The 57671-nt window shown below is 69.5% G+C and carries 46 protein-coding genes and 1 pseudogene (2 of these 47 running past the window's edge); 16 read left to right on the top strand and 31 right to left on the bottom strand.

Annotated features, from left to right (window positions below):
* Positions 1 to 260, bottom strand: the 5' end (the start) of a protein-coding gene (locus NE236_RS38270; protein ID WP_252847185.1) for a hypothetical protein. 703 nt of this gene lie to the left of the window's left edge; 260 of the gene's 963 nt are visible here — the first part of the coding sequence; it begins with the start codon at positions 258 to 260; its stop codon lies off the left edge, out of view.
* A gap of 165 nt (positions 261 to 425) precedes the next feature.
* Positions 426 to 1421 (bottom strand): ArsR/SmtB family transcription factor, encoded by a 996-nt coding sequence (locus tag NE236_RS38265; protein WP_252847184.1) that lies wholly within the window; start codon positions 1419 to 1421, stop codon positions 426 to 428.
* A gap of 211 nt (positions 1422 to 1632) precedes the next feature.
* Between NE236_RS38265 and NE236_RS38260 the strand changes: the two genes are divergently transcribed.
* Positions 1633 to 1971, top strand: a complete 339-nt coding sequence (locus NE236_RS38260) for a hypothetical protein (RefSeq protein WP_252847183.1) — start codon at positions 1633 to 1635, stop codon at positions 1969 to 1971.
* A gap of 96 nt (positions 1972 to 2067) precedes the next feature.
* Here NE236_RS38260 and NE236_RS38255 read toward each other — a convergent pair whose 3' ends face one another.
* Genes NE236_RS38255 through NE236_RS38245 form a run of 3 tightly spaced genes read right to left on the bottom strand, consistent with a single transcriptional unit; the run spans position 2068 to position 11461 of the window.
* The gene (locus NE236_RS38255) at positions 2068 to 2913 is read right to left on the bottom strand and encodes an alpha/beta fold hydrolase (RefSeq protein WP_252847182.1); all 846 of its coding nucleotides are present in this window, start codon (positions 2911 to 2913) and stop codon (positions 2068 to 2070) included.
* A gap of 1 nt (position 2914) precedes the next feature.
* Positions 2915 to 10471: a type I polyketide synthase gene (locus NE236_RS38250; protein WP_252847181.1), complete on the bottom strand. Its 7557-nt coding sequence runs from the start codon at positions 10469 to 10471 to the stop codon at positions 2915 to 2917.
* Complete coding sequence (locus NE236_RS38245; protein ID WP_252847180.1) at positions 10472 to 11461, bottom strand: prenyltransferase/squalene oxidase repeat-containing protein; 990 nt, start codon at positions 11459 to 11461, stop codon at positions 10472 to 10474.
* A 606-nt stretch (positions 11462 to 12067) separates the two neighbouring features.
* Between NE236_RS38245 and NE236_RS38240 the strand changes: the two genes are divergently transcribed.
* The gene (locus NE236_RS38240; RefSeq protein WP_252847179.1) at positions 12068 to 13084 is read left to right on the top strand and encodes a cellulose-binding domain-containing protein; all 1017 of its coding nucleotides are present in this window, start codon (positions 12068 to 12070) and stop codon (positions 13082 to 13084) included.
* Positions 13085 to 13162: 78 nt separating this feature from the next.
* On the opposite strand, the gene NE236_RS38235 is transcribed toward NE236_RS38240, so the two are convergent.
* The gene (locus NE236_RS38235; RefSeq protein WP_252847178.1) at positions 13163 to 14932 is read right to left on the bottom strand and encodes a RelA/SpoT family protein; all 1770 of its coding nucleotides are present in this window, start codon (positions 14930 to 14932) and stop codon (positions 13163 to 13165) included.
* A 236-nt stretch (positions 14933 to 15168) separates the two neighbouring features.
* Complete coding sequence (locus tag NE236_RS38230) at positions 15169 to 16674, bottom strand: FtsX-like permease family protein (protein WP_252847177.1); 1506 nt, start codon at positions 16672 to 16674, stop codon at positions 15169 to 15171.
* 14 nt (positions 16675 to 16688) lie between these two features.
* Here NE236_RS38230 and NE236_RS38225 point away from each other — a divergent pair.
* A pseudogene (locus NE236_RS38225) lies at positions 16689 to 17042 on the top strand (response regulator transcription factor); the annotation flags it as partial.
* Between the two features lie 81 nt (positions 17043 to 17123).
* On the opposite strand, the gene NE236_RS38220 reads toward NE236_RS38225, so the two are convergent.
* Genes NE236_RS38220 through NE236_RS38210 form a run of 3 tightly spaced genes read right to left on the bottom strand, consistent with a single transcriptional unit; the run spans position 17124 to position 18541 of the window.
* A complete protein-coding gene (locus NE236_RS38220; RefSeq protein ID WP_252847175.1) occupies positions 17124 to 17330 on the bottom strand; it encodes a hypothetical protein in 207 nt (68 codons plus the stop codon).
* Complete coding sequence (locus NE236_RS38215; RefSeq protein ID WP_252847172.1) at positions 17327 to 17758, bottom strand: cupin domain-containing protein; 432 nt, start codon at positions 17756 to 17758, stop codon at positions 17327 to 17329. Before NE236_RS38215 ends, NE236_RS38220 begins: the two co-directional genes overlap by 4 nt.
* A gap of 27 nt (positions 17759 to 17785) precedes the next feature.
* Positions 17786 to 18541, bottom strand: coding sequence for an SDR family oxidoreductase (locus NE236_RS38210; RefSeq protein ID WP_252847171.1), 756 nt, complete (start codon positions 18539 to 18541; stop codon positions 17786 to 17788).
* Positions 18542 to 18828: 287 nt separating this feature from the next.
* Between NE236_RS38210 and NE236_RS38205 the strand changes: the two genes are divergently transcribed.
* The 5 genes from NE236_RS38205 to NE236_RS38185 all read left to right on the top strand — a co-directional run bounded on the left by NE236_RS38205 (position 18829) and on the right by NE236_RS38185 (position 28576).
* The gene (locus NE236_RS38205) at positions 18829 to 19620 is read left to right on the top strand and encodes a DeoR/GlpR family DNA-binding transcription regulator (RefSeq protein ID WP_252847169.1); all 792 of its coding nucleotides are present in this window, start codon (positions 18829 to 18831) and stop codon (positions 19618 to 19620) included.
* Between the two features lie 302 nt (positions 19621 to 19922).
* Positions 19923 to 21041 (top strand): PrpF domain-containing protein, encoded by a 1119-nt coding sequence (locus NE236_RS38200; protein WP_252847168.1) that lies wholly within the window; start codon positions 19923 to 19925, stop codon positions 21039 to 21041.
* A 297-nt stretch (positions 21042 to 21338) separates the two neighbouring features.
* Positions 21339 to 22547 carry an RNA-guided endonuclease InsQ/TnpB family protein gene (locus NE236_RS38195; RefSeq protein WP_252847166.1) on the top strand — a complete coding sequence of 403 codons (1209 nt, stop codon included), beginning with the start codon at positions 21339 to 21341 and terminating at the stop codon, positions 22545 to 22547.
* Between the two features lie 303 nt (positions 22548 to 22850).
* The gene (locus tag NE236_RS44830) at positions 22851 to 27059 is read left to right on the top strand and encodes an nSTAND1 domain-containing NTPase (protein WP_252847165.1); all 4209 of its coding nucleotides are present in this window, start codon (positions 22851 to 22853) and stop codon (positions 27057 to 27059) included.
* A gap of 284 nt (positions 27060 to 27343) precedes the next feature.
* Positions 27344 to 28576 carry a cytochrome P450 family protein gene (locus NE236_RS38185; RefSeq protein WP_252847164.1) on the top strand — a complete coding sequence of 411 codons (1233 nt, stop codon included), beginning with the start codon at positions 27344 to 27346 and terminating at the stop codon, positions 28574 to 28576.
* A gap of 73 nt (positions 28577 to 28649) precedes the next feature.
* Here NE236_RS38185 and NE236_RS38180 read toward each other — a convergent pair whose 3' ends face one another.
* The 3 genes from NE236_RS38180 to NE236_RS38170 are packed head-to-tail and all read right to left on the bottom strand — an operon-like array spanning position 28650 to position 32104.
* Positions 28650 to 29162 carry a flavin reductase family protein gene (locus NE236_RS38180; RefSeq protein ID WP_252847163.1) on the bottom strand — a complete coding sequence of 171 codons (513 nt, stop codon included), beginning with the start codon at positions 29160 to 29162 and terminating at the stop codon, positions 28650 to 28652.
* The gene (locus NE236_RS38175) at positions 29159 to 30451 is read right to left on the bottom strand and encodes a cation:proton antiporter (RefSeq protein WP_252847161.1); all 1293 of its coding nucleotides are present in this window, start codon (positions 30449 to 30451) and stop codon (positions 29159 to 29161) included. The genes NE236_RS38180 and NE236_RS38175 overlap by 4 nt, the downstream gene beginning before the upstream one ends.
* 57 nt (positions 30452 to 30508) lie before the next feature.
* Complete coding sequence (locus NE236_RS38170; protein WP_252847160.1) at positions 30509 to 32104, bottom strand: tryptophan halogenase family protein; 1596 nt, start codon at positions 32102 to 32104, stop codon at positions 30509 to 30511.
* A 697-nt stretch (positions 32105 to 32801) separates the two neighbouring features.
* On the opposite strand from NE236_RS38170, the gene NE236_RS38165 reads away from it, so the two are divergent.
* Positions 32802 to 33053: a P-loop NTPase family protein gene (locus NE236_RS38165; RefSeq protein ID WP_252847159.1), complete on the top strand. Its 252-nt coding sequence runs from the start codon at positions 32802 to 32804 to the stop codon at positions 33051 to 33053.
* A gap of 125 nt (positions 33054 to 33178) precedes the next feature.
* Here the strand turns inward: NE236_RS38165 and NE236_RS38160 are convergent, their stop codons facing one another.
* The 4 genes from NE236_RS38160 to NE236_RS38145 all read right to left on the bottom strand — a co-directional run bounded on the left by NE236_RS38160 (position 33179) and on the right by NE236_RS38145 (position 37218).
* On the bottom strand, positions 33179 to 34087 hold the full coding sequence (locus NE236_RS38160) for a sugar phosphate isomerase/epimerase family protein (protein ID WP_252847158.1): 909 nt from the start codon (positions 34085 to 34087) through the stop codon (positions 33179 to 33181).
* Between the two features lie 26 nt (positions 34088 to 34113).
* Positions 34114 to 34404: an oligopeptide/dipeptide ABC transporter ATP-binding protein gene (locus tag NE236_RS44120; protein WP_308209202.1), complete on the bottom strand. Its 291-nt coding sequence runs from the start codon at positions 34402 to 34404 to the stop codon at positions 34114 to 34116.
* A 104-nt stretch (positions 34405 to 34508) separates the two neighbouring features.
* Positions 34509 to 35276: an SDR family NAD(P)-dependent oxidoreductase gene (locus NE236_RS38150; protein ID WP_252847157.1), complete on the bottom strand. Its 768-nt coding sequence runs from the start codon at positions 35274 to 35276 to the stop codon at positions 34509 to 34511.
* 112 nt (positions 35277 to 35388) lie between these two features.
* A complete protein-coding gene (locus NE236_RS38145; RefSeq protein WP_252847156.1) occupies positions 35389 to 37218 on the bottom strand; it encodes a flavin-containing monooxygenase in 1830 nt (609 codons plus the stop codon).
* A gap of 130 nt (positions 37219 to 37348) precedes the next feature.
* Here NE236_RS38145 and NE236_RS38140 point away from each other — a divergent pair, with 130 nt between their 5' ends.
* On the top strand, positions 37349 to 37498 hold the full coding sequence (locus NE236_RS38140; RefSeq protein ID WP_252847155.1) for a hypothetical protein: 150 nt from the start codon (positions 37349 to 37351) through the stop codon (positions 37496 to 37498).
* 175 nt (positions 37499 to 37673) lie between these two features.
* Here the strand turns inward: NE236_RS38140 and NE236_RS38135 are convergent, their stop codons facing one another.
* From NE236_RS38135 to NE236_RS38115, 5 genes are all read right to left on the bottom strand, one after another.
* Positions 37674 to 37907 carry an EF-hand domain-containing protein gene (locus tag NE236_RS38135; protein ID WP_252847154.1) on the bottom strand — a complete coding sequence of 78 codons (234 nt, stop codon included), beginning with the start codon at positions 37905 to 37907 and terminating at the stop codon, positions 37674 to 37676.
* 76 nt (positions 37908 to 37983) lie between these two features.
* Positions 37984 to 38604 carry a cysteine hydrolase family protein gene (locus NE236_RS38130; protein ID WP_252847153.1) on the bottom strand — a complete coding sequence of 207 codons (621 nt, stop codon included), beginning with the start codon at positions 38602 to 38604 and terminating at the stop codon, positions 37984 to 37986.
* Between the two features lie 101 nt (positions 38605 to 38705).
* Positions 38706 to 40100: an MFS transporter gene (locus NE236_RS38125; protein WP_252847152.1), complete on the bottom strand. Its 1395-nt coding sequence runs from the start codon at positions 40098 to 40100 to the stop codon at positions 38706 to 38708.
* Positions 40097 to 40723, bottom strand: a complete 627-nt coding sequence (locus NE236_RS38120) for a TetR/AcrR family transcriptional regulator (protein ID WP_289851410.1) — start codon at positions 40721 to 40723, stop codon at positions 40097 to 40099. The genes NE236_RS38125 and NE236_RS38120 overlap by 4 nt, the downstream gene beginning before the upstream one ends.
* 179 nt (positions 40724 to 40902) lie before the next feature.
* Positions 40903 to 41802, bottom strand: coding sequence for a helix-turn-helix transcriptional regulator (locus tag NE236_RS38115; RefSeq protein WP_252847150.1), 900 nt, complete (start codon positions 41800 to 41802; stop codon positions 40903 to 40905).
* Between the two features lie 199 nt (positions 41803 to 42001).
* Here NE236_RS38115 and NE236_RS38110 point away from each other — a divergent pair, with 199 nt between their 5' ends.
* Positions 42002 to 43036 (top strand): zinc-dependent alcohol dehydrogenase family protein, encoded by a 1035-nt coding sequence (locus NE236_RS38110; protein WP_252847149.1) that lies wholly within the window; start codon positions 42002 to 42004, stop codon positions 43034 to 43036.
* A 166-nt stretch (positions 43037 to 43202) separates the two neighbouring features.
* Here NE236_RS38110 and NE236_RS38105 read toward each other — a convergent pair whose 3' ends face one another.
* Positions 43203 to 43823, bottom strand: coding sequence for an L-threonylcarbamoyladenylate synthase (locus tag NE236_RS38105; RefSeq protein WP_252847148.1), 621 nt, complete (start codon positions 43821 to 43823; stop codon positions 43203 to 43205).
* 225 nt (positions 43824 to 44048) lie between these two features.
* Positions 44049 to 44504 carry a DUF1003 domain-containing protein gene (locus NE236_RS38100; protein WP_252847147.1) on the bottom strand — a complete coding sequence of 152 codons (456 nt, stop codon included), beginning with the start codon at positions 44502 to 44504 and terminating at the stop codon, positions 44049 to 44051.
* Between the two features lie 92 nt (positions 44505 to 44596).
* Between NE236_RS38100 and NE236_RS38095 the strand changes: the two genes are divergently transcribed.
* Positions 44597 to 45205, top strand: a complete 609-nt coding sequence (locus NE236_RS38095; protein ID WP_252847146.1) for a flavin reductase family protein — start codon at positions 44597 to 44599, stop codon at positions 45203 to 45205.
* A gap of 31 nt (positions 45206 to 45236) precedes the next feature.
* Here NE236_RS38095 and NE236_RS38090 read toward each other — a convergent pair whose 3' ends face one another.
* From NE236_RS38090 to NE236_RS38080, 3 genes are all read right to left on the bottom strand, one after another.
* On the bottom strand, positions 45237 to 46034 hold the full coding sequence (locus tag NE236_RS38090; RefSeq protein WP_252847145.1) for a polysaccharide deacetylase family protein: 798 nt from the start codon (positions 46032 to 46034) through the stop codon (positions 45237 to 45239).
* 167 nt (positions 46035 to 46201) lie between these two features.
* Complete coding sequence (locus NE236_RS38085) at positions 46202 to 47368, bottom strand: acyl-CoA dehydrogenase family protein (protein WP_252847144.1); 1167 nt, start codon at positions 47366 to 47368, stop codon at positions 46202 to 46204.
* 38 nt (positions 47369 to 47406) lie between these two features.
* The gene (locus NE236_RS38080) at positions 47407 to 48591 is read right to left on the bottom strand and encodes a CaiB/BaiF CoA transferase family protein (protein ID WP_252847143.1); all 1185 of its coding nucleotides are present in this window, start codon (positions 48589 to 48591) and stop codon (positions 47407 to 47409) included.
* 145 nt (positions 48592 to 48736) lie between these two features.
* Between NE236_RS38080 and NE236_RS38075 the strand changes: the two genes are divergently transcribed.
* Positions 48737 to 50272: a DHA2 family efflux MFS transporter permease subunit gene (locus NE236_RS38075; protein WP_252847142.1), complete on the top strand. Its 1536-nt coding sequence runs from the start codon at positions 48737 to 48739 to the stop codon at positions 50270 to 50272.
* A 342-nt stretch (positions 50273 to 50614) separates the two neighbouring features.
* On the opposite strand, the gene NE236_RS38070 is transcribed toward NE236_RS38075, so the two are convergent.
* The 4 genes from NE236_RS38070 to NE236_RS38055 form a co-directional block, all read right to left on the bottom strand.
* Positions 50615 to 51745, bottom strand: a complete 1131-nt coding sequence (locus NE236_RS38070; protein ID WP_252847141.1) for a PP2C family protein-serine/threonine phosphatase — start codon at positions 51743 to 51745, stop codon at positions 50615 to 50617.
* Positions 51746 to 52001: 256 nt separating this feature from the next.
* Positions 52002 to 53213: an RNA-guided endonuclease InsQ/TnpB family protein gene (locus tag NE236_RS38065; RefSeq protein ID WP_252847140.1), complete on the bottom strand. Its 1212-nt coding sequence runs from the start codon at positions 53211 to 53213 to the stop codon at positions 52002 to 52004.
* Positions 53214 to 53294: 81 nt separating this feature from the next.
* The gene (locus tag NE236_RS38060; protein ID WP_252847139.1) at positions 53295 to 53651 is read right to left on the bottom strand and encodes a ferredoxin; all 357 of its coding nucleotides are present in this window, start codon (positions 53649 to 53651) and stop codon (positions 53295 to 53297) included.
* The gene (locus tag NE236_RS38055) at positions 53648 to 55027 is read right to left on the bottom strand and encodes a cytochrome P450 (protein WP_252847138.1); all 1380 of its coding nucleotides are present in this window, start codon (positions 55025 to 55027) and stop codon (positions 53648 to 53650) included. The genes NE236_RS38060 and NE236_RS38055 overlap by 4 nt, the downstream gene beginning before the upstream one ends.
* Before the next feature lie 109 nt (positions 55028 to 55136).
* Between NE236_RS38055 and NE236_RS38050 the strand changes: the two genes are divergently transcribed.
* The 3 genes from NE236_RS38050 to NE236_RS38040 form a co-directional block, all read left to right on the top strand.
* Complete coding sequence (locus tag NE236_RS38050; protein WP_252847137.1) at positions 55137 to 55787, top strand: TetR/AcrR family transcriptional regulator; 651 nt, start codon at positions 55137 to 55139, stop codon at positions 55785 to 55787.
* Positions 55788 to 56062: 275 nt separating this feature from the next.
* Positions 56063 to 57205: a polysaccharide pyruvyl transferase family protein gene (locus NE236_RS38045; RefSeq protein WP_252847136.1), complete on the top strand. Its 1143-nt coding sequence runs from the start codon at positions 56063 to 56065 to the stop codon at positions 57203 to 57205.
* Positions 57205 to 57671, top strand: partial view of a right-handed parallel beta-helix repeat-containing protein gene (locus tag NE236_RS38040; RefSeq protein ID WP_252847135.1) — the 5' portion only. 1177 nt of this gene lie beyond the right edge of the window; 467 of the gene's 1644 nt are visible here — the first part of the coding sequence; the start codon lies at positions 57205 to 57207; its stop codon lies off the right edge, out of view. Before NE236_RS38045 ends, NE236_RS38040 begins: the two co-directional genes overlap by 1 nt.

Genomic DNA, 57671 nt, shown 5'->3' with positions numbered 1-57671 from the left:
TTTCCGCCGGGAGAACTGGTGATCTTCGCGGTACGAGGGCGCGGGGGAAGCGGAACGGGCTTTGCCGCAGCCAGGCGCTGCGGCGTCCAGTAGGAGCGCACCGCCCGGGTCGAGGAGTGGTTGACCGCCCAGCGGGTGTGTGGCGGAGTCGGACGGGTGGCAGCCGGCGACGTGGCCGCGTGGGCTCCCGAGATGAGCGCGCCGAACACGGCCATACTGGCGGCGACGGCCACTGCGGTGCGGCGGAGGGATTTACGCACGGTGTCCCTTTCTGGCGGGAATGGACACCGTGATCTTGAATTGCCTAAGTAATGATCAGATAAGGATTCTGTCAACGTTTGATCACACAGGTCCGGCGCCGACCCTCGTGAGGGCGGGGGCGGCCGGTGCCGGCCGGTCGCGTAGTGGCACGCCGGCGATGCTGGTCACACGCGTCCGACATTGGCGAGGATCAGGGCACCCAGGGGTGTGAGGGTGTGGATGACGGTGTTGGCGTGGCGGCGACTGGTAACGAGGCCGGCCTCGCGCAGCACGGTGAGATTTTCGCTGGCCGATGCGGCCGACAGCCTGGTGTGCCGGGCGAGTTCGGTGGTGGTGAGGGCGTCGGCGGCGGCGCGGAGTACGGCGGCACGGCTGCGCCCGAGGAGGGCAGTGAGCGGGTCGCTGCCGGACGGGGCCGCAGTGCGCCAGTGATGGTCGATGGGGTAGGCGAGCACCGGAGGCAGGTCGCGATCGGCGAGTGCGACGGGCTTGTGCTGGCAGAAGAACGAGGGGATGAGGACGATTCCGCGGCCGTGCAGATGCAGGTCGCCGTCGACGGGATAGTCGGCCGTCAACACCGGGGGCTGCCAGCGCAGGGTGGGGTGCAGGCTGTCCAGCATGGCCTCGGTCCCGCCGGTGACGGCGATCCTGGCACGCAGCGCGCGTTCGCTGTCCAACGCGGCGATGATGTCGTGGGCGTACGGAGCGATGACCGCGTGGTGGTATCGGCGCAACGTGTCACCGAGCAGGGTCAGGGTGTCCCGGTCACCGTCGGCCAACGCCGCCGCCCACGCCGGGGCGCCGCGCGTGAAAGTGATCATTTGGAGTTCGTCGTGCAACCGGCGGCGCGGCGTGGACAGCACCGTCTCGATGGAGGTCTCCAGGTCGGCGGACCCGCTGCTGTTCGCAGTGCTCGGGGTCAGGAAGTCGGGGAAGTAGGACGCCCGCGGATACAGCGGGTTGAGTAGATGCCGGACCTGGCCGGTCATCCCGGCGCGGGCCAGGTCGGCACGGGCTCGGCGGCGCCACTGCCCGTAAATGGCCCGGCGATCATCGGCCTGCAGGCGGTGCAGGCTGAAGACGATCTCCCAGGGGTGATTGACCCCTGCCGCGATCCTGGTCCGCGCCAGGTCTTCGCCCGTGAAGTGAATGCGCAGCATGCCTGGTCCCCCGCATGCTTCGCGGGAACTCGACAATTCCCGCATTTCCCCACATTCTGCCCAGCAGCAGCGGCGTGAGCTGCGTCTTTCGGCACATACCGAAAGTGGACGACAGAACGACTGGCCGCTTGCCAGCATCCGAGGCGAGACCCTCGTACAACCGGTCTCGGCGGAACGATCCGAAGCAGTTGACAGAGGGAGATACCCCATCATGACACGAATCGGACAAGCGCTACGCATGGCTTCATTTGCCGGCGTCCTCGCCGTGGGAACGATCATCGTTCCGACCACCGCCGCATACGCGAGTGCTGGGAACTGCTCGAACGGCGAATACTCCGGTAACGGCTGGTGGGCTTACTGCGCTACGCAGACCAACCCCGGCAAGGACGGCTGGCGCGCCATCGCGTACTGCGACCATCAGGGGCGCGCATCCACGACTGTCTACGGTCCATGGAAGGGCGGCGTTTCCGCCGGAAACTCGTACGCCATCTGCCCGGGCGGATATGACGTGGTCGGCGGAACTTATCAGACGACAACAAATCGCCCATAGCGCGGATCGGCGAATGTCGGCCCAAGGGTGCCTCCGCCACGGCTGCGACGCGCCGTCGCCGCCATGGCGGTCGCCGTGCCCGAGTTCGGTTACAGGTCACGCCGCCTCATCGGCGTCCAGGAACCCTCGGATCACTTTGGCGACGGCGTCGGCGTTCTCCATGTGCAGGTGATGGCCGCCTGGAAGGGTGACGTGCTCCAAGCGCGGCACGCTTTCGATCCGCGCCCGATAGCGGTCTTCTGTCAGCGCCGTCCGCTCGGCCGTCATCAGCAGCGTCGGTGCGCTGATGTTCCGGAGGAAGGCCAGGATCTGCTCCTCGCTGAAAGTCCGGATGGACGGGTATTTGAGCCGTATGTCGCTACGCCACGAATAGCCGCCCGGAACCTCCCGCAGGTCTCGTTCGATCAGCCTCTCGGCGGTGTCCAACAGCATGTCGGCCAACTGGACGCGACTCTTGGCCGCCTGGGCAGGGCTCCGGTAAACGGGCTGTTCGTGATCGCCGAGGTAGGCGTTCAGGTAACGCGCCACGGTGGCAGGGGTGTCCGTGGCGCTTGCCGGAAGCGGTCCGATGGCGTCGATGAGCACCAACCGGGCGATCTTCTCCGGGTGAATGCCGGCGATGAGGGTGGACAGCGCGCCGCCGAGCGAGTGCCCGATCAGGTTGAACCGCTCCCACCCCTGGACCTGTGCCAGTTCCAGGAGATGCGCCACGTGATCCAGGTACGGGTAGGTGGCCGCTGGGAGGGGATCGGACAAGCCGTGTCCCGGAAGATCGACGGCGACCAGGTCGACGTCCGCCATGCGTTCGAACAGCGGTCCAAAGCTCGCGCAGTTGTCCAGCCAGCCGTGCAGGCAGAGGGTCGGGAGTCCGCCGCGGGCGGTGGTCCGCCGTCCACGCAGTGTGAGCCGCCCGCGGGCGAGCGGAACGCAGAGTTCCTCCATGTCACCCCGCCGCCTTCTCGTCCGGCGCACCCGGGTGGGCGAGAAGCCGGTCGGCGAGTTCCGCGACGCTCGGCCCCTTCATCAGTTCCAGGATCGTCACCTTGACCCCCAGCTCCCGCTCCACCCAGGCACTGATCTCCACCGCGAGCAGCGAGTCGAGGTAATCCATCAGGGGCATGTCCTCGTCGAGTTCGTCGAATGGAACCCCCAGCACGGTGGCGATCCGCGCCTTCAGCCCCCCTCTGAGCAACTCGCCGCGTGCATCACCCGGACAGGACCGCAGCCGGTGGCGCAGGGACCCCGAGGTCGCGTCGCCGGCCGGTGCCGCGTCGGCCGTGACCACGTGCTCGTACCGCGGCTGGGCGCTCCCGTCCAGACCGTGGTGCCGGAAGAACCGCGGCCAGTCGATCGGGACCACGCCCACCTGGGGGAACGAGCCGGAGCAGAGCGCTCTCACCGCCTCGAACATCTGCTTCGCCGTGAACGACCGCATTCCCGTCGCGGCGACCAGGCGCGCCACGTCGTCGTGACGGGCGACGTACCCGACATCGGACACGGCCCCCAGATTCACCGCGAGCGCCGGTCGGCCGCGTGCGTGCCGAGCCGCGGCGAGGTGGTCGAGGAAGGCATTGGCGGCGGCGTAGTTCGCCTGTCCGACGTTGCCGATCATCGACGTCGCGGACGAGAACAGGACGAACGCGTCGAGCGGCAGATCCGCGGTCAGCTCGTGCAGGTGCAGGGCGCCCAGCGCCTTGGGAGCGAAGACCCGTGCCAGACGTTGCTCGTCCAGGTCGGTGAGCAGAGCGTCGTCGAGCACCATGGCGCCGTGCACCACGCCCCGGAGCGGCGGCAGCTCACGATCGATGCGGTCGAGCAGCCCCGCCAGCTCGGAACGCGACGTGACGTCCACGGCCTCGGCGAGTACCCGTACCCCGCGGGCTCGCAGGTCCGCGACCCGCGCACGCGCCTTCGCGTCCCTCGGCCCGGAACGCCCGATGAGCACGAGATCCCGTACTCCCGCATCGGCCAGTGAGTCGGCCATCGCCAGCCCGACGCCGCCCAGCCCGCCGCTGATCAACCAGGTCCCGCGCGGCGGTGACGGCGGACCGGGATCCGCCATGACGCCGACCTCGCGCTCGTCCATCGCCACGACGAGCTTGCCGATGTGCTTGGCCGCGGCCAGCGTGCGGAAGGCCGTCTCGGCCTGGGACGGATGAAAGACGCGGTGCGGTAGCGGGCACAGCGCGCCCTCCGCGAAGAGCCTCAGCAGTGTGTCGAGCTCGGCCCGGACCTCCCGAGGCCGGTCGAGGAGCATCTGCCGGAGGTCGAAACCGAAGTACGCCAGGTTCCGCAGGAACGGCCGGAGCCCGAGCTTCTGGTCGTCGAGCTGGCCGCGTTTGCCGATCTCGACGAAGCGTCCGTACGGCGCGAGGCAGGCGATGCTCCGCGTGACCGTCTCACCCGCGAGCGAGTTCAGGACCACGTCGACTCCCCTCCCGTCCGTCGCCGCCCGTACCTCGTCGGCGAAGGCGAGGGACCGGGAGTCCATCACGTGGCGCACGCCGAGCGCGCGGAGCAGCGCCCGTTTCTCGGGCGTACCGGCGGTCGCGAAGACCTCGGCGCCGGCCAGTCGGGCGATCTGCACGGCCGCCAGGCCCGTACCGCCGGCCGCCGAATGGATCAGCACGCGCTCTCCCTTCCGCAGCCGCGCCAGCTTGGTCAGCGCGAACCACGCGGTCAGGAACACGATGGGCGTCGAGGCGGCCTCCTCGAAGCTCATGCCTTCGGGCTTGGCAACGACGCTCGCCGCGTTCACCGTGACGTGCGACGCCAGAGTGCCCTGGGTGGCGGTGACGGCGATGACGGCATCGCCGGGCCGGATGCCCATGACACCCTCACCGACGCGGGTGACGATTCCGGCGCATTCGGCGCCGAAACTCAGGCGATGCTCCGACTCCAGGGGCGGGACCTGGCCGAGCGCGGTCATCACGTCCAGGAAGTTGAGGCCCGCGGCGATGATCTCGACCTCTACGCACCCGGCCGCGGGGGCCGCCCGTTCGCAGGCACGGTATCGCAGCGCGTCCAGCGATCCGGGCGTTCGCATCGCGAGCGCGAACCCCGTGTCGGCCGGCAGGCTCCGCGCGTCCACCGGCGTGTGGATCTCGTCGTGCGGCAGCGGCATGAGCCGGCGGGTGAAGCGTTCCCCGGCCCGCAGCACGACCTCCCGCTCCTGATCCTGAGCCCATAGCTCGGCCCAGACGGCGTCCGACTCCCCGGGGGCGGGCGTGGCGTCCAGGTCGATCGCCTTGCAGCGCGTCTGGGGCAGTTCGAGCCCGGTCACCACGGCGAGCCCCCACGCCGGAGCGCCCTCCAACCGCACTGTGTCGTTGCGGAAGGCGTGGGCACCACGTGTCAGGACGTACCAACGCGGCCACGCGGGAGCGGCCTTCCGGTCGAGAGCCTGCATGATGCGGGTGGCCTCGAGGAACGCCTCGCGCCCCGCCTGCTCCGCCGCCGGCCCGTCGCCTGCGGTGTCGGGGCCGGGATTCCAGAGATGGATGATCCCTTCCAGTTCGAGCGGCGCGAGCAGCCGGTCGAGGTCCTCCGCCTGGATCGGCCGGGGCACCCGCCGGCCTCCCGTCGCGTGGCACGGACGCGTGAAGACCGCGCACCCGCCGCGCTCTTCGATCCGGCGCGCCAGGTCCGCGCCGAGCCCGTCCGGATCCCCGACGATCAGCCAGTCGCCGAGCCGGTCCGGCTCGCCATCGCACCGCGCGGGCGGGCGGGCGGCCGCCGCCGGGGCCATGGCCGGGGCGCGAGCGAGCAGCACGGCCTGTGCGCCTGCCCCCTGATGGTCGGGGTCTCCCAGCGCGACCACGTCGTCGTATCCGACGGAACGTAGCAGGCCCTCCCACGCGGTCGGCGGCAGCAGCGGTCCGTCGGGACGGAGTTGCAGATCACGGAAGGCCCACCAGCCCGCGGTGAGCCCGAAGGTGAGGTCCAGCCAGCGGCTGCCGGGCGCGGCCTCGATCATGGCCATCACACCGCCCGGCGCGAGCGCCTCCTGAATGTTCAGCAGCGTCCTCTTCAGGTCCGCCGTCGCGTGGACGACGTCCGAAGCCAGCACGAGATCGAATGATCCGGGCGTGATGCCCTGGTCCTCCAGGTCGTGGGCGAGATCGAGGGTGCGGAAGTCGACGAATCCGTACCGCCGGAATCGTTCGCGCGCGCTCTGAACGAACGCCGCGGACACGTCCGTGAACACGTACTCGCACCGATCCGCGGGCAGGGCCGGAAGCACGTTCGCCGTAAGGCCGCCGGTACCGCCGCCGACCTCCAGGACACGAACCGTACGCCGCCGGTCGGCCGCCCGGACGAGGCGATCGACCGCCTGCTTGACCAGTGTGTTGTAGTACCTGGCCACCGGTGAGCTCTGGTAGATGGGCTCCGTCTCCTCCTGCGAGCCCTCCGGGAACAGCAGGGAGAGGGGGTCTGCCGCGCCGACGAGCACATCGTGGAGACGTGGTCCGGTCCGACGGAGCAAGAGGAGTTCCCAGACGCACGCCGGGTGACGGTTCAGCGTCTGCGCCCACAGCGTCTCTGGATCCGGATCCACAGCGGCTTCGACCCGGAAACGGCCGTGGCTCTCACTCAGCACGCCGTCTTCGACCAGGAACCGCAGGAATCCGGTGAACGCCCGCTCGTACTCTGGTCGCAGCCCGGTGAAGTCCGGCACGGCGAAGACGTCTCCGACGGCCGGTTCGCGACCGAAGGCACGCAGACACCGGACCACGTACGCGGCGCACAGCCGACGCAGGTCCGCCTGGTAGCCGGTCGTGTACTCCCGTCGATGAAAGCGCTGGGCGAGGGTCCGGAGCGTCGGCTCCAGCCCTACCCGAAGATCGTTCGGAGAGAGTGTGCAGGCGCTCGATCGCGGCTCCGCGCCCGCACCCCGCCGCCGACCGGGCTGCCACCGCGGACGGTAGAAGTGCTCGCCGACACCTCCGGCCGAGTCGGGTGCGGCCTGGCGCACCGCCTTGCCGGCCAGCGCGGCGAACTCCGCGATCACCCGCCCTCGCTCGTCGAGCACGTAGACGTCGACCGACAGCCCGCCGGCGTTCAGCCTGCGCGGTCGCGTGTAGCACCACACGGGCAGGTCCACCTCGCCGTAGAGGCGCACCCTCTCGATACTCGTCGGCAGGAAGGGGAACGGCAGGAGGTCCTCGTCGGGACGCTCGTCCGAGGGATGGAGGATGGCGCTCTGGAAGCAGGCGTCGAGCACCGCTGGATGGAACAGGTAGCCCGCCGACCGGTTCTTCAGTACCCGAGGAAGCCGTACGTGCGCGAGCCCCTCCCCCGATCCCATGTGCAACCGGTCGATGCCGCAGAACGCCGGCCCGTACGCGTAGCCCTTCCGCCGCATCATGCGGTACACGTCCATGGCCCCGTAGGAGGCCGTGCAGCGTGCGCGGATCGCGTCCAGATCGAACACCTGAGCCGGGCCCTCTCCGGCCGGGACCGGGTAGAACCGGCCGGACACGTCACGGACCCACCTGTCCCCGCGGACGTCACGGCTGTGGAACACGAACGTGCCCTGATCCGGATCGAGCTCGATCCGGCTGACCCGTGGCTCGTCGCCGAGGGTGCAGGGCCGCTCGAACTCCAGGAGTTCCAGTGCGCACGACTCACCGGTGAGCTCGCGCGCGGCCGCCAGGGCCGCTTCGACGTACGCCGCGCCGGGCACGATCACCGAGCCGAACACGTCGTGTTCCCTGACCCAGGCGAGACGGTGATCGTCCCATTTGATCTCCCAACTCGGCCGTACGGCGTCGACCCGGCCCAGCATCGGGTGCTGCTGACCGCCCGTGCGGTGCCGACGCGAGACCGCGCTCTCGTTCCAGAAGGATTCGTGGATCCACGGGTTCGTCGGCAGATCGAGGGCCTTGGCTCCGGCGGGATGGCGTCGATGCCACGCCACGTCGCGTCCGGCGGTGTAGAGCCGGCCGAGTGCGCTGAGGAAGCACGCCCAGTCGTCCTTCCCGCGTACGAGTGACGAGACCGCGATCGTGTCGCCGGCCGTGTCGCCGAGAATCTCCTTGAGGGAGCCGACCAGCACCGGGTGCGGACTCAGCTCGACGAAGGTGTCGAATCCGTCGGCGAGCATCGCGCGGATCGCCGGTTCGAACAGCACCGGTCGGCGGAAGTTCCGCCACCAGTACGCCGCGCCGAGCTCGTGGCCGTCGATCGGCGCGCCGGTGACCGTCGAGTACATCGGGATCGCCGTCGCGGTGCCCGTCACGTCCGTCAGCTCGGCCAGCAGTTCGTCGCGGAGGGGGTCCATGTCGGGGCTGTGGCACGCGCAGTTGACGCGGAGCATCCGCGCGAAGACATCGCGCGCCTGAAGCTCGTTCTCCAGTGCCTCGAGCGCTTTCCGGTGGCCCGACAGGGTCGAGGCGCGCGGGCTGTTCTCGGCGGAGACCCAGAGGTCGCCGGGCCGGTCGTCGCAGAGCGCCTGTGCCTCGTCCCTGGGCAGGGCGACGAACATCATCGCGCCGGTCGGGTCGGCCTTCTCCTGAATGCGCGCCCGGTTACAGATCACCTTCAACGCCGTGTCGAGGTCGAGCCCGCCGGACAGGTGCGCGGCGGCTATCTCGCCCATGCTGTGCCCCGCGACGCCGTCCGGGGTGACGCCCCAAGATCTCCACAGTTCGGCGAGGGCGAGCTGGATGGCGAACATCGTCGGCTGGAGGCGGTGGGTCTCCTGCACGCGCGAGGACGCCTCGTCCGGGGCGGTCAGGGCATCGTGGATCGACCAGTCCAGGTACCGGCGGGCGAGCTCGTCGCACTCCATGACCTTCGCGCGGAACACCGGGCTCGTCTCCAGCAGGGTCCGGCCCATCGCGTACCACTGCGGGCCCTGGCCGTTGCACAGGAACGCGACCTTCCCTCCGGCGCCGCGTGCCCTGCCGGCGATGACTCCTTCGGCCGGCCGTCCGTCGGCGTGCTCGCGCAGCTTCGCCGCCGCGTCCGAAGCGTCCGCGGCCACCACTGCCAGCCGGTGACCGTGGTGGCCCCGGCGCAGCGCCAGGTTGGCCGCGAGCTGCTCGAGGTCGACCGGCCGTGTCTCCAGCCGCTCGGCGTACGCGCGCGCCAGACGGGTCAGGGCCGCGTCGCTCCGCGCGCTCAGGGGCAGGATCGCCGGGGTGCCCGGCGCGGCCGTCGGGCCGGCCTCGGCGCGCGGGTCCGGAGGCTCCTCGACCACGACATTGGCGTTCGTACCGCCGAAGCCGAAGGAGTTGACACTGGCGACGGCCCGCGGATGGCGCTCCGGCCAGGGAATGGTCGTCGTCGGCACCGACAGCCGCAGGCCGGCGAGGTCGATCTCCGGATTGGGCACCTGGAAATGAAGGTTGGGCGGGATCCGGCGGTGATGGACGCAGAGCACCGCCTTGATCAACCCGGCGATGCCCGCGGCGGCCTCCAGGTGGCCGATGTTCGTCTTGATCGACCCGATGAACGTGACGTCCTTCGGGTCCCGGCCGTCCGCCAGCACCGCGCCGAGCGCGGCCGCCTCGATCGGATCGCCCACCGGCGTTCCGGTGCCGTGTGCCTCGATGTAGCCCACCTCACCCGGGCGTACCCCCGCCCTCGCGAGGGCGGTGCGGAAGTTCGCCGCCTGAGCGGCCGCGTTCGGCACCGTGATCCCCTGAGTACGGCCGTCCTGGTTGACGGCCGTACCGCGGATCACGCCGTAAACACGGTCGCCGTCGCGGCGCGCCTTGGCGAGCGGCTTCAAAACGACGACCCCGGCGCCTTCGCCTCGTACGTAACCATTGGCGGAGGCGTCGAAGGCCCTGGACCGGGCGTCGGGCGACAGCATCGCCGCCTGACTCAGGGCGATGGAGAACTGCGGGGTCAGCATCACGTTGACGCCGCCGGCCAATGCCAACTCACTCTCGCCGCGCGCCAGGCTCTCACAGGCCAGGTGCACCGCCACCAACGACGACGAGCAGGCCGTATCGATCGTCATGCTCGGACCGCGCAGGTCCAGCATGTAGGAGAGCCGGTTCGCCAGGATGCTCATGAAGGTGCCGGTGGCCGAGTGCGGCCCCATGCCCTCGATCTCCGCCGGCGAGGATTGGAGCCCTCCGTAGTCCTGGCTGGACGCCCCGACGAACACTCCCGTTCCGCCGCCGGCCAGGCTGTCGGGCGCGATGCCGGCGTCCTCGAGCGTCTCCCAGCACACCTCCAGGAGCAGACGCTGCTGCGGGTCCATCTGGTCGGCGACGCGATGGGAGATGCCGAAGAAGGCCGCGTCGAAGGCGTCCGCGCGATCGAGAAAGCCGCCCTCCCGGGCGTTCATCCGGCCGGGCTGCCGGGGCTTTGGCGCGTAGTACCGCTCGACGTCCCAGCGGTCGGCGGGAACGGGCCTGATCGCATCGACACCGTTCTCGAGGAGGCTCCAGAGCGACGCGGGATCCGTGGCTCCGCCGGGCAGCCGGCAACCGATGCCGATGACGGCGATGGGTTCCCCGCCCTTCTGCTCCGTGGGACTCAATCACGCCTCCGGGTCTGCGAGTTGCTTGAGGGCTGAAAGGACCTGCGACGTCGTAAAGACGTCCTGTGCCGCGTCGAACTCGCGGTACGCGCTGGTGTCGGGAAACGGGTAACGGCCTCCGAACCAGGACCCGTCGGGCCGTCGGCGTCCGAGCAGCCACGTCACGCCACGCCGGACCGCGGGATCGCCGGTGGTCATCCCGGCGTCGGCGAGCGTCCGCAGCGCGAGTGCGGTGTGCTGCTCGGGCGACGAGAAGTCCCCGAACCCTTCCACCTCGCTGTGCCAGCTACCGTCGTGTCTCTGTCGGGCGAGCACGAAGTCGCGCGCCGCCCCGGCCACGGCGTGATACCCATAGCTCGCCAGGGCGGCGACCGCCGGTCGTATGAGGTAATAGTGACTGTTGTAGTAGTACCAGTTGATGCCGAAGTGGCCGCCGTCCTTCTGCGCCTTGGCGAGAAAATCAAGGGCCTCGTCGAGGTACAGCGGTTCAATGTCGAGGCCGAGCAGCGCCATGAGCGCGAATCCAGTCACCGACGGCTCGGCCTGGAAGGCTCTCGGGATATGCGAATGCACTTCTTCCCAAGGACCCGAAGGAAGTTGCCGACTCCGGAGAAACGCGGCTTTCCTCCGCGCGTCGTCGAGGTGTCCGAGGAGGGTGAGGCTCGCGATGTATTCGCTGCTCGTCTCCGTGCAGTACTCCGCCGGGCCGGTCTCCTTCACCCCCCAGCTCAGCATTCCACTGGGCTTCTCCCGGGCCCGCAGGAACGCCAGCACACCTTCCACCAGGCCGGCATCGTCGAAGGACACCGCGTCGCGCCAAAGCGCGGTCGCCTTGAGCGCGTTCACCGAGTCCCATTCCTGGAATATCAGCGTCCCCGGGTCCTCGGCGATGGATCCGTCCGGGAGTCGGCACCGCTGAAAGTACGCGAGCGAATCGCGAACGATCTGACCGAGCGCCACGCCCTGCGCAGCACATACCTCTTCCAACATGTGGCCGCTCTCAGCAATGCGGTCGGTGTCCGACTTCGCGGTTTCTCATTGATGCCTGAACGTCGCGCGCCGCCACCACGCCCGTCGGCGAACGGGCCGGGGAAGGAGACGGGTGACCCGGGCGGTACGCCGAGGCGTCCGCCTTTCACACCGGATCGATGCCACGCGCCGGCGTCGGCGGCCTTTCACGGGGAGAGCGGGGATCGAAGGATCCGCCGAGCGGCGATCGCAGCCACGTGCGCCGGGCCACGGACGCTAAACCACGCCACACCGACACTGGCGGCCTGACGTCCATGCGATCATGAAACCGCAGCCACGGCCGTGACCGCAAGGTTTCTGGGGTGCGGAGGACCAACCCCAGGATGGCCGCAGCCGGCAGATAGGTCACGACACTGACGAACAAGGGGCGGTAGACGGCCGGTTCCCGCCGCTCCGGTTTGAAACTTTCTGGTTTTCGAGAGCGTTTTCCCATGTCCGCAGCGGCTTCCACCGACGCTCATTGACATGGCTGCGACGGTTTAGCACCGTGCTCCATTGTTAGCGTCGCCGCAATGGAGGAATCGGATGCACCAACGAGGACTACTCAGGGGCCTTATCGCTTGTGCCTTGGCCGCCTGCCTGGTCGGCATCGCGGTGACGATCAAGGTCATGGCGCACGCTGCCTCGGCCGGCTGTCAGGTCACGTACACCGTCGGCACGCAGTGGGCCGGCGGCTTCAGCGCCAACGTCGCGATCAAGAATCTTGGTGATCCGCTCGCGAGCTGGACCCTGCGCTGGAACTTCGGTGCCGGGCAGACGATCAGCCAGGCCTGGAACGCCGGCGTGACGCAGAGCGGCAGTGCGGTGACCGCCTCCAACGCGAGCTGGAACGGCTCCCTGGCAACGGGCGACAGCACCTCGTTCGGATTCAACGGCACGTGGAACAACTCCAGCAATGACGTGCCGACCGGCTTCACGCTGGGCGGCGTCGCCTGCACGGGCAGCGCGACCACTTCCCCGACCCCGAGCCCGACCACCTCACCGACCCCGGGCACCCCGCCCGTGCGGACGGTGCGGGTCTTCTGGCTCAAGCCGTCGGACGTGACGTACGACCAGCGGTACCCGGACGGGATGACCAACGTCATGCAGGAGGCACAGCGCTTCTTCAAGCAGGAGTTGGGCAAGACGTTCACGTTGAACAGCCCGGTCGTCGAGGTCGTCAACGGCGACAAGCCGCGAAGCTGGTACGAGAACACACCGAATTGCGGTGATAAGTACTGGTGGGCGGTGTGCAACATGGAGGACGAGCTGCGCCGCAAGTTCGGGCTTGGCGCACCGGACAGCCGTTGGATCAACGTCGGCGAGGTCAGCGCCGAAGGTGACGGCGCCGGTGGTGGCGGCGGCAACGGATGGGTGATCCTCAGCGGCCACGACGCCGACGGCGCCGCAGGACTGGGCGGCCCGATGAATCGGTGGTACGGCGGCATGGTGCACGAACTGGGGCACGCGTTCGGCCTGCCCGACGCCACGTCCACCGACGGAACGTGCATGTCGGCCTCCCTCTACGACTACCCGAACTGCCACTTCAGCCAGACGCAGAAGAACGGCATCCTGGGCGGCCCCTACGGCGGCTTCCTCTCCTGATCAGTGACGGGCGGCGTGACCGGCCGTCACGCCGCCCCTGATCCACGCCGAGCCGAACACAGGCGACGTGGGCGGAGATCACGTGCCGGCGTCGTCGTCCTCGAGGGCGGCGGCTTCTTCATCGTCTCTGATCGGGATCCACGGACCCCTAAGGAAACCCGTAAGCCTGTCGACGGTGACGGTGTTGGCGGCCACGGCCGCGTACAGCGTCTCCAGGTTCGGATAGCCCAGCTCGGTGCCCAGCTGGAGCATCGTGCCGTCGCTCTCCAGGTCCAGCAGGTTGGCCCCGCGTGAAGCGAGTGAGTCGGCGACCAGCCGCCGCCCGGCGAGCCCGGCCGTATCGGTACGCCGATCGGCGAGCCACTGGGCGATGTGGACCCGGGCGTGTCCGGTGCGGGCGGACTCCAGCCAGGCCTCCGACGGGCCGGACTCGGTCTCCGCGGCGGTGAGGACCTCGATCACCTGGCCGTCTTCGAGTGGGGCCGTCATCGGGGACAGGCGGCCGTTGGTCAGGGCCCCGATGGCGCGATGGCCGGTGTCGGCGTCCAGCGCGTAGGCGAAGTCGATGGCGGTCGCGCCGGCCGGGAGCGGGACGACGTCCCCGGACGCGGTGAAGGTCACTATCCCGGCGCTGCGCAGGTCCACGCGCAGGCTGTCGAGGAACTCCGCCGAGGGGGCGTGCGCCTGCCAGGCGAGCAGGTTCCGCAGCCACTGCAGGTCGGCCCGCTGCGCGACCTGGCGGGCCTGCGCGTCGGACGCCCGGGCGGCGTCCTGGATCTGGCTGATGATGCCGTACTCGGCGATGCGGTGCATCTGCCTGGTGCGGATCGCCAGCTCCAGGACCTCGCCGCTCGGGATGACCACCGAGGTGTGCAGCGATTGGTACATGTTGTACTTCGGCAGCGCGATGAAGTCCTTCATCCGGCCCGGCAGCGGACGCCACAGCCCGTGAATCGCCCCAAGGGCGACATAGCAGTCGGCGGCGTCGCCGTCGACGAGCACGGTGATCCGGGTCGCCTCCCCCATCCGGAGTGGATCGGCGGGGCTGATCGGCGGTGTACGGCGGTCCTGGTTCAGGGAGTACAGGTGCCGGTCCCGGGTGACCACCTGCGCGCTCAGGTGTGACTCGGCCAGGGCCTTGCGCAGCCGCTCCACCAGTGGGTCGAGCTGGGCGGCCCGGCCGGTGGCGCTGTCGACCACCGCCGCACGCGTCCGCTCGTACTCATGCGGGTGCAGGCACGCGAACGCGATGTCCTCCATCTCGCGCTTGAACACATAGATGCCCAGCCGTTCGGCGAATGGCACGAGCAGTTCCAGCGTCGCTCCCGCGATCCGCCGGCGCTTCTCCGGCTTCGGATGGAAGCGCAGGGTCCGCAGGTTGTGCACCCGATCGGCGAGTTTGATCACCAGGACGCGTAGATCGTCGGCGGCCGCAAGGATGATCTTCCGGAACGTCTCGGCCTCGGCCCGGTCTCCCCATTTGGAGCCGTCCAGCTTCGTCACGCCGTCGACCAGGATGGCGACCTCCTCGCCGAACTCCGCATGAACCTGGCCCAGCGTGAGGTCGGTGTCCTCGACCGTGTCGTGCAGCAGCGTGGCGACCAAGGTGGTGGTGTCCATGCCCAGATCCGCCAGGATGAGCGCCACCGCGAGCGGGTGCGTCACATACGGTGCGCCCGATTTCCGGGTCTGTCCGCGGTGATACTGCTCGGCCACCACGTAGGCGTACCGCAGCAGCTGCGTGTTGGCTTTCGGGAAGTGCGCCTTGTGCGCGGCGATCAGTGGATCGGCGGCACGATCCTCACCGACCCGGCGGAACCACCCCGCCGGGTCGGTCAACCGGCTCAACCGGCTGAGCCGAGGGACACGACGCGGACCGCCGGTCGTCGCCGGTTCGCCGGTCGGCTCCTGACCCATCCCTCAACCCTTTCCGGTGCTCAGGCCTCTGCCTCATGCAACACGCCTCCGCCGCGACGCGCCTCCCCTTCACCTGATTCCCGCAGATGCGGCCACTGTAGGCCAGCGGCGGGGTCCCGCTCGGTCAACGCGAGCGGTGTCGATTCCGAATCGATACCGGAGAACACTCAGTCGCCGGCACCGGTGGCCACTCTCCTCCGGAGTCGGAGCCCGGCGGTCACAACGGATGCGAGGAGAGCGATCAGGGTGCTGCCACCGGCGATCATCCCCAGCGCCGACCAGGGCACGACCAGTACGGGCGATCCGACCAACCTGCCCAAGGCCAGGCCCATCGCGGCGAGGAGGAGCGCGGAGACCGCGGCGGCGAGCGCCACACCGGTGGTCACGAGCAGCAACGATTCCCCTGTGACCATCGATAGCACCTGACGGCGGGTGGCGCCGGAGAGCCGGAGCACGGTGAATTCGCGATCCCGTCCGGAGATGGAGGTCAGGGAGGTGGTCGCGATCGCCAGAGCGCTGTAGGCGATGGCGACGCCGAGAAGGACCACCAGACCGAGTTCGGTCTGGCGTTGCTGACGGTCGCCTACGGCGGCGGTCCACCGCGCGGTCGGCACCGTCCGTGCCCCCGTGCCGTAGGTGGCGGCGCGCAACGCGGTAAGGGCCGCGGCGCGGTCTGCTCCAGGCCGCAGCCGGACATGGACACGGTCCGGCAGTGCACGTCCGGCGTTCCCACCGGTCACCACCAGGCGGTCACCGAGACCGGCATCGAGCACCGCGGCGACGCGGAGGGTGACAGGCGTGCCGTCGGCCAGCCAGAGACGCATCACGTCTCCGACGTGCTTGTGCCAGGACCGGTCGACGGCGACGCTCTGGTCGTTCAGGCCGGCGAGGGATCCCTCGATCGCCGGGAAAGTGAGGAGGGTGCTCCTGTCCACCGCCTCGGCGGAGAAGGGGATCGGCATCGGCGCCTCGAAGTGAAGAATGCTGATCGCCGGTTCGCGGGCGAACAGCGTCGTGGTCGCGATCGTGGTCGTGTCGAGACCCCGGATGGCCTCGACCCGGTCGATGACCGTCCTGTTCAGCCCGGTGCCCGCGCCGGGCAGGACCACATAGTCCGCCTTGGCGGCCTGCCGCCGCAGGTCACGATCCTTGGCGGCGTCGGCGGTACCGGCCGCGCCCAGGATGGAGGCGGCCAGGCCGACGGTGATCAGGACGGGTGCGATGACAGCCGAGGCGCGGCGCCCCGCGGTCAGCGAGTTCTGCCGTACCAGCAGGCCGCTCGCCCGCGTCCCGACCGCGAACGGCCAGGTGAGGAACCGCACCATCGGCGGGAGCAGGACAGGGGTGAGGAGGCCGGCCGCCGCGACCAACAGCAGGGCCGACTGGACGACGTTCTTCAGGTCGACCGCACCAGCCGGATCCGCGAGCGGGATCGCGAGGACCATCACGAGCCCGCAGGCCAGCGCCGCCAGCCCCAGCAGTGTACGCACCCGCGGCACCCCGGGCCGGTCCACCGCCGCCTCGCGCAGGGCCTCGGTGGGACGGATGCGGCCGGCCCGGGCGGCCGCCACCGTCGCCGACAGCACCGCGACGCCGATCCCGGTGATGAAGGCGACGACGAGAGCCACGAACGACGCGGCGGACAGGCCGACGGTGAACCACGCGGGCGCCATACCGTGACCGGCCATCCAGCGAGCCAGCAGGGGTCGGCTACCTGCTGAAGGACCGGGTGGGCGAGGTGACCGAGTTCGTCGACGCCATCCGCAAGGTGGCCGCCGGCGGCACCGTGATCGACCCTGAGGTCGTTCGCCAGCTGCTGCGACTCAGACGCGACCCGCTCGAACGCCTCAGCCCCCGCGAACGCGAGGTGCTCGGACTCATGGCCGAGGGCCGCTCCAACAGTGCGATCGCCCGCGGCCTCGTCGTCTCCCCGGCGGCCGTCGGCAAGCACATCAACAACATCTTCGCCAAGCTCGACCTGCCGCCCGCAGACGACGATCATCGCCGGGTCCTGGCCGTTCTGGCCTTTCTACGGACCTGACCAGCGCCCGTGCCCCCCAGATGGTGTCGGAGGGCACGGGCCGATGAAGGTCTCGCGGCGCACGCGCGCGGACTTTGGCGCCTAATCCTCTTCCAGTGCCTGGATCGCGCCGAGCAGGCCGTGCAGGCCGGCTTCGTCGCGTTCGGCGTCCGCCGGGTCGAACAACCACTCGGTGACCGGCAGGTCGGCGATCTCCTCCGGGCGGCTGGACTCGGCCAAAGTCAGCTCTTCGCTGACCTCGACCTCCAACTCGTACAGGGAGTCGTCTCCGCTGGGCGGGGTGGTCATGAACGTCCTTCGGGTCGAGGGGCGCGGCGGTCCGCGCGCTGGGCGAGTTCCTCGTCGTCGACGAGGGTGAGCATCGGCTGGCCGGGTTCGCACAGCATCGTGACGGTGAAGCGGACCGGGATGTCGTCGCGGTTGTTGCCGTCCTGGTAGTGGATGACGTCGCCGCCCTGCTCCCAGAACGCCTCGCCCGCGCGTACGACCCGCTCGGGCTCGCCTTCGAGTTCGAAGAGCATCTCGCCCTCCAGCACGTACCCGAAGGCGGGGCCGGAGTGGCGGTGCGGCGGCGCGCCTGGGTCACCGGGCGGGTACTCGATGACCACGGTCATCGCGTGCGCTCCGGTGGGAATGAACGGCGGTACGGCCTCCTGCAGCGTGGTCAGCGCCGTCTGCCACGCATTCGATCTGGTCTTCTGTGGTTCGTCTGACATGAGAAGTGCCTCCGTAAGGAAGGGTCGCTACTCGCCGGCGGGGATCCGGCCGGGCCAGTCGCTGTAGCGGATCTCGCCGAGAATCGCGTCATCGCCTGGTACCAGAGACCGTTCGCTCAGCTCGGTGCCGAAGTAACGCGCGTGCGGGTCGGTGACCACCTCACGCGGATCACCCCAGCCCGCCAAGGCATCCCGGAAGAACCCATCCATCCGGAACCGCTCCGGCCCGCCGGTCTCCACCCGGCCGTTCACCGGCGCCCCCACCGCGACCTCACCGACCACCCGGGCCACGTCATCACTCGCCATGGGCTGGAACGACACCGGAGCCATCCGGACCGTGCCGCCGTCGGTGCCGCCGTCCGCGATACCACGAACGAACTCGAAGAACTGCGTCGCATGCACGATCGAGAACGGAATCGACGAACCCTCGATCAACGTCTCCTGCGCGACCTTCGCCCGCATATAGCCGCTCTCAGGCAACCGCTCGGCCCCCACCACCGACAACGCCACATGATGCCCGACACCGGCGGCCGCCTCGGCCGCCAGCAGGTTACGCGTGGAGGTCACGAAGAACTCCAGCACCGGGCCGTCCTCGAACGACGGCGAATTCGACACGTCGACCACCACCGACGCACCGGCCAAGACCTCGGCCAGCCCCTCACCAGTGAGGGTGTTGACACCGGTGCTCGGCGCCGCCGCCACCGCCTCATGACCGCGCTCCCGCAGATTCGCCACGACCTTGGACCCGATAAGACCGGTGCCACCGATGACCACGAACTTCATGCCATGCCCTCCTGTCCACCGGGAGCCGTTCTGCCACCCGGTCGCCAGCTAAGACAAGGCAGCCCCACGACCTGTGACAGCCCCGACGAAAATCACTCGTCACAGACCGGGACGCCGTCCAGTCTTCGCCGCCCACGGCAGGTCACGGCGAGACCCTCGGCCCCGATCTGCCAGACGCGCACGCTCCCTCTCGGCATCACCTGCGACGTCGCGGATGAAACCCAGGCAGCCGGGATAAGGTTGACGTCCAGGGCGAGTCTCCGTCCGGCCGTACCGAGGAGCGCGTCATGAACAGCCGGAAGGGCCGTGAGCCCAGCGGTCCGGCCAGGCGGCAGAACGCCATCGCCGAATTCGTCGTGACGCGCGGCTCGGCGACGGCGGCCGATCTCACCGAACGGTTCGAGGTCAGCCTGATGACGATCCACCGGGACCTGGACGAGCTGGCACGGCAGGGCATCGTCCGAAAGTTCCGCGGCGGGGTCACCGCCCAGCGCTCCGGCGTCTTCGAGAGCAGCATCGCGTACCGCACGAAGTCCATGCAGGCCGAGAAGAACGCCATCGCGGACAAGGCCGTGGAACGGGTCGAGCCGGGAATGGCGATCATGCTCGACGATTCGACGACGGCCCTGGCACTCGCCCGCCACCTCGAGAAGATCACCCCGCTGACCGTCGTCACGAACTTCCTGGAGGGGCTCAACCTGCTGTCGGCGATGCGCGGAATCCGGTTGGTCGCCCTGGGCGGCGACTACGACGCGCTGCACAAATCGTTCCTCGGCGTCTCATGTGTCGAAGCCATCGCGGCCCTGCGGGTCGACATCTGCTTCGTGTCCACGTCGGCGGTCTCCGGCGGCCACGCCTATCACCAGGAGCCGCATGTCGTGCTCGTCAAGCGGGCCATGCTCCAGAGCGCGGAGCGCAACTTCCTGCTGGTCGACCACACCAAACTCGGCCGCGTCGCACTGCACAAGGTGGCCTCGCTGACCGATTTCGAAAAGATCATCACCGACGACGGCGCCCCGCCCGACGCGCTGGGCGAGCTCGACAACCACAAGGTGGCCTACGACGTGGCCCTTCGCTGACCGGCGAGCGCAGAAGGGTCACACCCACACGTAGTTTTCGTCGGTGACGGCGGGCCGGGCCGCAACATTGCCGCCCGGCGTGGTGAAGTGGGTGGAACCTTGGCGATAAATCACCATTCACTGACATATAGGCACTAATTTGCAGAGTGGAGCCGAAAGCACTCTTCGCGAGCGTTCGCCCCCAGCTTTAACTCAAGCTTAATGCCTCTGCAGAATTCCGGGATTGTGCTTCACATTGAGGTAACCCACTGTGGAACGCATCACTCATGGAAAAGCCGTCGGGTTCCCACGAGGAGTCGGTCGTGTTGCGTCTGCAGGGCGAGATGATCCGTGGAGGGACCAGCAAGTGCTGGATCTTCGCGCACCACGATGTCGTGGCGACCGGTGTGAACATCGACACGCTGCTGCTCGCCGCCTTCAACGCCGCCGACCCCCGGCAGATCGACGGCGTCGGCGGCGCCTCCTCCACCACCTCCAAGGCCGCGATCGTGGAGGCGTCGTCCGAGCCCGGCGTCGACCTCGAGTACGCCTTCGCACAGGTCGGTGTGGGGGACGATCGCGTCGAGTGGACCAGCAACTGCGGTAACTGCGCCACCGCCGTGGCCCTCTACGCCATCCACCGCGGTCTCGTATCGATCACCTCGGACACCACCACCGTCCACATGATCAACGTCAACACCGGAGCACGGCTCACCGGCACGATCCCCACGCCGGACCTCGTTCCTCCCGACGAGGGCACGGCCGCGGTTCCCGGTGCGTCTGCGCTCGGCGTGCCCGTCCTGCTCGGGTTCCAGGACCCGGCGGGCTCGACCACCGGGCGCGCCCTGCCCACCGGCCGCCCCTTGGACACCCTGATCAGACCGGACGGCCCCGTCGAGGCATCCCTTGTCGACGCCGGCGCTCCCGTCGCGCTTTTCGACGCCAAGGCGTTCGGTCTCGGCGGCAACGAATCGGTCGCCGAATTCGCCGCCGTGGTTCCCGCGCTGACCGCGCTGCGCCGTCAGGCCGCCCTTGCGATGGGCCTGGCCGGGCAGGACGACCCGGTCAGCCACGCCGTGCCGAAGGTCGGCATCGTCGGTCGTCCCGCCTCGTTCCGCACCACGCAGGGCGTGCTGGTCGGCCAGGACGAGTACGACCTGTCCATCCGCATGGTCTCCATGCACGCACCGCATCCGGCGATCGGCCTCACCTCCGCCATCGCGGTGGCCACCGCCGCCGCCACCCCCGGCACCCTCGCCCACCGTGTCGCCGGGCAGGCCGCCGACGGCACGCTGCGCCTGGGCACCCCCGCGGGCGTGGTCACCACCCGAGCCGTCCCCGGCTCGGATGGGGCGTCCCCCACGGTGCTGTTGCATCGCGCCGCCCGGCGCATCGCCCAAGCCGAACTCCTCGTTCCCGTCCCGGAAGAACGTTCGCGATGAGCCGCTGCCGGCTGCCACGGCACCGCCACCCACGGCCGCACCACACTTTCTGATCACCCGTGATCCGGCCGCCCAGGCCGCCGCCGACCGAATCGTCCGGCTGGAGTGGCCACCCGGCCACACGCGGCTGAGCGGGCTTTCACCTAGTCCTCCGGAGGATGCCCCGGCCTTCAGCCGGGGAGGAATCCGGACTCCGTCAGGAGCGGCCCGGCGTAGCCGGGACGGCCTGAGAACGGAGTCCGCCGACGTTCGGCCATTCGACTTACATGGGAGTGTGACAGTTGTAAGGTGCTGGTCATGCGGACGGCGTACAAGTGCCGGGCTTACCCGGACTCTGAACAAGCGGCGGTGTTCAACCGCACGTTCGGGTGTGTGCGCCTGGTGTGGAACAAGACCCTCGCCGAACGCCACGCCGCGTACCACCAGCGAGGGAAGAAGACCTCTTACAAGCAGACCGACGCCGCTTTGACCGGATGGAAGAAGACCGAGGACCTGGCGTTCTTGTCGGAGGTGTCGTCGGTTCCGCTGCAGCAGACGCTGCGGCACCAGCATGCGGCGTTCGCGAACTTCTTCGCCGGCCGCGCGAAATACCCGCGGTTCAAGAACCGCAGCTCCCGCCAGTCGGCGCATTACACCCGCTCGGCGTTCCGGATGAAGAACGGCGAGTTGTCCATGGCCAAGACCAAGGCGCCGCTGCGGTTCGTGTGGTCCTTCGAGGGTGTGGACCTGGCCGCGCTGAACCCGACGATGGTCGTGATCTCCCGGGATCCGGACGGCCGCTGGTATGTGACGTTCGCCGTCGAAACGAACGCGCCCGACCCGATGGAGACCGCCAGGCACGCCATCGGTATCGATCTGGGGATCAAGGACTTCGCGGTCACCTCCGACGGGGAACGCATCGCCAACCCCCGGCATCTGGAGCGCAAGGCCCGCAACCTCGCCCGCTACCAGCGGCGGATGGCCCGCCGCGAGCGCGGGAGCGCCAACCGGCGCAAGGCCAAGACCAAGGTCGCCCGCGCCCACCGCAAGGTCCGCAACGCCCGAAACGACTTCCTGCACCGCGTCAGCACCAACCTGGTGCGCAGAGCGGATGTCATCGTCATCGAAGACCTCGCGGTCGCCAACATGGTGAAGAACCGAAAGCTGGCGCGGGTGATCTCCGATGCGGGGTGGGGTGAGTTCCGCCGGCAGCTGGAGTACAAGGCCGAACGGGCCGGGCGTACGCTCGTGGTGATCGATCGCTGGTATCCGTCTTCCAAGACCTGCTCGGTTTGCGGGTACCTGCTCGCGGAGCTGAGTCTTTCCACCCGGCACTGGACGTGTCCGGGCTGCCGCACCCGGCATGACCGGGACATCAACGCGGCCAAGAACATCCTTGCGGCTGGTCGAGCCGTAGCCGGGCACAACCCCGGCGATGCCTGTGGAGCTGGTGTCAGACGGCAAGGGTCCTCCCTTCCGCAGCCGGCGCTGAAACAGGAAACCCGCGCCGTGAGGCGCCCGGCCTAAAGGCCGAATCGGCCACACGGCCGATGGGAATCCCCCTTTCTTCAGAAGGGGGAGGAAGTCAAACTCCGGTGGCCGCATCCGGACGGCGTAGGGACCGGTTGGCGGTTCCTTTCATCGGCGGCGGGTCACGGCGGTCATATTGATGCGGTGGGTGACACGGGGACTACGGATGAGCAGAACCGGCGGATGCGGGCGGGGGTGCGTGCCCGGATCGCGGAGGCCACCCGTCGGGCGGGGCATGGTTTTCGGCGGATGTCGCCGGCCGGTTTGACGGCCTTGTTGTGCGCGGGTGCTTTCGGGCCGGTGGTCGCGACGTTGCCGGGGACGGGTGCGCAGATCGCGGCGAGCGTCGGAGTGCTCGGATCGGTCGGCGCGAACGTCCTGACGAACCTGATCGAGGAGGTGGTCGACCGGCTGCGCCTCGACGAGAGGTCGCCGACGCAGGACGAGATCGAGCGGGAGCTGGCCAGGCGGATCGAGGAGGTCCTGGTCGCCGAAGGGACGGCGGCGGTGTCGCTTCGGCGCGAGGGTGCCGCGGTCCTGCGGGAGATCGGCGCGGTCAGGGCCGTGCTGGAGGACGTCGCCGAGAAAGGCGACGTCGAACTGCAGTTCCAGGTGGCCTCGGCGTTCAAGGCGCTGAGTGAGGAGTTCCAGGACTTCGGCTTCCTGCTCGCGGACGTTCGCGATGCGGTCGCCGTGATCCTCGGGCGGCTGGTGGAGACGGAGGCGGAGCGGCGGGCGGACAGTGAACGGCTCCGTTGGCAGTCGACGCAGGTGCGGCTGCTCCGCGAGGATCTGTCGTTCCTCGTCGAGCGCACCGTCACAGACTCTGGTACGGACGCGGGGAGCACGCCCGGCGTGCCGCGCTGGTCCGGATGCCCGTACCAGGGGCTGTGGCCGTTCGAGACGAGACACTCCGGAATCTTCTACGGGCGTGAGCAGTTGTCCGCGCAGCTGGTCGGCAAGATCGCCGAGTGCCTGAGCGGCCTGGGCATCGTGATCGTGACCGGAGCCTCCGGCGCGGGCAAGTCGTCCCTCCTGCGCGCGGGCCTGATACCGATGCTGGCCCGCGGAGCGCTGGCTCCCGGATCCGAGACCTGGCCCCGCCTCGTCCTCAACCTGACCCGGGCACCCCTGGAGGAGCTGGCCGTCCAGTTGTCCGTGCTCGCCGGAACAGATGTCGCCTCGATCCGGCGCGACCTCGCGGAGCATCCCGAGGAGGCGCACCTGCTCGTACGGCGGACGTTGCTGGCGTACCGGCGAGCCTCGGCCGGCACGGACGCCGACACCGGAGGGGAACGACTGGTGCTGGTCGTGGACCAGTTCGAGAAGATCTTCACCTTCGGCGACGACGCGGCCGGGGAGGCGGAGCGACGGTCGTTCATCACCGCGCTGGGCGCGGCGGCAGGCACGCCGTGCGGTCCGGCGGACACACCTCCGGCGTTCGTCGTGCTGAGCGTGCGCGGGGACTTCTGGGAGCGGTGCGCCGCCTATCCGCAGCTGACCGAGGCCTTTCGGGACGGGCAGTTCGTGGTCGGGCCGATGACCGAGCCTGAGCTGCGACGAGCGATCACCGGTCCCGCCACGGCGGCTCGCCTGGAGATCGAATCCGGTCTCGTGGACGACATCCTCGCCGAGCTCCGTGCCACCGGGGTGACCGGTGAATATGAGGCGGGTGCTCTGCCGCTGCTGTCGCAGGCCATGTTGATCACCTGTAAGAACCGGACCGGTGACCGGCTCACCAGGAGGGACTACGGCCTGTCCGGTGGGGTCGCGCACGCGGTCAGGGCCAGCGCCGACGGCGTCTACCACGGGCTCGAGCCGCGGCGGCAGGCCGTCGCGGCAGAGGTGTTCCGGCGGTTGATCGTCATCTCCGCGGACGGGCGGCTCGCCCGCCGTACGGCACAGCGGACGGACCTGTACGCCGGTCGCACCGCCGAACAGGTCGCCGACATCGACGCCGTGCTCGACGCGTTCACCGACGAACGCCTGGTCATCCTCGACGACGCCAGCGTGGAGATCGCCCACGACGTGTTGCTGACCGCATGGTCCCGGCCGCGCGAGTGGGTCGAGGACGATCGGCGGGCCCTGCTCGTACGGCAGCGCCTCGCCGACGCGGCGCGGTACTGGTCGGAGTCCCGGCAGGACGATGGCGCCCTGTACCGGGGAGCGCGGCTGGCCGAGGCACGGGAGTGGGCCGCTGACAGGACCGATCTCACTCCGCTGGAGGAACGCTTCCTTCGCGCGAGCACGGCCGTGGCCGAGGCCACGCTCATGGCCGAGCGAAGGCGCACCCGTCGGCTACGTCGGCTGGTGGCAGGTCAGGCGGCCCTTCTGGTCGTCGCGCTGGCCGCCGGAACGGCCGCCTTCCAGCAACGTGGTACCGCCCAACGGCGTCAGGCCGAGGCCGTCTCCCGTGCGCGTGCCGCCGAGTCGGCCCTGGCGGGCCGCGCGGACCCTCGGCGGGCGATGATGCTCGCGGCCCTGGCCTGGCAGGCCCACCCGACCGCCGAGGCCCGGGGCGCGGTGCTGTCCGCGCAGATGCTGGCCCACGCCGGCCGGCTCGGCGACACGAACGGATCCACCAGTGCGGCGATCAGTCCTGACGGCGGCCTGGTCGCGACCGGCGGCACCGACGGAACGATCCGGCTCTGGGACGGGCGCACCCATCGGCAACGCGTAGTGCTGCGCGGCCTGACCCGGGCGATGGTGATGCGGTTCTCTCCGGACGGCACCATGCTCGCGGCCGGCGCCCTCACCGGTCAGGTCGCCGTATGGACGACTTCGGACGGCCGGGCCCTCCCATCCCCGCGATGGCCGACCTTGAAGCCGGTGGCCTGGCGGCCGGACGGGCGGGCTCTGGCCGTGGCCTCCGTCGGCCGAGGCGGCACCGTCACGCTCCGGGAGTGGAATCCGCGTTCGGGCCGGCTCCTCACGGCGTTCCCCGTCCCCGGCACCGGGACGCCTGACGCGCGTTCGAGCCTGCTGTCCCGCCTCGCGTCGAGCCTGGCGTACAGCCCGGACGGGGAACTGATCGCCGTCGGGCACGCTGACGGGACCGCGGCGTTGTATCGGCTCCGGGACGGCCGGAGGATCGCCACCCTGCGTGGCCACGCCGGCCGATCAGAGGTGAGTGTGACGTTCTCACCGGACGGCACGCTGGCGACCGGCGGCGTACGAGACGGCCGGGTCCTCTTCTGGGACCGGGCGGGCCGGAGCCTGGGAACGGCGGGACAGGGGTCCGACCCCGTCGGCGCGCTGGTCTACGCCGGAGCCGATCGGCTCATCGCCGTGGGGGGCGGACCCAAGGTGCGGGTCTGGAACCTCCGGGACCGTACGTGGGACACCGATTCCTTCGTCCGGCCCGGCGGCGGAACGCTGCTGGACGTGGGGGTCTCCGCCGACGGGCGGACGATCGCAGCCGCGGGACTCGCCGGATCCACGGTCCTGTGGCACCGCGCGAACACCTGGCTGAGCGGCGTAGGCGACGATGCCGCGATGACCGGCGTCACCTTCGACCATTCCGGCACGCGTCTCGCAGCCGTAGATGCACGAGGCAACCTCTCCACCTGGGACGTCACCGGTCTCCCGCCCAAACCGCTGATCACGGCACGGTCGGGCGCAGCCCTGGGAAAAACGGGTGTCGCCTACGGTCGGGACGGCACCCTTGCCGGCACATCCGGCCGGGGCACGGTCCAGGTCTTCGACCCCACGGGGCGCAAGCGCGCCGATCTCACCGTGGGCCCGGGGCTTTCCGCCGACGCCGTGGCCTTCTCCCCCGACGGCACCCTGCTCGCGGCGACGGCATTGCCCGCGGGCGACCCCCTGACCGGCAGCAACGCGATCTACCTGTGGGACGTCCGGACGCTGCGGCAGCGCGGGGTCGTCGGCCTGGGTCCCTACCGGCCGGAGCGCATCGCCTTCACCCCCGATGGCTCGCGGCTGCTGGCCGCCGCCGCGGCCACGGCGACCACGGCGCAGAAGCTCGGCTCCACCGACAGCCTGGTACGGATCTGGCGCACCAAGGACCTCGCAGTCGAACGTTCGCTGAGGACCGGCCAGGACCAGGTGATCGGAATCTCGGTGAGCCACGACGGACGCACGCTCGCCACGGCCGGGTCCGGCCGCGTCATCAGGCTGTGGGACCTGCGCAGCGGCCGGCTCCTGCGAACGTTCGCCGGCCACCCGTCCAGCATCAGGGACGTCGCCTTCTCCCCCGACGACCGTACGCTGGCGACCGGAACCCAGGGCGACACGATCATCCGGCTGTGGAGCGCCTCCACCGGCCGTCTCGTCGCCGACCTCACCGGCCACCTCGGGGTGCTGAACAGGCTCGCCTTCAGCCCACGCGGCGACCTGCTGGCCACCGCCGGCGTCGACGGCAACATCGGAGTATGGAACACCGACCCCGCGGTCACCGTCCGCCATATCTGCGCGATCCTCACCGGGCCGACGCTCACCGGAGAATGGCGGGCGCTCGGCGTCGACCCGCGCACCGCACCGTGCCGATGAAGCAGCCCCTCACCTCACCTGGGCGCGAGCCGAGCGGCGTTTGGGCAGGCACACACCCGGACATTCCGTAAAAACGCCGGTCAATATCGGGGGGTATGGCCGGTATGACTGGTTCGGGTCTATGATCCCCGTCCTACGGGCGGCCTGCCCTGTCTCGAGTCGATCGATATCAACGGGGTGATGGCACGTGGTGCAACGCAATGCGCCGGTCATGCGGTTCGCCGAGCGCACGTGGTGACGAACGCACCGTCGTACGCGTCGTCCACGGCCGAGAAGAGCGCCTCGTGACCGCGCCGGAGCCGGAGATCGGAGGCGCGCATTCCGGCGCGGTGCCCCTGTACGGGCCGCGCTTCGCCGGGGGCACCGAGGAGCTGTACCGGGAGATGCGGCGCGACCACGGCCCGGTCGTGCCGGTCCTGCTCGAGGGCGGCGACCCCGCGTGGCTGGTCATCGGCTACCGCGAGGCACATCGCGTCCTCACCGACGGGCGGCTGTTCGCCCGCGAGCCGTACCGCTCCCACGGCCCGGACTACGTGCCGCCGCAGGCCGTGGGTTACACGCCCGGCATGCTGATGTTCCTGGACGGGCCGGTGCACGCGCGTCGCGTCGGCGCGATCACCGCCGCGCTCGCCGAGGTGGACCAGTTCGGACTGCAGGCCGACTGCGAGCGGTTCGCCGACCGGCTGATCGACGCGTTCGCCGCCGGCGGCGAGGTCGAGCTCATGGAGCAGTACGCGTACCGGATGCCGGTGCTCGTCATGGGCGGCGTGCTGGGGCTGCCCGACTCCGAACTGATGGGCGTCGCCCAGGACATGAAGACGATGAGCGACGGCCGGGAGGACGCCATCGACGCGTTCGGCCGGTTCTTCGCGACGATGGCGCGCCTCATCGAGATCAAGCGCGCGCAGCCGGGGCTGGATGTCATGTCCCGCTTGCTCGGGCTCGCGACCGACGTCACCGACGATGAGCTGATCCAGGACATCCTCGTCGTGATCTACGGCAGTCAGGAGAACACCGCCCACTGGATCGGCAACACGCTGCGTCTCTTGCTGACCGATGACCGCTTCGCGCTGACCCTCGCGGGCGGCCGCCGCAGCGTCGGCCAGGCGCTGAACGAGGTGCTGTGGGAGGACACGCCGGTGAAGACCTCACCGGGCCGCTGGGCGACCCGGGACATCGAGCTCGGCGGCCGGATCATCCGGTCCGGTGACGTGATCATCGTCGGGCTGGCCGGCGCGAACGCCGATCCGCAGGTACGGCCCGCGGTCCACGGCGACTCGGGCGGCAATCACGCGCACCTCGCGTTCGGCGCCGGCGACCACGGGTGCCCGCACCCGGCGCCGGAGCTCGCCGAGGTCATGGCGCAGACGGCCATCGAGGTGCTGCTCGACCGGCTCCCGGACATACGGCTCGCGGTTCCGGAGGACGAGCTCGAGTGGCGGCCGGCGCTCCACCTCCGCGGCCTGTCAGCGCTGCCGGTGCGCTTCACGCCCGCGTACGTCGCCGAGGACGGCTGACCGGCGCGACGATGAGACGGCGGTGATGGCGCTCAGTGGTCACTCGGCTCCGCTGGTCCTCGGGGACCGCCGCCTACTGCGGCCAGGTGTGGTATCGCCGCCTGCCGTAGAGCAAGGGGGCGTGTCCCCTGCGCTGGGTGACGCCGCCGACCCTCCCGAACAGGACGAGGTGGCTGTCCCCGTCCGCCGTACGGGCGACCCGGCAGTCGGCGATCGCGTGTGCGTGCCTGGTCAGATGCGGTCCCGAAGGCCCGGCCGACCAGTCCACCGACTCGAACCGTTCAGGGACGCTCATCCTCGAGCTGAACAGCTCGGCGACGGACTGTGCGCCGCCGTGCAGGAGATTGACCGCGAACGTTCCTCGCCGCAGGATCGCGTCCAGCGTGGGGCTCTCCGCACGCAGGCATACCAGCAACGTCGGCGGGTTCGGCGTGAGGCTGCACAGCGCGGAGCAGGTCATGCCCCACGGCCGCCGTTCGTCGTCCAGGGTCGTCACGATGGCGACTCCGCTGGGAAACTCCGACATCAGGGACCGGAACTCGTTCGGCGAGCAGACATCCGGCATCGAGATGGATGATTCGGTCACTGCGCATCACCCTCCGCGTAGGTGGGCCGACGCCGCCACGTGGGGCGGTATCGCGTTTCAGTGCGATCGATGAGCTGCAGGAAAGGGCCGGTCAGCGCCGTGGTGATCAACGCCATCACCACGAAGGCGAGGAAGATCGCCGGGGTCAGGACTCCCGTGCTGTAGCCGACTTGAAGCACGATCAGCTCCGTGAGCCCGCGGGTGTTCATCAGGCAACCGACCCGCAGCGCGTCCCACCGGTGGTACCCGCCGAGCCACGCACCGACATGGCCGCCCAGCACCTTGCCCGCGATGCCGAGCACGGTCGTCAGCGCGACCAACGTCACCGGTACGGCGCCCAAAGCCTTGGTCAGCACGGTGATGCCGCTGGCCACGAAGAAGATGGGGAGCAGAATGCGGCCGACCCTGGTCACCGACACCACAGCGGCCGTCCAGGCGACCCGGCGCGCCGGAACGGCCAGTCCGGTGAGCACGGCGCCGAGGATGGCGGTCATGCCGGCCTCTTCCATGCCCCGCGCCATGGCGATCGCCACCGCGCCGAGCAGCACCGCGGCGCTCCCGGGAAAGCGTGCACAGAGCCGGTCGGCCGTCCGCGTACTCAGCGCGCGACGCAGCAGCCATGCCACCGCCACACCGCCCGCCAGCGCACCGCACGAGCGAAGGAAGCCGTCGAGCCGCCCGGTGCGCAGACCCACGGCGACCACGAGCATCAGCCAGGAGATCGCGTCGATCACGATCGCCGAGGACAGGGCGACGCGACCGGCCTCGGTCTCGGTCATCCCGCGGTCGTCCAGGATTCTGGCCAGAACGGGTACCGCCGTGATCGACATGGACACCGCGATCATCAGCACGAAGGCGGGTGTGGGTGCGCTCCCGCGCAGATGTGTGCCGCCGGTCAGCAGCACCCAGCCCGCGAGCAGGCCGCCCGCGGCGAGTGCCGGCAGAAACGAGCCGGCGGCCACCCAGCCGGTCGCCCTGCCCGTCGGCCGTGCCGAGCCGAGCCGCAGCTCATGGGCCAGGCCGACCATGAACAGCACGAGTCCGGCCTGAGCGACCAGCTTGAGGTCGGCGAGGGCATGGTCGGGCAGGAGGCTGTGGAACCGGTGCGGTCCGAGGAGTCGCATCGCGACCGGTCCGGCCACCAGCCCGGCCGCGATCTCACCGATGACCTCCGGCTGGCGCAGCCGGCGCGCCGCGAACCTCCCGACCGCTACGACGGCCACCGCCGCACAGAGGATTACGGCCGGATGGACCAGGTGGAGCAGAAGATCTGCGGCGTACATGGACATCCCGCCTTCTTCATCGCCCTGCCCTCCAGGCAGGCCCGCCCGGAGGGCAGGATGCCGTCACTTTCCGTGGAGGTGGCGGAGGTAGGTGTACGTCGAGGGCAGGGTGTTCAGTAGCTCGTCGCGCCGGTGCTCGATGTCCGCGAACACGGCCTCGGCGGACTCGATGGAGTCCGGCCGGTGGCTGAGCGCGGGCATCGAGTGCTCCGGCAGGACGTCGAGTCCTGCGAGCACGCAGTAGTAGTTCGCGTTGCTCCAGAAGTTGCGGAATTCGGCCTCGAAGTTGCCGTAGTAGTTGCTCTCGTCGGTGATCGGCAGGTTGACCCCGAGGCCGGACCTGTACAGCGCGACCTTCTCCTTGAAGCCGTCGGCGAGCTCCAGCTCCTTGCAGGCGCGCCAGAACGGCGTGTCATCGCGCGGCGCGAAACTGAAGTGCCCCTGGATGAAGTCCCGCGTGTCGTCGAACATCGACTCGATCTCGCGGTTGAACTGGTTCATCAGGACGGGGTCGAAACGCTTGTCCGGGAAGTGCTTCACCAGCTGGTAGAGCGCGGCGTACACGAAGTAGATGCCGGTGGACTCCAGTGGTTCCAGGAAGCAGGAGGACAGGCCGATGCCGACGCAGTTCTTCACCCAGGCCCGCCGGTTGCGGCCGACCCGGAACCTGATGTGGTTGAGCGGCTGATTCTCCGGGTCGAGGTTCCACATCCGGCAGAACTCCTCGGTCGCCTCGTCCTGTGAGGCGAACCGGCTGGAGTACACGTAGCCGGTGCCGAACCGGCCGAGCAGCGGGATCTTCCAGGTCCAGCCGGAGGACATCGCGATCGCCGAGGTGAACGGCTCGATGCCGTCGCTCTCGTCGTCGTTCGGTACCTGAGTCGCGACCGCCCGGTCGTTGAGCAGGTGGTCGCTCATGTCCAAGAACGGTTCCTTCATGACCTGGTTGATGAGGAGGCTCCGGAAGCCCGAGCAGTCGATGAACAGATCGGCTTCGAGCCTGCGGCCGGCCTCGGTCGTGATCGCGGCGATGTGCCCCTTCTGATCGATCTCCGCGCCGATGAACCGGTCCTCGATGTGCACCGCTCCCTGCTTCTTCGTGGAGAACCGGCGCAAGAAGTCGGCGACCAGTTGGGCGTCGAAATGCCAGGCGTAGCTCGTCCACTTTGTGCCGTCCAGGTGGCGAGGGGACAGCTTCTTGTCGAAGACCGCCGGCTGGACATAGCACGCGCGGTCGAACGGCTCATCGGTGGCGTTCCGCAGCCTCTTGTACGTCCAGTAGTGGGACAAGGGCAGGTTGTCGTGCTCCGGCAGCAGCCCGAAGAGGTGGTCGAACGCGTCCTGCCCCTTTCCGTGCGGCCGCGGCTCGGCCTCACCCGTGCCGGAGGTCCGCCAGTTGACGAACCTGATGCCCATCTTGAAACTTGCGTTGCACTCGGGCATCCACTCTTCCTCGGACAGGCCGAGGAAATCGAAGAACACCTTCTGCAGATTGGGGATGGTGGCCTCGCCCACCCCGATCCTCGGAATGGCCGGCGCTTCGAGGACCGTTATCTTCACCGATCGCCCGAGTGCCCTCCCCAGGTATGCGGCCGACATCCAGCCCGCCGTGCCGCCTCCCAGAACAACGATGTTCTTTATCTGGTTGTCGCTGGTCATGGGTGATCCTCCGATCAGATCGTTGGTAAAGCACATGGGTCGACGAAGCGTCTCTCTCATGGTGGCTGCGAAGTCGGCTCATCTTTTGGGTCGTCCGACGAAGCGGAATGATCAGGGCTTGCATACTCACCGCTCGGATAATGGCGGCTTCGGCCAGGTCGCTTTACGTTCGGCACATTCGTTATTGCTCAACCACAGTGCGTCATCGATCCCGGCAAATGCCGTGTTATCCACTACCAGCTCAACTCCGAGTCGGGTTGCCCAGAACCTGACAATCCGGAAGTGATCATAGACCGGTGGATCGCATCCTGGTAGGTGGCGATCGACTCCATTTGATCCCGAGACAGGTAGGGCCGACCGAGTTCACCGGGTGTTCGTCAGGCGTGCCCGTCCGTGCCGTTCGGCCCACCCTGAACGATTCATAAGAGCCAACCGAAAATCTTCTTTTCCGGATCGGCCTAAGTGTGATCTTGCGGGTGCCCGGAATTCGACCTACGTCCGGTGGCCCGCCCCAGGTGGGCTTCTCGCGGCATATTCCTGTTCATGCTCGTGACCGCCCAGGCGGCGTCCGCACCGCCCCTCCCGGCCACCTGAACGTTGACTTCGGGAAAATCGCCGTTCCACCCGGGCCGGGAAGGGCGACACGCCCAAACTCAACGAGAGCGACGGGATCCTGAGCGCCGACCGGTATGGGCCCATGCTGCGGGCCCTGCGACGCGACCACCCGCGCAGCGTCTGGTTCTACTTGGAGACGTCGTGGGAGGAGACCCTTCGGCGGCACCAGAGAAGGCCCCAGCGACAGGAGTTCGGTGCCAAGGAGATGCGGGAGTGGTACCGGCCGCTGGACCTGCTGCCCGACGGATGCGAGACGGTGATCGCCGAGGACAGTCCCCTCGATGCCACGGTCCGGCAGGTGATACACGAGGCCGCGCTGACATCGCCGTCCTGAAGTCCATCGCCAGGTTCCGAGCGGCCTGCGCGGTGAAGGAGGCGCGCGGGCTCACGGAGCGCCAGGATCTGGCGCGAGCGGGTTTCGCCGGCGCGGCGCGCGCCACGCCGCGCCGGCGATATGCGTCAGTTCTCCTGCGACGGGAACGCGCTCTGCATCCAGCGGGCCGATTCCTGCGCGCTCTCGTAGGGGTCGGCGATGTCGGGACGGTCCACCTCGACCATCAGCCACCCGTCGAACGTGTCGGGCAGATTACCCAGGATGCCGGTGAGGTCGAGCTCACCGCGGCCGGGTTCGGCCCAGAGCCCGCCGAGAACGGTCTGCTGGTACCCCCAGTCCTTCGCGCGGCCTTCGGCGGCGACGCTGAGCCTGCAGTCCTTCACGTGCACGAACGGGATCCGCTCGGCGTAGTCCTTGACGAACGCTCCGACGTCGGCGCCCGCCCACACCAGGTGCCCCGTGTCGGGGAGAAAGCCGAGCCTGGACGACGGGAGGGCGTCGAGGACCGCCCGGCCCTCCTCTTCGGTCTCGATCCACGTGCCGACGTGCGGGTGCAGGGATGGCCGGACCCCCTCGGCGAGCATGGCGTCGGAGATCTGGGCGATCAACGCCGTCACCGCCTCGACGCAGGATTCGTCCGCGTCGTAGGCCTGTGCGGGATGCAGGACGCGCCGCGCCTCCTTGCCCATGGCAAGACCCAGACCGATCTCGGTCATGCCCAGCTGGGCGTGCTGCCGCGCGACCGCGGTGGCGCCGGCGACGACGTCGGCCTCCTTGCCGTCCCTGCCGTCGGACCGGCAGACGAAGTAGCCGGGCGCCAGTGTCAGGCCGACCTCGTCCAGCACCGCCTGGTACTTTTCCACGGCCCAGTCGGCGGGCACCTCGGCCATGACGGCGTCGAATCCGGCCTGTTTGATCAGTGACAGCCGCTGCTCCGGCGCGGGTGCCTTGGACGGGTCCAGCCATCCGTCGTCGCTGGCCATCCACTGGATCGGGTTGAGCGCGATCCGCGCGCTGGTCGAGCCGTCGGACATGTCGGTTCCCTTCTCAGGGGATTCTTCTAGGGCTGGGGCGCGAGTTCGCCGGCGAAGTGGCAGGCGGCACGCTGCCCGGTGGCAGTGGTGGTGAGCTGCGGTTCGACCTCGGCGCAGATCGTCCGATCGGCGTGCACCAGCGGCCCGATCGGGCATCTGGTGCGGAACCGGCAGCCGGACGGCGGGTTCGCCGGGCTCGGCAGATCACCCGGCAGGACGATGCGTTCGCGCGAACGCGCGGCGCTCCATGGCGAGACAGCCGCGGGCGCCGCAGACCCTTCCAGGCTCGGATGACCGACGCCTACCCGCTCTGCCACCCGGCGTCCGCTGGGCCCGACGAGCCCGCCGTGAACGTTCCGAGCACCACCTGACGCTCGACACTCTTGACCGGCTTGATGACGAGCGTATCGAGGAGCCTCCGTCAGACGGCGGCCCAGCCGTCGTCGACCGGCAGGACGGCGCCGTTGACGAAGGAGGCGGCGTCGGAGGCCAGGAAGACGATGGCGGCCGCCTGCTCCTCCGCCGAACCCAGCCGGCCGATGTTCGCGCCGATCAACCGCCGTACGACGGTCGGTCCATGGGCCTCCTGAGCGGCGTCCACCTGAATGTTGGTTTGGGTGGGGCCGGGGGCGACGGCGTTGGCGCGGATGCCCTGCCCCCGGTACATGACGGCCAGGTTCTTGACCAGGCCGACGATGCCATGTTTGGAAGCGGTGTAGGCGGCGCCCGCCGCGCTGCCGCGCAGACCCGCCTCGGAGGCGGTGAAGACGATCGAGCCGCGTCCCGCGGCCAGCATGTGCGGCAGGACCGCGCGGGTCAGCAGGAACGGCGCCGTCAGATTGACCCGGAGGACCCGCTCCCACTCGGTGTCGCCGGTCTCACCGAGCGCCGACATGCGGTCCATGATCCCGGCGTTGTTGACCAGGACGTCCAGGCGGCCGAACGCACCGACGGCCCGCTCGACGACCTGGTCCACGACCTGCTGGTCGCTCAGGTCACCGACGACCGCCAGGGCGACACCCCCGGCGGCATCGATCTCCTTGACGGTCTCCTCGGCACCCTCCTGGTCGAGATCCGCGACCAGGACCTTCGCGCCTGCCTGTGCGAACTTCAGAGCCGTGGCCCTGCCGATGCCGGACGCCGCGCCGGTGACGACGACACCGCGACCTTCGAGTCCAGTACTGATCATTTGGTGCTCCTTCTCGCTGTGAAGCCGCCCGCGGCACGGATGGCCGGCCGGGTGCCCCTTCTCCTCAGGGCGAAGTGGCGCGTGCCTCGGTCACGCCCCGCCTTCGCCCTTCTCACTCGCCCTCGACCAGGACGTCGCTCATGCCGCCGTTCGCGCGCCAGCGCCTGAGGAGTTCGTAGAAGGCGACCGGTCCGTCGCCGTACGCCTCGCTCCGCTCCCGGGGCATGCCCTCGTTGTTGTAGTAGCCAGGGGTGCATTCGGCCTGGAACCGGTACAGGTCGGGCGCGTTCTCCCTGAGGGTGGCCAGCCAGGCGTCCTGGACCTCAGGGGTCGGTTCGACGTACCGGGCCTGGCACCTGCGGGCCTCGGCGACGACCTCCGCGACGTGGACGGCCTGTTCGTCGAGAACGTGCACGAAGTTCACGGCGGCCGCCTTCTGCAGCGTGCCGAGATGGAAGAGGTTGGGGAAGCCGTGGCCGTAGAAGCCGTGGAGCGTCCTCGGACCGTTCCGCCAGGAGCCCAGCAGGGTGTGGCCGTCCCGGCCGTAGACCGGGAGCCGTCCGGACAGCACGCCCGAGATGCCCGTCTCAAAGCCGGTCGCGAAGATGATGCAGTCGACCTCGTACTCGGCGCCGCCGACCACGACGGCGGTCTCGGTGAGCCGTTCCACGCCGTGGGTGTCGGCCGTGTCGACCAGGGTGACGTTGGGCCGGTTGAAGGTCTGCAGGTAGGTGTCGCTGAAGGTGGGCCGCTTGCACATGTAGCGGTACCAGGGCTTGAGCCTCTCGGCCGTGGCCGGGTCCTCGACGACGGCGTCCACGCGGGCACGGATCTCGTTCATCTTCTGGAAGTCGGCGATCTCGTAGGCGCGTTCGCGTTCCTCGGCCGGGATGTCCGCATAGGCGTTGGTCGGGACGAGCTTCTCCTGCAGCCGGGCGCTGCTGGTCCAGGCGTCGTTCACCAGATCCTCGTCCGCCCGGACACCGGTGACGACCTTGAGGAAGTTGTCCAGCCGGCGCCGCTGCCAGCCTGGTTCCAGCGACGCGGCCCATTCCGGGTCGGTGGGACGGTTGTCACGTACGTCGACGGAGGAGGGCGTGCGCTGGAACACGTACAGGTGCCGGGCGTCGGCTCCGAGGTGCGGCACGACCTGGATCGCGGTCGCGCCGGTGCCGATGAGTGCCACCCGCTTGCCGGCGAGCCCCGTCAGGCCGCCGTTCGCGTCGCCGCCGGTGTAGTCGTAGTCCCAGCGGCTGGTGTGGAAGGTGTGTCCCTTGAAGGTCTCGATCCCGGGGATGCCCGGGAGCTTGGCCTCGCTGAGGGTTCCGCTGGAGATCACCACGTAGCGCGCCCGCATGCGGTCGCCCCGGTCGGTGCCGACGATCCACTGCGACCCCGCCTCGTCCCACCGCAGTTCGGTCGCCTGCGTCTGGAAGCAGGCGTCGTCGTAGAGACCGAAGTGGCGCGCGATGGCCCGCGCGTGCCGGCGGATCTCCTCCCCCGGCGCATACTTCCACCCGGGGATGTAACCGACCTCCTCCAGCAGCGGCAGGTAGATGTACGACTCGATGTCGCAGTGGATGCCCGGATAACGGTTCCAGTACCAGGTGCCGCCGAAGTCCCCGCCCTTGTCGATCACCCGGATCGACTCCACGCCCACCTGCCGCAGCCGGGCGGCGGCGAGCAGACCGCCGAACCCGCCGCCGATGACCAGCGCCTCGACCCGGTCGTGAAGGGGGTCCCGAGCGAACTCCGGATCGGCGTAAGGGTCGTCGGCGTAGTAGCCGAACTCGCCACTGGTGCCTCGGTATTGGGCGTTGCCGTCAGGGCGGATCCGGCGGTCGCGCTCGGCGCGGTAGCGGGCCCGGAGGGCATCGGGATCGAAGCCGGGGTTCTGCGGGTCGGAAGGGGTGGAGCTGGACGAGGCGTGGGGGCCGGGCATTGACTGTCCTCGTTCCTCTTCTGAAGGCAGACGCCATAGACGACTCCGTCGTGCTTGCAGAACCAGGCAACAGCACCCTCAACATTCAGTCAACCGGTTGATTTAATGCGTCGCCCCCACGATACGGTCCGTGATCGTTCAGGTGCGGGAACAATCGATCCACATCGACGAACGGAGGCGGCTCGGCCGGTTCGTCGTCGAGCCCGGAACCATCGACGTCTACGCGGACGACAGTTCCGCCGGCGGCCGGTCGGCCTCCTTCGACGTCACCAACCGCTGAGCTCACCCCGCCCGGACGGAGCAACCGCCGGACGCCGCGACGACCGTCCGGCCTCCGGCGGGCCTCAGAAGATGCGGCGAGCGCACCTCACCGACCGGCTCACTCGGTCTGCGGCGTCCCCGGCCGGGGCCGCTCGTGCCGCGGTTTCGGCGTCGGCCGGATCACTACCGACGGATCAACCAGCGAGCTCGGGAAGGTTGTCGGCGAGTGGCACGAACTCAGTGACCGACAGCAGCCCGTCGTGATCAGTGTCGTACTCGGCGAACAGCGCCTTGACGATCCCCGACAGATCATCGACCTCGGCCGCCGGGAACATCCCCGCGATCGCCGCGGTCACCTCGTCGACGGCGAGCCGCCCATCTCCATCGGTGTCGTATCGGGCGAACACCGCTTCGTACTGATCGGACATGATTCCCTTCCACCAGAGCGACCGTGGTCCCTGATCGTAACCACTCCCGAAGAGACGATGCCCAGACGGGTCATCGTCAGCGCGCCCCTTCGAGAGTTTGGACGAGGTCCGCCGTGGTGGTGATGGAGTGAGCGTACGTGGGGGCGTTCAGGTGGGCCGCGTGCATCAATTGGGCGCTGTAGGCGGCCGTGGCGTCGCGGACGAGGGTCACGTGGTAGCCGAGTTCCATGGCGAAGCGGGCGGTGGTGTCGACGCAGGTGTTGGCCAGCAGCCCGATCACGATCACGTGACTGAGGCCATGCTGCTTGAGCTGGAAGTCCAGGTCCGTGTTGGCGAAGCCACTCTGGCCCCAGTGCTGTCGGGCGACCACGTCGCCCGCCTGGGGTTGGAAGTCAGGGTGGAACTCGCCTCCCCAGGTTCCCCGGGCGAACGTGTGGCGCTCCTGAACCTGCCGCTGGGTGGGGTTGGGGTGATCCCAGTCCTCGTAGTCGCCCTCCTCCCACTGGCGGTGGGGGACGAACACCACCTGCATGCCCGCCTGGCGGCCCGCGGAGACGACCTTCCGCAGGTTCTCCAGGAGCCCCACCTCGATCGCGACGTCCTTCACGCGCGGCCAGACCTTGCCGCCCTCGGAGAGGAAGTCGTTGTAGGGGTCGACCAGCAGAACGGCCGTCCGGCCGACATCGTACTCAGTCATGATCTCTTCTCCTGTGGATGCTGGAGCGTCGTCTAATGGCGTCCTGCCCTCGCATGGAGCGTTCCCTCGCCCACGGGGAGGCAGTCTGCTGGGCTCGGGCATCAGGGATTCCGCTGCGCGGGCAGCAGCAGAGCGGGGAGCAGCCCGAGGGCGGCGACCGCGGCCAGGACCAGCAGTGCGGATCCTGTCGCCTGGGTGGACGTGGAGAGCGTCCCGAGCGGAGGAGAGCCCGCGACCCCGGACGTCCTTGCCTGCATCAGGCCGGCGGCGACGGCGATGCCGAGGGTGGGACCGATGTTCATGGCGGTCTGCTTGAGTCCGCCGACGACTCCGGCGTACCCGGCCGGCGCGTCACCGACGACGGTACCGGTGGCGGTGACCATCACGGCGGCGAAGCCGGCGCCCAGCAGGGCGAAGGTCACGCTGGTCGCGACCCCGGCGTCGGCCCCGGTGAGACGGGACATGCCCAGAATGCCCAGGGTGACCAGAACCGAACCACCGGCGGCGGCGCGGCGCGCGCCGTACCGGCGCAGCACCCCACTCGCCACCGGCGCGCCGAGCACCATGAGCACGGTCAGCGGGAGCACCCGCAGGCCCGCCGCGAGCGGGTCGAGTCCCAGCACGTCCTGGAGCAGGAAGGTGGCGACGAACAGAGCGCCGAACATCCCGGCGGTGGTGAGGAGGAGGATCGCCATCCCGGCCGTCACCGGGACCGATCGTGCCACCACGGCCGGCACGATCGGATGGGCGGTTCGGCGTTCGTGGGCGATCAGGAGCGCCGTACCGACTGCGGCGCAGGTCAGGCCCGCCAAGGTCGCTCCGCCGGTCCAGCCGTGCGTCGGTACGCCGACCAGGGTGTACACCCCGACGCCGAGCACGCACGCGACCAGTGCCGCGCCCACGATGTCGAGCCGCTGTGATTGACGGTTTGTCGGTGCGGGTACCCGCACCGCGACGGCGACCGCGGCGATCGCCAGCGCGAGGGGTACGTTGACCACGAACACGCTGCGCCAGCCCAGGTGCGCCACCAGGACGCCGCCGAGCAGGGGCCCGGCTGCCGCGGCGACTCCGATGGCACTGGTACGGATGGCGACGGCCGTGCCGAGCCGGTCCCCCGGGTGTGTCAGGCGCAGCAACGCCAGCGTCGCCGGTTGAAGGAGGGCACCGAACACGCCCTGCACGATCCGCAGGCCGATCACCCAGCCGATGCCCGGCGCGAGCGCGATCCCGGCCGAGGCCCCCGCGAAACCGAACAGGCCCCACAGCAGCAGCCGCCGATGGCCATACCGGTCACCGAGGCGTCCGGCGATGACCAGAAGCGCGGCCACGGCGAGCAGGTAGCCGGTGCTGGTCCACTGCATCTGCGCCACGTTCGCACCGAAGTCGCGCCGCACGCTGGGCTGGGCCAGGATCAGCACCGTGCCGTCCAGCGCGACCAGCATCGCGCCCGCCGCGCTGACCATGAGGGCCAGGCGTCGCCGTGCCGCACCGCTCACGCGTCCGCCTCGCCCAGATGGGCGTCGATGATCGCAGTGATGAGCCGGTCGAGGCGGTCGTCGGCCTGCGGCGAGTCATCGTCTCCCAGCGCCAGCCCGATGCTGCCCCAGCCCCACAGATGGGCCAGGCCGTGCACATTCGCCCACAGCGCGACCGCGGTCACCTCCGCCGGGACGTTCCCCCGCCCAGTCCTGTGCTCCCGGTGCCGCGTGATGAGCTCCACGATCCGGCCGAACAGAGGCAGGCTCGTCTCGCGTAGCGGTGGCCGGCCCGCCGCGTGCGCCTGTCCGCGCAGTTGGTCGTGCCGGAACATCAGCTCGAACATCCCCGGACGCTCCTGGGCGTACCGCACGTACGTGCAGGCCAGCGCCCGCAGCTGCGCCCGCGGCGGCGCCGCGTCGTCGGCCGCCTCCGCGAACCGCTCCGCCAGATCGGCGAAACCGCGCCGGGCGATCGCCGACAACAACGCCTGATGGGTGGGGAAGTACCGGCGAGGAGCTCCGTGCGACACCCCTGCTCGCCGGGCGATCTCCCGCAGGCCCAGCGACGAGACACCCTCGGTCAGCACGAGTTCCACACCGACATCGACAAGCCGGTCCTGAAGAGACGCCTCCGACTGCATAGACATTGTCTACTACAGACTCGTAGACAGCGTCTACCCAGTGGCATGACCCTTCTGTAGCGAGGACGGCGTCGCCGATCCGCCGGCGTCAACGCGTGAGGGCCTTCGGGCGCCGTGCCCCTGCGATCGTCACCGGGTCCGGTTCTCGCCGGGGGCGTGGCGGCCCGCGTCTGAAACCGTCAGTGCGGCTGCTCGAGAGCGGGTTTGGGAGCGTGCTCGGAGACGGCCATGTCGAGGAGGACGATCGCGTCGTAGTCGGGGGTGCCCGGTTCGGCGTGGTAGGCGTTCAGGCGATGGCCGGCGGTGCCTTCCACCTGCATGGACTGGAAGCCGAGGGTGAGACTGCCGACAGCGGGGTGATGGAAGGTCTTGCGCCCGTAGGCGCGCCCCCTCACCTCGTACCGCTCCCACAGGCGCGCGAACTCCGGGCTCTTGAGCAGCAGCTCGCCCACGAGTCGGGCCAGGTCGGGGGCGTCCGGGTCGGTCCCGGCCAAGGCGCGCAGCCGGGCCACGCAGCCGCGTAGCTGTCCCTCCCAGTCGTCGAACACCTCGCGGGCCGCGGGGTGCAGGAAGACGTACCGCGCGACGTTGCGCTGCTTGAGCGGCCAGCTCTCGATCCCCGCGAACAGCCCCAGCCCGCCGGGGTTCCAGGCCAGCAGGTCGTTGGTGCGGCCGACCACGTACGCGGGGTTGGGCCGCAGGCTCTCCAGCAGCAACCTGACCCCATGCCGTACCGACCGGCTGGGTACCACTGGCGGCTCCGGAACGGTACGGGCGGCGCGCACGGCCAGCGTGCGCAGGTGCTCGTGCTCGACCTGCTCCAGGTGGAGGGCGCGGGCGAGGGCGTCGACGACGGAGGCGCTGGGACGGGTCTCCTTGCCACGTTCGAGGCGCGTGTAGTAGTCGATGCTGATCCCGGCCAGGGTGGCCAGCTCCTCGCGGCGCAGCCCCGGCGTACGCCGCAGGCCGGGGCCGACCGTCAGGCCGACCTCGTCGGGGGTCACCTGGACGCGGCGGGCGCGCAGGAAGCGCCCCAGCTCGGTGCCGCCGTCGTCGCCGCTGTGCTGCTGCCTCGCCATGCTTCCAGTCTGGCAGCGCCGTGATCTGCGCGGCATCGGTGTGAGGGGCCCTGTCACACCCCGGAACGGCGCTCCCCTGCACAGCACGGTCTGCCACGCGGCGAGCACGGCCGGGAAGGTGGATGCGGTGGCCGCGCGCGGGACCTGGCGCGGCGGTCGGTTCTCAGCACCGACGAGACGAAATGATCGGAAGGAAGTCATGCGAGCGACATTGATCTACGGTGCCGGTGACGTCCGGGTGGAGGACGTGCCCGACCCCAAGATCCAGCAACCCACCGACGCCGTGGTGCGCGTGCTGCGCGCGTGCGTCTGCGGCAGCGACCTGTGGCCCTACGGGTCGAGGCCGGCGACGGAGAAGGGCGACCGCATCGGTCACGAGTTCCTCGGCGTCGTGGAGGACGTCGGCGCCGAGGTGTCCGGGCTGAAGGGCGGTGACCTGGTGGTCGCCCCCTTCGTCTGGGCCGACAACACCTGCGACTTCTGCGCCGAGGGCCTGCACACCTCCTGCCGCCACGGCGGCCAGTGGGCACGGAACGGCGTGGACGGCGGCCAGGGTGAGGCCGTACGGGTACCGCAGGCGCAAGGCACGCTGGTCACGCTGCCCGTGGCCGAGGACTCGGCGTTGCTTCCCTCACTGCTCACCCTTTCGGACGTGTTCTGCACCGGCCACCACGGCGCGGTGGCCTCCCGGGTCCGACCCGGCAGGTCCGTGACGGTGATCGGCGACGGCGCGGTCGGTCTGTCGGCGGTGCTGGCCGCCAAGCGGCTCGGCGCCGAGCGGATCATCCTGATGGGCCGCCACACCGATCGAACCGACCTCGGCCGCGACTTCGGCGCCACCGACGTGGTCTCCGAGCGCGGTGAGGAGGGCATCGAACGGGTCCGCGAGCTGACCCGCGGCGACGGCACGCACGCGGTGGTGGAATGCGTCGGCACCAGGCAGTCTCTGGAGACGTCGCTCGGTGTGGTCCGCGACGGCGGCGTGGTCAGCCGGCTCGGGGTGTCGCAGTACACCGAGGTCCCGATGGGATTCGACACGCTGATGCGCAACATCACGCTGACCGGCGGGGCCGCGCCGGCCCGCGCCTACATCGAGGAGCTGCTGCCCGACATCCTCGACGGCAGGATCGAGCCCGGCCGGGTGTTCGACCGCACCGTCGGCCTGGAGCAGGTGCCGGACGGCTACCGCGCGATGGCCGAGCGCGAGGCGCTCAAGGTGTTCATCCGTCCCTGAGCGGTACGCCTCGCGGATGCGAGCAGCGTACGAGCGCTCGTGTCCGCGAGCCCGCCCGGTTCCGCCGGCGGCAACGGAAAACCCAGCCGACCGGGCGGCTCCAGCACCTCTGACGAACCGTCAGTGTCTCCGCTTGGAGCTCCTCCCGCCGCGATGAGCGGTCGTTCTACTCGAAGCGGGACGGATCTCCAGCGCCTCTGCGGAGGATCTCGGGCTCGGCCTGGGAGAAATCGATCACCGTCGTCGGCACGGCACCGCACTCGCCGGAGTCGATGACGGCGTCCACCACATGGTCGAGTCTTTCCTTGATGTCCCACCCTTGTGTCATGGCTTCGACCTCGTCGGGCAGGAGCAGGGTGCTCGACAGCAGCGGCTCGCCGAGTTCGGTCAGCAACGCCTGGGTGACCGTGTGATCGGGAATCCGGACACCGACGGTCTTCTTCCTGGGGTGCAGCAGCCGCCGCGGCACCTCCTTCGTCGCGGGCAGGATGAACGTGTAGCTGCCGGGAGTCGCCGCCTTGATCGAGCGGAACAGCGCGTTGTCGACCTGGACGAACTGGCCGAGCTGCGCGAAGTCCCTGCAGACCAGGGTGAAGTGATGGCCGCTGTCGAGGCGGCGGATCTCCCTGATCCGGTCGATGCCCTCCTTGTTGCCCAGACGGCACCCGAGCGCGAAGCACGAATCGGTCGGGTACACGATCAGCCCGTCCGAACGGAGGAGGTCGACCACCTGACGGAGCGCCCGAGGTTGCGGGTTGTCCGGGTGGACGTCGAAGTACTTGGCCATTCACGACAGCTTAGGAGCGGACGTTTCAGGGCGACCACCCGCCACCCGCCGCAGACGTTGCACCAACGCCTGCGGCTGCGCCGCCGGTGCCCTCACCTGCCGGCGATGGCCCACAAACGTCCGCTACGACTTGTGACCGCCCGCAGCACGGGCCGTCTCCATGCTCTCCAGCGGGCGGCTGACCGGGCAGGCGGGACAGCTGCTGAGCCGGTGACAGTGGCGCGGTCAGCCGGCCGCGCCGAGATCGTCCTGGTCGAGCAGACCGCGCCAGTCGATCTGGTGGATCTCCTCCATGCTCTTCGCCTCTTCGATCGTCCGGATCAGCGCGAGCAGCATGGCGTGGGTCTCCCGCCCGTGCTCGTGGTCCGTGTCGGCGCGCGCCTCGGCGTGCGCGGTCTGGCGGTTCTGGGACAGCTGCAGGATCGGCCCCGTGTAGGCCGCCTCCATGCTCAGCGCCAGATTCAGCGCGATGAACGGCCACGGGTCGAACACATGCCCGCCTGCGGCGTTGTAGGCCACCCAGCACGCCACCACCGCGGTCTGCGCGCCGATGAACCGCCACGAACCCACGCGCCGCGCGACGGCGTCCGCGATCCGGGCGCCCAGCGGTGCGTGGTCGAAGTGCGCGACGTTGGCCGGATGCCGTGTCCGGCGATCGGACGGGACCCGCGGTCTTCCCATTTCCATACCTCTCACCATGCACTGGGCCGGCGACACTCGCCACCATCGGTCGAGCCAGGAACTGCCAGGCATGTCAACTAGGGTGCTTATTCATGCGCGTCGATTTCGACCCAGGGGCCATGAGCGGGGACGCCTTCTACCGGCTGCTGACGTCCATTGTGATCCCCCGCCCGATCGCGTGGATATCCACCGTCACACCGGACGGATCCACCGAGAACCTCGCTCCCCACTCGTTCTTCACCGTTGCAAGCACCGATCCTCCGATCGTGCAGTTCACCTCGATCGGCCGCAAGGACTCTCTGCGCAATGTCGAGGAAACCGGAGAATACGTCGTGAACTTCTCCACCGAGCCGATGCTGGAACTGATCAACCGCACCGCGACCGACTTCCCGCGCACCGTCAGCGAGTTCGACTACGCGGGCATCGAACGCGAACCCAGCCTTCAGATCCGGCCGCCCAGGGTAGCCGCCGCACCCGTCGTCCTGGAATGCCGCTCTCACGTCACCCTGCGCGTGGGCAACTCGACACTCGTCCTGGGGCGCGTCGTCCATGCCGCCGTGCACGAGGAGTACATCGTCGACGGCCGGCCGAGCGCCGAGCTGCTGCGCCCGCTCACCAAGCTCGGCGGCGACGGCTGGGGCACCCTCGGCGAGGTCCTGCACTTGTCGCGGATTCCCTACGAGGAGCCGCCGTCACCGTGACCTGCTCTCCGGCTGCCTTGGACCGTCGGCCTCAGAGCGCGACGAAGGTGAGGCCTCGCTGTTTGAGAGCGGGGATCACGGTGCGCAGGGCCCGGATCGTCTCGGAGCGGTCGCCGCCGCCGTCGTGGCACAGGAGGATGTCCCCGGCCTGGGCGCGGAGCAGCCGTTCGGTGATGGTCACGGTGCCGGGGCGAGCCCAGTCGCGCGGGTCGACCTGCCAGTCGATGCAGATCATCCCGTGTTCCGCGGCGACGTCCAGGACCTGGGTCGACCAGGCGCCGCCCGGGGAGCGGAAGAACTTCGGCGCGACGCCGGTGGTCTGAGCGATGCGGTCGTGCGCGCCGCCGATCTCCACCTGGATCCGGGCGTTCGAGAGCCGTGGCAGGTTCAGCGGGTGCGTGACGGTGTGATCGCAGACCTGATGCCCGGAGGCCACGATCCGCTCGACCAGCTTCGGCATGCCGGTGACCTGGATCCCGATGAGGGAGAACGTCGCCGGCACCTGGTACTCGGCCAGCAGGTCCAGCATCATCGGCGTCCATCGCGGATGCGGGCCGTCGTCGATGGTCAGCGCGACGGCGTTCGGGGGCGCGGCCGGGGTCAGATCGTGCAGGTTGTGCACCGGCCGCCGGACCGCCTGCAGCGGTCCGTGCGCGTAGCCGGGATCGGGCCGGGCGGCGTGCGCGGCTCCACGCGCGTGTCGCGCCGACTTCTTCGCGGGCGTGTCCGGCCGCAGCGCCCGCACCAGCTCGGGCACCCCTCCCACCAGCAGCCCGGCGCCGGCCGCGGCCATGGCGATCAGTGCCTCGCGCCTGTCCGGTCTGCGCATGTCATCCCCTGAAGGTCCGCCCGGTCATCTACTACCTACCCAGTCTTACGACGCGGGGTCTCGCCGACGAGTTCTCAGCCACCCGCAGGCATCCGGGTCCGCTCCGACCCGGTCGGCGACGCCGATCAGTGGCCACGCCGTGTCGGAACCACCGGGCAGGTGCTGCATCAGGCGTCGAGACCGCCTCGCTTGATGAGCCGGCTCGCGATGACGTTGCGCTGGATCTCGTTGGTGCCCTCGCCGACGATCATCAGGGGTGCGTCGCGGAAGTACCGCTCGACGTCGAATTCGGTCGAGTACCCGTATCCGCCGTGGATGCGGACGGCGTTGAGTGCGATCTGCATGGCGGTCTCGGACGCGAAGAGTTTGGCCATGCCGGCTTCCATGTCCACCCGCCGGCCCGCGTCGGCCTCGCGCGCGGCGTGGAGCGTGAGCTGCCGCGCCGCCGAGAGGGAGGTGGCCATGTCCGCGAGGTAGTTGCCGATCGACTGGTGCTGCCAGATGGGCTTGCCGAACGACTCGCGTTCCCGGGCGTAGGCGAGGGAGTCCTCCAGCGCCGCCCGGCCGACGCCGAGCGCGCGTGCGGCCACCTGGAGTCTTCCGGTCTCGAGCCCCTTCATCATCTGGGCGAACCCCCTGCCCTCGACGCCGCCGAGCAGGGAGTCGGCCGGCGTACGGTGATCGTCGAAGACGAGTTCGCAGCTCTCCACGCCCTTGTAGCCGAGTTTCGGCAGGTCGCGGGAGACCGTGAGCCCCGGGCCGTGATCGACGAGGAGGATCGAGATGCCCCTGTGCGCGGGGTCCGCGTCCGGATCGGTCTTGCAGAGCAGGGCGATGACCTGGGAACGCCGGGAGTTGGTGATCCAGGTCTTGGACCCGTTGACGAGGTATCCCTCCGTGTCCTTGCGGGCGACGGTGCGCATGGCCTGGAGGTCCGAGCCGCCGGCGGGTTCGGTCAGGGCCATGGTCGCCCGGATCTCGCCGGTGGCCATCTTCGGCAGGTAGCGGCGCTTCTGCTCTTCGGTGCCGAAGAGCAGAAGCAGCTTGGCGACGACGGTGTGACCGCCCATGGCGCCGGCCAAACTCATCCAGCCGCGCGCGAGTTCCTCGGTGACCAGGACGTAGCAGGACATCGAGACGGCGTTGCCGCCGTACTCCTCGGGGATCGCCAGGCCGTAGATCCCGAGCCGTTTCATCTGCTCGATCAATGCCTCGGGGTAGGTGTCGGAGTGCTCGAGCTCCCGGACGACGGGTTTCACGGCCTTGCTGACGAAGTCCCGCACGGTTTCGACGACGAACCGTTCGTCGGGAGAGAGGGCGTCCAGGATGCTCACAGTGGTTTCTTCTCCTCGCTCGATACCGAATCGCGGTGTCAGATCACGCCATCGGCCCGCAGGTCCTCGATCTCGGCCGGGCCGCGTCCCAGTTCGGTCAGGATCCGCTCGGTGTGCTCACCGGCGGCGGGCACGGGATCCATCCGCGGGCCGATGCCGGCCAGGTCCACGGGGGGCTGGAGCGCCGGAACCACGGCGCCTGGGATGTCCAGGTCGTGCCAGCGGTCGCGCTCGGCGAGCACGGGGTGGCCGACGAACGCCCGTACGTCGTTGACTCCGGCGTTGGCGATCCCCGCGTCGTCCAGCAGCTTCATCACCTCGCCGCCGGCAGACCGGCGGAATCGTTCGACGATGACCACGTCGAGCTGGTCCCGATGGGCCACCCGGTCGGACGCGGTGGCGAAGCGCGGATCGTCCACCAGATCCGGGCGTTCCAGGAATCGCTCGCACAGCGCCGCCCACTCCCGCTCGTTCTGGATGGAGAAGAGCACCTGCCTGCCGTCGGCCGCGGTGTAGGCGCCGTACGGCGCGATGGTGGCGTGGTGTGCGCCGATCCGCGGTGGCTGCGTGCCCCCGTGGCGCGTGTAGTACGCGGGCTGGCTCATCCACTCCGCCAGCGCGTCGAACAGCGAGACCTCCACGGCCCGCGCCACGCCGGTGGTCGCCCGGGCGTACAGCGCGGTGAGGATCCCGGAGTAGGCGTACGTCCCCGCGGCGATGTCGGCGATCGACACACCGACCCGGGCGGTGTCCTCCGCCGTGCCGGTCAGCGACACCAGACCGGTCTGGCATTGCACGAGCAGGTCGTAGGCCTTCCGGTCCGCCCAGGGGCCGGAAGTGCCGTAGCCGGAGATGGTGCACGGGATCAACGAGGTGTACCGCTCGGCCAGGGAGGCGGCGTCGAGCCCCAGCCGGCCGGCCGCGCCCGGAGCGAGGTTCTGCACGAAGACGTCGGCTCCGGCGAGCAGTTCGTGCAGGATCTCCCTGCCGCGCGCGGACCTGACGTCCAGGGTCAGGGATTCCTTGGACCGGTTGAGCCAGACGAAGTAGCTGGACTGGCCGTGCACCGTCGTGTCGTACCGGCGCGCGAAGTCCCCTCCCCCGGGCCGCTCTACCTTGATCACGCGGGCTCCGAGATCCGCGAGCTGACGGGTGGCGAAAGGCGCCGCCACCGCGTGCTCTACGCTCACGACGGTGACGCCCGAGAGCGGAAGTTCGGCCATGCTGTGACCTCCAGGTGCGTGATCGTCTCTTCCCGCCGAGTAATTGAGTTGCCGGATTGTCGGTGCCACCCGGCATCATGCTTCTCGTCACTTGAAACCTGCAGACAGCGGCCCGTGTGGGCGCGTCAACGATTGGAACACGGCAGTGAGCACTCTCTCATCACCCGAGGTGGCGGAAGATCCGCCCGAGGCGCCTGGATCGTCGGGAGGGCTCGATCGGGGCGTGCTCGCGGTCGCCATGGTCGTCGTCCTCGGCGCGATCATGTCGATTCTGGACGTGACCGTCGTCAACGTCGCCATCAACCATCTCGCCGGAGCGTTCCACTCGCCGCTGTCCACCATCCAGTGGGTGGCCACCGGCTACACGCTCGCCCTGGCAACGGTCATCCCGGTGACGGGCTGGGCCTCGGCGAGGTTCGGCACGAAGCGCCTCTACATGATCTCCATTGCGCTGTTCGTGGCCGGATCGGCGCTGGCCGGCATGGCCTGGTCGGCCGAGTCACTGATCGCCTTCCGCGTTCTTCAGGGTCTCGGCGGCGGGATGATCATGCCGGCCGGCATGACGATCCTCACCCAGGCCGCCGGCCCCAAGCGGGTCGGCCAGGTGATGAGCGTCGTCGGGATCCCGATGCTGCTCGGGCCGATCCTCGGCCCGATCCTGGGTGGCTGGCTGGTCGACGACGTCTCCTGGCGGTGGATCTTCTTCATCAACCTGCCGATCGGCGTCGTCGCGCTGTTCCTCGCCGCGAAGATCCTCAAGCGTGACACTCCGCGCCCCGGCGAACGGCTGGACCTTCTCGGTCTCGTTCTGTTGTCGCCCGGCCTGGCCTCGCTGATCTACGGTCTGGCCAAGGGCGCGCAGAAGAGCGACTTCGGCTCGGCCGAGGTCCTCATCACCACGATCGCCGGCGCGGTGCTGGTGGTGCTCTTCGCGTTCCGCGCGCTGACCGCCCAGAGCCCGCTGATCGACCTGCGACTGCTCCGGCGGCGCTCGGTCGCGGCGGCCTCGGGCACGATCGCGCTGTTCATGTGCGCGTTCATGGGCGCCATGCTCCTGCTCCCCCTCTACTTCCAGGTGGTGCGGCAGGAGAACGCCTTCTCCTCCGGTCTGCTGCTCGCCCCGCAGGGTCTCGGCGCGATGATCACCATGCCGGTCGGCGGCAAGCTCACCGACCGCATCGGGCCCGGCCGGGTCGTTCTGATCGGCCTGCTCGTCGTCGTCGCCTCCGTGGCCGGCTTCACCGCCGTCCTGCAGGCCGACACCTCGTACTGGATACTCGGCGGCGTGCTGTTCGTGATGGGGCTGGGCATGGGCCTGACGATGATGCCCTCCATGGCGGCCGCGATCCAGACGCTCGTCCACGACGAGGTGCCCAAGGCCAGCACCATGCTGAACATCATCCAGCAGGTGTCCGCCTCCATCGGTACCGCGCTGATGTCCGTGCTGCTCGCCAACTCCCTGGCCGACAAGCTCGGAGGCTCGGCGAGCGGCGGCCTGTCCGCCACCCAGAAGGTCCCGCCGCAGGTCATGCAGAAGATCGTCGGCCCGATGGCGGACGCCTTCCAGAGCACCTACTGGTGGGCGGTGGGCCTGCTGGCACTGGCATTCATCCCGGCGCTGCTGCTGCCGCGGCACAAGCCGGCCGACGTGCCGGACGGCGCGCCGATGCCGATGCACTGACCCTCGCCCGGCTCCGTTCCGGCCCCGCGGCCCATGGCCGCGGGGCCGGCTTCGATCGCCTGCTCACGGCAGGTCGGTGGTCCCGCCGACGTCCGTCGCCGGGAGGACGGCCGCGGGGTTCCGGAACGGTCCCCCCACCGCGGCCCGCCGTACGGTGCTGACGGGTCAGGAGTCGGCCAGCGACGGATACCGGGGGGGTGTCCCCGCCGGTCGATCCGGGCCGGGGGCGGTCCCGTTACCGATCGACGGCGGCCCGCAGCCACGGGTGTCGGGGCGAGGGCATGCCGATGACAGGTTTGATCATCGTTCCATGCGGGGGTGCCCCGGCGGGCGGATGGCGCGTCAGTGCGGGCGGCCGGTGGGCTCGGCCGTCAGGCGTTCGATCGCGATGGCCGCGGCGTCGTCGTCCAGCCGGCCGCCGACGTGGTCGAGGAGATCGTCGTGGAGCCGCTCGACGAGCGTGGCGGCGTCCTCGCCCGCCCACAGAGGCAGGCGTTCGGCGAGGGGGTAGAACGCGCCCGTATGGTCGCGGCACTCGATGACGCCGTCGGTGTAGAGCAGCAGGATGTCGCCGGGCTCGAAGCCGAACGTCCCGGGCTGATGGTCGCCGGCGGCGAACTCTCCCAGGCCCAGCGGCGGAGCCGTCTGGTCCGGGGTCAGGGCCACCACCCGGTCGCCGCGCAGCAGCAGCGGCGGCGGATGGCCGCAGTCGATCACGTGCGCCACCGGCTCGGCGTCGGGTATGTCGATGATCAGGGCGGTGACGAAGCACTCCGTGGCGTCCTCGCCGGTCTCGGTGAGTTCGGCCAGGTTCCGGCAGACGCTGGACTCCAGATGCGTCACGAGCCTGGGCAGGGTCGCATGGTGGTGCGACGCCTCGCGGAAGGCGCACAGGAGCAGTGCCGCGTCGCTGACCGAGGCCAGGCCCTTCCCGCGCACGTCACCGATGAGGAGACGGGTGCCGCCCATCGTGCGCGCGGCCGCGTACAGGTCACCGCCGATCCGGGCCTCGGCGGCGGCGGCGATGTACATCGATGCGATGCGCAACGGGCCGATCCTGCGGGGCAGCGGGCGCAGGATGACGCGCTGCGCGACCTCCGACACCGACCGGACGTGCGTGAGCTGTATCCGGTAGTGCTCGCGCACGTAACGGAAGGTGACCACGATCGCCGAGACCAGCAGCAGCGCCACGATCTGCACCTGGTGGTTGAGCGTGCCGATGCCGCCGTGCAGGAACGCGATGATCACTTGTGCCACCACGGCCAGGACGGCGATGAAGCCGGTCTCCACGGGACCGGCGAACGAGGCCGTGAGCGCGGGCGCCACGACGAGGAGCGGTCCCAGGTGGATGGTCTCGGGTGACAGCACGTCGGCCACGGTGATCAGTGCGATGAACGCGAGCGGTATCGCCAGCAGGGCATGAGCCGGCTGCCACGACGGGCGGACCTCGTGCAGCCGCTCCCGAAGCCGCATCCTTACTTCCTACCCCGTGGTCGCGGCATCAGGCCGGTGACCAGCGACTACGGGAGCCGGGGTCGACCCTGGCGTGGCCGCGCCCGAGGTCCGTGCCTCGACCTCCGCGAGCGGGGTCAGCCGACGCGGAGGGGGAGCGTACGGGGCCCGCGCACCTGTCCCGCGGCCCAGGTCACCGCGTGCGGATCACCGAGATTGACTTCCTCCCCCTTCTGAAGAAAGGGGATTCCCATCGGCCTTGCGGCCGATCCGGCCTTCAGGCCGGGCGCCTCACGGCGCGGGTTTCCTGTTTCAGCGCCGACTGCGGAAGGGAGGACCCTTGCCGTCTGACACCAGCTCCACAGGCATCACCAGAGGATCTCTCCCCGGCTACGGCTCGACCAGCCGCAAGGATGTTCTTGGCCGCGTTGATGTCCCGGTCGTGCCGGGTGCGGCAGCCCGGACACGTCCAGTGCCGGGTGGAAAGACTCAGCTCCGCGAGCAGGTGCCCGCAAGCCGAGCAGGTCTTGGAGGAGGGGTACCAGCGGTCGATGACCACGAGGGTGCGCCCGGCGCGTTCGGCCTTGTACTCCAGCTGCCGGCGGAACTCCCCCCATCCCGCGTCGCTGATGACGCGCGCCAGAGCGCGGTTCTTGACCATGTTGGTGACCGCGAGGTCTTCGATGACGATGGTGTCGGCCCGGCGGATCAGGTTGGTGCTGGTGCGGTGCAGGAAGTCGGCGCGGGCGTTGCGGACCTTGCGGTGGGCGCGGGCCACCTTCGCCTTGGCCTTGCGCCGGTTGGCGCTCCCGCGCTCGCAGCGAGCCATCCGCCGCTGATACCGGGCCAGGTTGCGGGCCTTGCGCTCCAGATGCCGGGGGTTGGCGATGCGTTCCCCGTCGGAGGTGACCGCGAAGTCCTTGATCCCAAGATCGATACCGATGGCGTGCCCGGCCTCGTCCATGGGGTCGGGTACGTCGGTGTCGATGGCGAAGGTGACGTACCAGCGGCCGTCCGGATCCCGGGAGATGACGACCATGGTGGGGTCGAGCGTGGCGGGGTTCACGTCCTCGAAAGACCACACGAACCGCAGCGGCGTGGTGGTCTTGGCCATGTGCAGTTCGCCGTTCTTCATGCGGAACGCCGAGCGGGTGTAGTGCGCGGTCTGCCGGGAGTCGCGGTTCTTGAACCGCGGGTACTTGGTGCGGCCGGCGAAGAAGTTCGCGAACGCCGCATGCTGGTGCCGCAGCGTCTGCTGCAGCGGAACCGAGGACACCTCCGACAGAAACGCCAGGTCCTCGGTCTTCTTCCATCCGGTCAACGCGGCGTCGGTCTGCTTGTAAGAGGTCTTCTTCCCTCGCTGGTGGTAGGCCGCGTGGCGTTCGGCCAGGGTCTTGTTCCACACCAGGCGCACACACCCGAACGTGCGGCTGAACACCGCCGCTTGCTCGGGGTCCGGGTAGGCCCGGCACTTGTACGCCGTCCGCATGACCGACACCTTACAACTGTCGCGCTCCCATGTAAGGCGAATGACCGAATGCCGGCGGACTCCGTTCACCGGCCGTCCCGGCTACGCCGGGCCGCTCCTGACGGAGTCCGGATTCCTCCCCGGCCTGAAGGCCGGGGCATCCTCCGGAGGACTAGGTGAACACCGGGATCCGTTCGAGCCAGACCTCCAGGGCGACCCGAAGCTCCATGCGCGCCAGGTGCGAGCCCACGCAGCGGTGGATGCATCTCCGAGAAGGTCGATCGCGCGCTCGGGGCAGTTGGACACCGCGCGGCGTGCGTGCTGCTCCTCGTCCGGCGGCACGGTGCCGTCGCCGAGGACCTTCCCGAAGCCCTCGTCGTCCTCGACGAACAGGTCGGGGGCCAGGTCGTAACAGCGGCCGCGCCCGTGGCAACGCTCGGATTCGATCCGTACTCTCACCGGTCTCTCCCGTCTGAGGTGTGCCGTCGGTCCGCCGGCGGCCGGGCGGAGTGGACGACCTCGCGGGTCACGGACCGGCGGCGGACGATCGCCCGGCCTCCCTTCGCCGGGGCGTTGGTGATTCCGCGCGAATGCCATCGCTCGTCGCGTTCGGTCGTCGGCATCAGGGTGAGGTCACGCAGCAGGGTACGCAGGACGACGTTCATCTCCAAGGTCGCGAACGCCGCGCCGATGCAGCGCCGGGTGCCACCGCCGAACGGGATCCACTGGTACAGGTCCGGCCTGGCCTGCAGGAAACGGGACGGGTCGAACTCCCGGGCGTTCGGGAAGAGCGACTCGTCGTCGTGGAGCAGAACGACGCTCACGATCACCGTGTACCCCTCTGGCAGCGTCCATCGTCCGAGGCGGTAGCCGTCCGTCCTCACCACGCGGCCCACCAGGTCGATGACCGGGCGGGTGCGCTGCACCTCGAGGATCGTCGCGTCGCGGAACGCGCCTCCCCCGGCGCCTCCCTCCGCATCCACCTCTGTGACGAGCTCCCGCAGGACGGCGGGGTGACGGCGCAGCCGCTCGACCGCCCAGGCGAGCGTCGTCGCCGTCGTCTCGTGCCCTGCGGCCAGCAGGGTGAGCAACTGGTCGGCGATCTGACCGTGGCTCATCCGCGAGCCGTCCTCATAGCGACTCTGCAGCAGCAGCGCGAGGACGTCGTCACGCTCGTCGAGGCCCTCCCCCGTCGCCCTGGCGATCAGCCGTTCGACGATCGCGTCGTACTCGCGGCGCATCGCCCGGAACCGGTTCCACGGGCTCAACCGCCCGAAGGGGAGCTCGGGGACCGGCAGCACGGCCAGCCGGGAGCCGAGGGTGACCAACGGCGGCAGCAGCGCACGCAGCCGGGCGAATTCGGCGCCTTCCGCGCCGAACACCGCCCGCAGGATGACATTGATCGTGATGCGCATCATCGACGGCAGCGTCGCGAACACCCGGCCCTGCGGCCACGACGCCAGCTCGCGCACCGTCTCGTCCTCGACGATCTTCTCGTACGCCGCGAGGCGGCGGCCATGGAACGGCGGGACCAGCAGCTTGCGCTGCTTACGGTGCTCATCCCCGGTGAGCGCGAACAGCGAGCCGGGGCCGAGCACCCGCCCGAGATTCGGGTCCAGGTTCTCCACGGCCTCGGGACCTGCCGTGAACAGCTGCTTGACCTCCGCCGGATCGCTGATGACCAGCGCGCGGCCGAAGACCGGAACGTTGATGGTGAAGGCGTCCCCATAGCGGACCCGCAACCGGCGGATCCCGTGCGACGGAGCGGTCAACGCGTAGGCGCCCTGCACGAAGCGCGGCGTCGGCGGGCCTGCAGGGAGCGTCACAGCCGTCATGGAGGTCATCCCTTCCCGGCGTGTGGTACACGGCCGTACCACCGCACGGTACGCCGATGTACCATTCGGTTCAAGGGCTCCCCGGGACGAGAGGTATAACGTGACCACGGTGACGACCGTGCGGCACCGGCGCCATCCCGACAGGACGGCGCCCACGGACGATGGCGCGGGTGGATTCCGCCGACGGCTCCTCGACGGCCTCGCCGCGTCGATCGTCGAGAAGGGCTACCGCACCACCACGATCGCCGACATCGTCCGCCGCGCGCGCACGTCCCGGCGCACGTTCTACGAGCATTTCGCCGACAAGGAAGCCTGTTTCGTCGCGCTCCTGACCGACGCCAACACCGAGATGATCCGCCGGATCTCCGACGCCGTCGACCAGCGCGCCCCCTGGAACACCCAGGTGCGACAGGCCATCGAGGCGTGGATCGCCTGCGCGGAATCCGAGCCGGCCATCATGCTGAGCTGGATCCGCGACGTGCCCTCGCTCGGCGACGCGGCGCGCCGGCTGCAGCGCGACGTGCTGGAGGCCTTCGTCGACACGATCCAGACGTTCTGCGACACCGACGAGTGGCGTGCCGCCGGTATCGGACCGCTGTCGCGGCAGCTCGCCATCATGCTGCTCGGCGGGCTGCGCGAGCTGACGGCGACCACCGTCGAGGACGGCGGACGGATGAGCGAGGTCACCGACATCGCGGTCCAGGCCTCGATCGCCCTGCTCGGCCCGCGCACGCCCGGTGGGTCGATCGGTGGGCGCTGATGCGGGGACTCGTACGAATGTAACGGCCACCCGGTCTTTCCACGCCCCCATCCCCCGCCGGGCCGGCCGTCACCTGCGGATACGGCGAGTGACTACATGATGTGAGGATGTGGCGGTCCCCCGGTGCGGTCACCATGAGTGTGTGCAGGTCGGCGCGGCCCGCGCATCGGCTTGAACGGCCTTCTGGTGCCGGTGGGCCCCGGTCGGCGGCCGTCCTGCCCGGCGCACCGCGTGTTCCTCGTCCGACTCACCGGAACCGAGGGGAGGTGGACTGAATGTCGGATCAGATGTCGGATCACCGGCACGAACTCCGGATCGGGGTGCTCGGGTCCTACGGGGGGCTCAATCTCGGCGATGAGGCGATCCTCGCCTGCGTCCTGGACAGCCTGCGGCAGATACGGCCGACGGCGGAAAGGATCGTCTTCAGCCGGCAGCCCCAACACACACGTGAGCGTTTCGGCGTCCCGGCGGTGGCCTACACCGGGGTCTCCCAGGGGCAGCTCGTCGAGGCGGAGACCGGGCTGGACCTGCTCCTTCTCGGCGGAGGCGGGATCCTGCACGACGGTCAGGCCGGCTCGGTCATGCGGCCGGTACGGCTGGCCCACCAGCTGGGGATCCCCACCTTCGGCTACGCGATCGGGGCCGGGCCGCTGACCGGTCATGAGGAGATCGACGTCGTACGGGAGACCATCGACCAGATGACCGACCTGACCGTCAGGGACCAGGAGTCCATCCTCGTCCTCGAGGGAATGGGCGTGAACCGGCAGATCTCGGCGACCGCCGACGCGGCGGTGCTGCTGGAGCCGGAGGAGTTCACCGAGGAGATGCTGATCCGGGAGGGGATCGACAGCCACGTCCGGCTCGTCGGGATCTCGGTGCGCGAACCGGGGCAAGCGGCCGACAACCTCGACGAGAACAGCTATCACGGTCTGCTGGCGGAGGTCGCGGACTTCATGACGTGCCGGTACAACGCCCAGGCCGTGTTCGTTCCGATGGAACGGTGCGACATCGCCCATGCCCACGCGGTGCTGTCGGCGATGAGCGCGCCGGAGAACGCTCGGGTCCTCAACCGGACCTACACCCCCGCCCAGATCGCCGGGCTGATGCGGCACCTGGACTTCGCGGTCGGCATGCGGCTGCACTTCCTGATATTCGCCGCCGGCGCCGGGGTGCCCGTGCTGCCCCTGCCGTACGCCGGAAAGGTGTTCGACTTCGCGCAGACGGTGGGCGCGCCGGTGCTGACCGGTATCGCCAAAGGGCAGGCCGGACCGCTGCTGGCGGAGCTCGATCGGCTCTGGGACGAGCGGAAGGCCTGGACCTACCGTCTGCGGCAGCGATTCCAGGTCCTGCGGGAGCGCGCCCGAGAAAACCAGGAGCGGTGCCGTGCGCTCATCGACCGCCTGGACCCGGTGGCCTGATGCCGGCGGCCCGTTTCGTCCACAACGCGCTCGATCACGGGCTGGTCGGAGACGGAAAGGTCAACGACCAGCCCGCCCTGCAGGCCCTCGTCGACGAACTCGGGTCCGCCTATGCGGTCGATGGCCGGCCGCGCACGATCTACTGCCCATCGGGGGTGTACTCGATCCGCGACCAGGGCACCGTCTGGCGGAGCGGGATCTCCCTGATCGGTGACGGGCCGGCCGCCACGCGGTTCGCCCTGGCCAACCCCGGCAACCCGGCCGCGGCGACTCCGCTGGCCTACTTCACGGCCATCGAGCACGGCGCCGGCCGCGGAAACCACATCGCGGACTGCACCTTCGCGCACTTCGAGATCGACGGCTCGGGGATGATCCTGTCCGAGTACAAGGTGCTGGCCAAGGGGCTCGGCCTGCAGTACGTCCTCCGGGGCCGGTTCCGTGATCTGTACATCCACGACACGCCCGC

Origin of the sequence: Actinoallomurus purpureus (assembly GCF_024055795.1) — a bacterium.
GTDB classification, from domain to species: Bacteria; Actinomycetota; Actinomycetes; order Streptosporangiales; family Streptosporangiaceae; genus Actinoallomurus; species Actinoallomurus purpureus.
The sequence above is the reverse complement of the archived record's forward strand: the minus strand, read 5'-3'. Positions and strand labels throughout refer to the sequence as shown.

Coding starts and splice junctions, on each gene's coding strand:
- NE236_RS38265 (WP_252847184.1), bottom strand. CDS start 1,421: ATGCTGCGCATTCACTTCACGGGCGAAGACCTGGCGCGGACCAGGATC.
- NE236_RS38260 (WP_252847183.1), top strand. CDS start 1,633: ATGACACGAATCGGACAAGCGCTACGCATGGCTTCATTTGCCGGCGTC.
- NE236_RS38255 (WP_252847182.1), bottom strand. CDS start 2,913: ATGGAGGAACTCTGCGTTCCGCTCGCCCGCGGGCGGCTCACACTGCGT.
- NE236_RS38245 (WP_252847180.1), bottom strand. CDS start 11,461: ATGTTGGAAGAGGTATGTGCTGCGCAGGGCGTGGCGCTCGGTCAGATC.
- NE236_RS38230 (WP_252847177.1), bottom strand. CDS start 16,674: ATGGCGCCCGCGTGGTTCACCGTCGGCCTGTCCGCCGCGTCGTTCGTG.
- NE236_RS38220 (WP_252847175.1), bottom strand. CDS start 17,330: ATGACCACCCCGCCCAGCGGAGACGACTCCCTGTACGAGTTGGAGGTC.
- NE236_RS38215 (WP_252847172.1), bottom strand. CDS start 17,758: ATGTCAGACGAACCACAGAAGACCAGATCGAATGCGTGGCAGACGGCG.
- NE236_RS38210 (WP_252847171.1), bottom strand. CDS start 18,541: ATGAAGTTCGTGGTCATCGGTGGCACCGGTCTTATCGGGTCCAAGGTC.
- NE236_RS38205 (WP_252847169.1), top strand. CDS start 18,829: ATGAACAGCCGGAAGGGCCGTGAGCCCAGCGGTCCGGCCAGGCGGCAG.
- NE236_RS38195 (WP_252847166.1), top strand. CDS start 21,339: ATGCGGACGGCGTACAAGTGCCGGGCTTACCCGGACTCTGAACAAGCG.
- NE236_RS38175 (WP_252847161.1), bottom strand. CDS start 30,451: ATGTCCATGTACGCCGCAGATCTTCTGCTCCACCTGGTCCATCCGGCC.
- NE236_RS38170 (WP_252847160.1), bottom strand. CDS start 32,104: ATGACCAGCGACAACCAGATAAAGAACATCGTTGTTCTGGGAGGCGGC.
- NE236_RS38165 (WP_252847159.1), top strand. CDS start 32,802: ATGCTGCGGGCCCTGCGACGCGACCACCCGCGCAGCGTCTGGTTCTAC.
- NE236_RS38160 (WP_252847158.1), bottom strand. CDS start 34,087: ATGTCCGACGGCTCGACCAGCGCGCGGATCGCGCTCAACCCGATCCAG.
- NE236_RS38150 (WP_252847157.1), bottom strand. CDS start 35,276: ATGATCAGTACTGGACTCGAAGGTCGCGGTGTCGTCGTCACCGGCGCG.
- NE236_RS38145 (WP_252847156.1), bottom strand. CDS start 37,218: ATGCCCGGCCCCCACGCCTCGTCCAGCTCCACCCCTTCCGACCCGCAG.
- NE236_RS38135 (WP_252847154.1), bottom strand. CDS start 37,907: ATGTCCGATCAGTACGAAGCGGTGTTCGCCCGATACGACACCGATGGA.
- NE236_RS38130 (WP_252847153.1), bottom strand. CDS start 38,604: ATGACTGAGTACGATGTCGGCCGGACGGCCGTTCTGCTGGTCGACCCC.
- NE236_RS38120 (WP_289851410.1), bottom strand. CDS start 40,723: ATGCAGTCGGAGGCGTCTCTTCAGGACCGGCTTGTCGATGTCGGTGTG.
- NE236_RS38115 (WP_252847150.1), bottom strand. CDS start 41,802: ATGGCGAGGCAGCAGCACAGCGGCGACGACGGCGGCACCGAGCTGGGG.
- NE236_RS38110 (WP_252847149.1), top strand. CDS start 42,002: ATGCGAGCGACATTGATCTACGGTGCCGGTGACGTCCGGGTGGAGGAC.
- NE236_RS38105 (WP_252847148.1), bottom strand. CDS start 43,823: ATGGCCAAGTACTTCGACGTCCACCCGGACAACCCGCAACCTCGGGCG.
- NE236_RS38100 (WP_252847147.1), bottom strand. CDS start 44,504: ATGGGAAGACCGCGGGTCCCGTCCGATCGCCGGACACGGCATCCGGCC.
- NE236_RS38095 (WP_252847146.1), top strand. CDS start 44,597: ATGCGCGTCGATTTCGACCCAGGGGCCATGAGCGGGGACGCCTTCTAC.
- NE236_RS38090 (WP_252847145.1), bottom strand. CDS start 46,034: ATGCGCAGACCGGACAGGCGCGAGGCACTGATCGCCATGGCCGCGGCC.
- NE236_RS38080 (WP_252847143.1), bottom strand. CDS start 48,591: ATGGCCGAACTTCCGCTCTCGGGCGTCACCGTCGTGAGCGTAGAGCAC.
- NE236_RS38070 (WP_252847141.1), bottom strand. CDS start 51,745: ATGCGGCTTCGGGAGCGGCTGCACGAGGTCCGCCCGTCGTGGCAGCCG.
- NE236_RS38065 (WP_252847140.1), bottom strand. CDS start 53,213: ATGCGGACGGCGTACAAGTGCCGGGCCTACCCGGACCCCGAGCAAGCG.
- NE236_RS38055 (WP_252847138.1), bottom strand. CDS start 55,027: ATGACGGCTGTGACGCTCCCTGCAGGCCCGCCGACGCCGCGCTTCGTG.
- NE236_RS38045 (WP_252847136.1), top strand. CDS start 56,063: ATGTCGGATCAGATGTCGGATCACCGGCACGAACTCCGGATCGGGGTG.